54 protein-coding genes, 1 tRNA gene and 1 CRISPR repeat array (1 of these 56 only partly in view) are annotated in these 56,313 nt (G+C 61.0%); of the genes, 35 read left to right on the top strand and 20 right to left on the bottom strand.

Annotation, left to right across the window (positions count from 1 at the left end; translation table 11 throughout):
• Positions 1-1,586: the 3' portion of an isoleucine--tRNA ligase gene (gene ileS, locus NW826_RS12190; RefSeq protein WP_414510276.1), read on the top strand. It extends 1,180 nt beyond the left edge of the window; the window shows 1,586 of its 2,766 coding nt (coding positions 1,181-2,766); its start codon lies off the left edge, out of view; its stop codon occupies positions 1,584-1,586.
• On the opposite strand, the gene NW826_RS12185 is transcribed toward ileS, so the two are convergent.
• Both NW826_RS12185 and NW826_RS12180 read right to left on the bottom strand, forming a co-directional pair.
• Positions 1,569-2,921 carry a dihydroorotase gene (locus tag NW826_RS12185; protein ID WP_414348184.1) on the bottom strand — a complete coding sequence of 451 codons (1,353 nt, stop codon included), beginning with the start codon at positions 2,919-2,921 and terminating at the stop codon, positions 1,569-1,571. The genes ileS and NW826_RS12185 overlap by 18 nt on opposite strands.
• Before the next feature lie 2 nt (positions 2,922-2,923).
• Positions 2,924-4,276: a histidine phosphatase family protein gene (locus NW826_RS12180; protein ID WP_414332493.1), complete on the bottom strand. Its 1,353-nt coding sequence runs from the start codon at positions 4,274-4,276 to the stop codon at positions 2,924-2,926.
• A 156-nt stretch (positions 4,277-4,432) separates the two neighbouring features.
• Here NW826_RS12180 and NW826_RS12175 point away from each other — a divergent pair, with 156 nt between their 5' ends.
• From NW826_RS12175 to NW826_RS12165, 3 genes are all read left to right on the top strand, one after another.
• Positions 4,433-4,795, top strand: a complete 363-nt coding sequence (locus tag NW826_RS12175) for a hypothetical protein (RefSeq protein ID WP_414510258.1) — start codon at positions 4,433-4,435, stop codon at positions 4,793-4,795.
• Positions 4,796-4,809: 14 nt separating this feature from the next.
• Complete coding sequence (locus NW826_RS12170; RefSeq protein WP_414337076.1) at positions 4,810-5,001, top strand: hypothetical protein; 192 nt, start codon at positions 4,810-4,812, stop codon at positions 4,999-5,001.
• A gap of 84 nt (positions 5,002-5,085) precedes the next feature.
• Positions 5,086-6,753 carry a DUF3352 domain-containing protein gene (locus tag NW826_RS12165; RefSeq protein WP_414510257.1) on the top strand — a complete coding sequence of 556 codons (1,668 nt, stop codon included), beginning with the start codon at positions 5,086-5,088 and terminating at the stop codon, positions 6,751-6,753.
• A 3-nt stretch (positions 6,754-6,756) separates the two neighbouring features.
• Here the strand turns inward: NW826_RS12165 and NW826_RS12160 are convergent, their stop codons facing one another.
• On the bottom strand, positions 6,757-7,200 hold the full coding sequence (locus tag NW826_RS12160; RefSeq protein ID WP_414332501.1) for an ATP-binding protein: 444 nt from the start codon (positions 7,198-7,200) through the stop codon (positions 6,757-6,759).
• Between the two features lie 74 nt (positions 7,201-7,274).
• On the opposite strand from NW826_RS12160, the gene NW826_RS12155 reads away from it, so the two are divergent.
• From NW826_RS12155 to NW826_RS12130, 6 genes are all read left to right on the top strand, one after another.
• A complete protein-coding gene (locus NW826_RS12155) occupies positions 7,275-7,550 on the top strand; it encodes a cytochrome b6f subunit family protein (RefSeq protein WP_414510256.1) in 276 nt (91 codons plus the stop codon).
• Between the two features lie 38 nt (positions 7,551-7,588).
• Positions 7,589-7,903, top strand: coding sequence for an HU family DNA-binding protein (locus NW826_RS12150; RefSeq protein WP_414332505.1), 315 nt, complete (start codon positions 7,589-7,591; stop codon positions 7,901-7,903).
• 12 nt (positions 7,904-7,915) lie between these two features.
• Positions 7,916-9,370, top strand: a complete 1,455-nt coding sequence (locus tag NW826_RS12145; protein WP_414332507.1) for a DASH family cryptochrome — start codon at positions 7,916-7,918, stop codon at positions 9,368-9,370.
• A gap of 102 nt (positions 9,371-9,472) precedes the next feature.
• Positions 9,473-9,544: transfer RNA gene (locus NW826_RS12140), tRNA-Met, on the top strand.
• Between the two features lie 252 nt (positions 9,545-9,796).
• Complete coding sequence (pth, locus tag NW826_RS12135) at positions 9,797-10,468, top strand: aminoacyl-tRNA hydrolase (RefSeq protein WP_414510255.1); 672 nt, start codon at positions 9,797-9,799, stop codon at positions 10,466-10,468.
• Between the two features lie 338 nt (positions 10,469-10,806).
• Positions 10,807-12,255: a cation:proton antiporter gene (locus NW826_RS12130; RefSeq protein ID WP_414332577.1), complete on the top strand. Its 1,449-nt coding sequence runs from the start codon at positions 10,807-10,809 to the stop codon at positions 12,253-12,255.
• 1 nt (position 12,256) lies between these two features.
• Here the strand turns inward: NW826_RS12130 and NW826_RS12125 are convergent, their stop codons facing one another.
• Positions 12,257-12,847 carry an FHA domain-containing protein gene (locus NW826_RS12125; protein WP_414510254.1) on the bottom strand — a complete coding sequence of 197 codons (591 nt, stop codon included), beginning with the start codon at positions 12,845-12,847 and terminating at the stop codon, positions 12,257-12,259.
• A 104-nt stretch (positions 12,848-12,951) separates the two neighbouring features.
• Here NW826_RS12125 and NW826_RS12120 point away from each other — a divergent pair, with 104 nt between their 5' ends.
• The 4 genes from NW826_RS12120 to NW826_RS12105 all read left to right on the top strand — a co-directional run bounded on the left by NW826_RS12120 (position 12,952) and on the right by NW826_RS12105 (position 15,298).
• Positions 12,952-13,170: an NAD(P)H dehydrogenase subunit NdhS gene (locus NW826_RS12120; RefSeq protein ID WP_414332511.1), complete on the top strand. Its 219-nt coding sequence runs from the start codon at positions 12,952-12,954 to the stop codon at positions 13,168-13,170.
• A 35-nt stretch (positions 13,171-13,205) separates the two neighbouring features.
• Positions 13,206-13,949, top strand: a complete 744-nt coding sequence (locus tag NW826_RS12115) for a low-complexity tail membrane protein (protein WP_414332513.1) — start codon at positions 13,206-13,208, stop codon at positions 13,947-13,949.
• Positions 13,950-14,047: 98 nt separating this feature from the next.
• Positions 14,048-14,848, top strand: a complete 801-nt coding sequence (locus NW826_RS12110) for a hypothetical protein (RefSeq protein WP_414510253.1) — start codon at positions 14,048-14,050, stop codon at positions 14,846-14,848.
• Between the two features lie 213 nt (positions 14,849-15,061).
• Entirely contained in the window at positions 15,062-15,298 is a 237-nt protein-coding gene (locus NW826_RS12105; protein ID WP_414332517.1) for a DUF2949 domain-containing protein, read from the top strand.
• A gap of 89 nt (positions 15,299-15,387) precedes the next feature.
• Here the strand turns inward: NW826_RS12105 and NW826_RS12100 are convergent, their stop codons facing one another.
• Positions 15,388-18,585 (bottom strand): efflux RND transporter permease subunit, encoded by a 3,198-nt coding sequence (locus NW826_RS12100; RefSeq protein ID WP_414510252.1) that lies wholly within the window; start codon positions 18,583-18,585, stop codon positions 15,388-15,390.
• A 55-nt stretch (positions 18,586-18,640) separates the two neighbouring features.
• The gene (locus tag NW826_RS12095; RefSeq protein WP_414510251.1) at positions 18,641-19,936 is read right to left on the bottom strand and encodes an efflux RND transporter periplasmic adaptor subunit; all 1,296 of its coding nucleotides are present in this window, start codon (positions 19,934-19,936) and stop codon (positions 18,641-18,643) included.
• Positions 19,937-20,216: 280 nt separating this feature from the next.
• Between NW826_RS12095 and NW826_RS12090 the strand changes: the two genes are divergently transcribed.
• Positions 20,217-20,996, top strand: coding sequence for a hypothetical protein (locus tag NW826_RS12090; protein WP_414332523.1), 780 nt, complete (start codon positions 20,217-20,219; stop codon positions 20,994-20,996).
• 37 nt (positions 20,997-21,033) lie between these two features.
• Here NW826_RS12090 and NW826_RS12085 read toward each other — a convergent pair whose 3' ends face one another.
• From NW826_RS12085 to NW826_RS12055, 7 genes are all read right to left on the bottom strand, one after another.
• A complete protein-coding gene (locus NW826_RS12085) occupies positions 21,034-22,329 on the bottom strand; it encodes a class I SAM-dependent methyltransferase (RefSeq protein ID WP_414510250.1) in 1,296 nt (431 codons plus the stop codon).
• 30 nt (positions 22,330-22,359) lie between these two features.
• Complete coding sequence (locus NW826_RS12080) at positions 22,360-23,442, bottom strand: glycosyl transferase (protein ID WP_414510249.1); 1,083 nt, start codon at positions 23,440-23,442, stop codon at positions 22,360-22,362.
• Between the two features lie 4 nt (positions 23,443-23,446).
• Positions 23,447-24,340, bottom strand: coding sequence for a DMT family transporter (locus NW826_RS12075; protein WP_414510248.1), 894 nt, complete (start codon positions 24,338-24,340; stop codon positions 23,447-23,449).
• Positions 24,340-24,675, bottom strand: coding sequence for a hypothetical protein (locus NW826_RS12070; protein WP_414368083.1), 336 nt, complete (start codon positions 24,673-24,675; stop codon positions 24,340-24,342). The genes NW826_RS12075 and NW826_RS12070 overlap by 1 nt, the downstream gene beginning before the upstream one ends.
• A gap of 66 nt (positions 24,676-24,741) precedes the next feature.
• Complete coding sequence (locus tag NW826_RS12065) at positions 24,742-25,125, bottom strand: hypothetical protein (protein ID WP_414332533.1); 384 nt, start codon at positions 25,123-25,125, stop codon at positions 24,742-24,744.
• Between the two features lie 2 nt (positions 25,126-25,127).
• A complete protein-coding gene (locus tag NW826_RS12060; RefSeq protein ID WP_414510247.1) occupies positions 25,128-26,120 on the bottom strand; it encodes a leishmanolysin-related zinc metalloendopeptidase in 993 nt (330 codons plus the stop codon).
• A 203-nt stretch (positions 26,121-26,323) separates the two neighbouring features.
• Complete coding sequence (locus NW826_RS12055; RefSeq protein WP_414510246.1) at positions 26,324-26,791, bottom strand: hypothetical protein; 468 nt, start codon at positions 26,789-26,791, stop codon at positions 26,324-26,326.
• A 672-nt stretch (positions 26,792-27,463) separates the two neighbouring features.
• Between NW826_RS12055 and aroA the strand changes: the two genes are divergently transcribed.
• Positions 27,464-28,798 (top strand): 3-phosphoshikimate 1-carboxyvinyltransferase, encoded by a 1,335-nt coding sequence (aroA, locus tag NW826_RS12050; protein ID WP_414427072.1) that lies wholly within the window; start codon positions 27,464-27,466, stop codon positions 28,796-28,798.
• Between the two features lie 24 nt (positions 28,799-28,822).
• The gene (locus NW826_RS12045) at positions 28,823-29,152 is read left to right on the top strand and encodes a TIGR03792 family protein (RefSeq protein WP_414510275.1); all 330 of its coding nucleotides are present in this window, start codon (positions 28,823-28,825) and stop codon (positions 29,150-29,152) included.
• On the opposite strand, the gene NW826_RS12040 is transcribed toward NW826_RS12045, so the two are convergent.
• Positions 29,153-29,923, bottom strand: coding sequence for a DUF502 domain-containing protein (locus NW826_RS12040; protein WP_414510245.1), 771 nt, complete (start codon positions 29,921-29,923; stop codon positions 29,153-29,155).
• Positions 29,924-30,209: 286 nt separating this feature from the next.
• On the opposite strand from NW826_RS12040, the gene NW826_RS12035 reads away from it, so the two are divergent.
• From NW826_RS12035 to NW826_RS12025, 3 genes are all read left to right on the top strand, one after another.
• Positions 30,210-30,677: an SRPBCC family protein gene (locus tag NW826_RS12035; protein WP_414510244.1), complete on the top strand. Its 468-nt coding sequence runs from the start codon at positions 30,210-30,212 to the stop codon at positions 30,675-30,677.
• 79 nt (positions 30,678-30,756) lie between these two features.
• Positions 30,757-31,260 (top strand): GNAT family N-acetyltransferase, encoded by a 504-nt coding sequence (locus tag NW826_RS12030; protein WP_414332547.1) that lies wholly within the window; start codon positions 30,757-30,759, stop codon positions 31,258-31,260.
• 122 nt (positions 31,261-31,382) lie between these two features.
• Positions 31,383-33,482 (top strand): thioredoxin domain-containing protein, encoded by a 2,100-nt coding sequence (locus NW826_RS12025; RefSeq protein WP_414510243.1) that lies wholly within the window; start codon positions 31,383-31,385, stop codon positions 33,480-33,482.
• 63 nt (positions 33,483-33,545) lie between these two features.
• On the opposite strand, the gene NW826_RS12020 is transcribed toward NW826_RS12025, so the two are convergent.
• Positions 33,546-33,968 (bottom strand): Fur family transcriptional regulator, encoded by a 423-nt coding sequence (locus tag NW826_RS12020; RefSeq protein ID WP_414332551.1) that lies wholly within the window; start codon positions 33,966-33,968, stop codon positions 33,546-33,548.
• Positions 33,969-34,169: 201 nt separating this feature from the next.
• Between NW826_RS12020 and NW826_RS12015 the strand changes: the two genes are divergently transcribed.
• The 5 genes from NW826_RS12015 to NW826_RS11995 all read left to right on the top strand — a co-directional run bounded on the left by NW826_RS12015 (position 34,170) and on the right by NW826_RS11995 (position 38,334).
• Complete coding sequence (locus NW826_RS12015) at positions 34,170-35,351, top strand: metallophosphoesterase family protein (protein ID WP_414510242.1); 1,182 nt, start codon at positions 34,170-34,172, stop codon at positions 35,349-35,351.
• Between the two features lie 138 nt (positions 35,352-35,489).
• Positions 35,490-35,834, top strand: a complete 345-nt coding sequence (locus NW826_RS12010) for an ArsR/SmtB family transcription factor (RefSeq protein ID WP_414332555.1) — start codon at positions 35,490-35,492, stop codon at positions 35,832-35,834.
• A gap of 777 nt (positions 35,835-36,611) precedes the next feature.
• Complete coding sequence (locus NW826_RS12005; RefSeq protein WP_414332557.1) at positions 36,612-37,157, top strand: DUF3110 domain-containing protein; 546 nt, start codon at positions 36,612-36,614, stop codon at positions 37,155-37,157.
• Between the two features lie 40 nt (positions 37,158-37,197).
• Positions 37,198-37,923, top strand: a complete 726-nt coding sequence (locus NW826_RS12000; protein WP_414332559.1) for a hypothetical protein — start codon at positions 37,198-37,200, stop codon at positions 37,921-37,923.
• Positions 37,924-37,956: 33 nt separating this feature from the next.
• On the top strand, positions 37,957-38,334 hold the full coding sequence (locus tag NW826_RS11995) for a hypothetical protein (RefSeq protein WP_414510241.1): 378 nt from the start codon (positions 37,957-37,959) through the stop codon (positions 38,332-38,334).
• A gap of 24 nt (positions 38,335-38,358) precedes the next feature.
• Here the strand turns inward: NW826_RS11995 and NW826_RS11990 are convergent, their stop codons facing one another.
• The 3 genes from NW826_RS11990 to larE all read right to left on the bottom strand — a co-directional run bounded on the left by NW826_RS11990 (position 38,359) and on the right by larE (position 41,671).
• The gene (locus tag NW826_RS11990) at positions 38,359-38,640 is read right to left on the bottom strand and encodes a DUF1830 domain-containing protein (RefSeq protein WP_414332563.1); all 282 of its coding nucleotides are present in this window, start codon (positions 38,638-38,640) and stop codon (positions 38,359-38,361) included.
• Between the two features lie 280 nt (positions 38,641-38,920).
• Complete coding sequence (locus NW826_RS11985; protein ID WP_414510240.1) at positions 38,921-40,663, bottom strand: DUF3769 domain-containing protein; 1,743 nt, start codon at positions 40,661-40,663, stop codon at positions 38,921-38,923.
• Positions 40,664-40,795: 132 nt separating this feature from the next.
• Positions 40,796-41,671, bottom strand: a complete 876-nt coding sequence (gene larE, locus NW826_RS11980) for an ATP-dependent sacrificial sulfur transferase LarE (RefSeq protein ID WP_414510239.1) — start codon at positions 41,669-41,671, stop codon at positions 40,796-40,798.
• A gap of 257 nt (positions 41,672-41,928) precedes the next feature.
• On the opposite strand from larE, the gene ebsA reads away from it, so the two are divergent.
• The 9 genes from ebsA (at position 41,929) to NW826_RS11935 (ending at position 51,691) form a co-directional block, all read left to right on the top strand.
• Complete coding sequence (ebsA, locus tag NW826_RS11975; RefSeq protein WP_414332569.1) at positions 41,929-42,300, top strand: type IV pilus biogenesis protein EbsA; 372 nt, start codon at positions 41,929-41,931, stop codon at positions 42,298-42,300.
• Positions 42,290-43,981: a citramalate synthase gene (gene cimA / locus NW826_RS11970; RefSeq protein WP_414332571.1), complete on the top strand. Its 1,692-nt coding sequence runs from the start codon at positions 42,290-42,292 to the stop codon at positions 43,979-43,981. Before ebsA ends, cimA begins: the two co-directional genes overlap by 11 nt.
• Positions 43,982-44,103: 122 nt before the next feature.
• On the top strand, positions 44,104-44,763 hold the full coding sequence (gene coaE, locus NW826_RS11965) for a dephospho-CoA kinase (protein ID WP_414510238.1): 660 nt from the start codon (positions 44,104-44,106) through the stop codon (positions 44,761-44,763).
• 36 nt (positions 44,764-44,799) lie between these two features.
• On the top strand, positions 44,800-45,327 hold the full coding sequence (locus NW826_RS11960) for a hypothetical protein (RefSeq protein WP_414510237.1): 528 nt from the start codon (positions 44,800-44,802) through the stop codon (positions 45,325-45,327).
• 98 nt (positions 45,328-45,425) lie between these two features.
• Entirely contained in the window at positions 45,426-47,675 is a 2,250-nt protein-coding gene (locus NW826_RS11955) for a DNA polymerase III subunit gamma/tau (RefSeq protein WP_414510236.1), read from the top strand.
• A 40-nt stretch (positions 47,676-47,715) separates the two neighbouring features.
• Complete coding sequence (locus NW826_RS11950) at positions 47,716-48,258, top strand: hypothetical protein (protein ID WP_414335941.1); 543 nt, start codon at positions 47,716-47,718, stop codon at positions 48,256-48,258.
• Positions 48,259-48,308: 50 nt separating this feature from the next.
• Positions 48,309-49,211, top strand: coding sequence for a PD-(D/E)XK nuclease family protein (locus tag NW826_RS11945; RefSeq protein ID WP_414510235.1), 903 nt, complete (start codon positions 48,309-48,311; stop codon positions 49,209-49,211).
• A 417-nt stretch (positions 49,212-49,628) separates the two neighbouring features.
• Positions 49,629-50,753 carry an ABC transporter ATP-binding protein gene (locus tag NW826_RS11940; RefSeq protein WP_414510234.1) on the top strand — a complete coding sequence of 375 codons (1,125 nt, stop codon included), beginning with the start codon at positions 49,629-49,631 and terminating at the stop codon, positions 50,751-50,753.
• Positions 50,747-51,691, top strand: a complete 945-nt coding sequence (locus tag NW826_RS11935; RefSeq protein WP_414510233.1) for an ABC transporter permease — start codon at positions 50,747-50,749, stop codon at positions 51,689-51,691. The genes NW826_RS11940 and NW826_RS11935 overlap by 7 nt, the downstream gene beginning before the upstream one ends.
• Here NW826_RS11935 and NW826_RS11930 read toward each other — a convergent pair.
• The gene (locus NW826_RS11930) at positions 51,674-52,693 is read right to left on the bottom strand and encodes a Rieske 2Fe-2S domain-containing protein (RefSeq protein WP_414510232.1); all 1,020 of its coding nucleotides are present in this window, start codon (positions 52,691-52,693) and stop codon (positions 51,674-51,676) included. The two genes, NW826_RS11935 and NW826_RS11930, sit on opposite strands and share 18 nt — an antisense overlap.
• 275 nt (positions 52,694-52,968) lie before the next feature.
• Between NW826_RS11930 and crtH the strand changes: the two genes are divergently transcribed.
• Positions 52,969-54,492, top strand: a complete 1,524-nt coding sequence (gene crtH, locus NW826_RS11925) for a carotenoid isomerase (protein WP_414510274.1) — start codon at positions 52,969-52,971, stop codon at positions 54,490-54,492.
• Between the two features lie 45 nt (positions 54,493-54,537).
• A CRISPR array of direct repeats spans positions 54,538-55,815; the repeat unit is 36 nt; unit sequence GTGCTCAACGCCTTACGGCAATCAAAGGAAAATCAT.
• Positions 55,816-55,991: 176 nt separating this feature from the next.
• On the opposite strand, the gene cas2 is transcribed toward crtH, so the two are convergent.
• Positions 55,992-56,210: a CRISPR-associated endonuclease Cas2 gene (gene cas2 / locus NW826_RS11920; RefSeq protein WP_414510231.1), complete on the bottom strand. Its 219-nt coding sequence runs from the start codon at positions 56,208-56,210 to the stop codon at positions 55,992-55,994.
• Between the last annotated feature and the right edge of the window lie 103 nt (positions 56,211-56,313).

Genomic DNA, 56,313 nt, shown 5'->3' with positions numbered 1-56,313 from the left:
CCTACGACTGGCGCACCAAGGAGCCGACCATCTTCCGGGCCACGGAGCAGTGGTTTGCGTCTGTAGCCGGCTTCCGAGAGCTGGCCCTACAGTCCATCAAAACCGTGAACTGGATCCCGCCGGAAGGGGAAAACCGCATCACCGCCATGGTCAAAGAGCGCTCCGACTGGTGTATCTCCCGCCAGCGGGCTTGGGGTGTGCCCATCCCTGTTTTCTACGACGAAGAGACGGGCGAGGTTCTGCTCACGGCCGAAACCCTCGAGCACATCAAAGCCATCTTTGCCCAGGAGGGATCCGACGCCTGGTGGAAGCGCCCGGTGGAAGAGTTGCTGCCGGAGCAGTACCGCCGCAATGGCCGCACCTACCGCAAGGGCACAGACACCATGGATGTCTGGTTTGACTCCGGCTCCTCCTGGGCGGCGGTGGCCAAGGCCCAGGGGCTGGGCTACCCGGTGGATCTCTACCTGGAAGGTTCCGACCAGCACCGGGGCTGGTTCCAGTCCAGCTTGCTGACTTCCGTGGCCGTCAATGGCTGTGCCCCCTACAAAGCAGTGCTCACCCACGGCTTTGTGCTGGACGAAAAGGGCCAAAAAATGAGCAAATCCCTGGGCAACGTTATCGATCCCCTGGTGCTCATCAACGGCGGCAGCAACCCCCAGACGGATCCCGCCTATGGCGCCGATGTGCTGCGGCTGTGGGTCTCCAGTGTGGACTACTCCGGCGATGTGCCGATAGGCAAGACCATCCTTGGGCAGATGGCGGACATATACCGCAAGATCCGCAACACGGCCCGCTTTCTGCTGAGCAACCTTTATGATTTCAACCCAGCGCAGGATGCTGTTCCTTTTGAAGCGTTGACGGAGTTGGATCGCTACATCTTGCACCGCCTGCAGGAGGTGGGAGAGGAAATCACTGAATCTTTTGAAAGCTACCAGTTCTACCGCTTTTTCCAGGCGGTTCAGAACTTCTGCGTGGTGGATCTCTCCAACTTCTACTTGGATATCGGCAAGGATCGCCTCTACATCAGCCACGCCCGCAGCCGGCGGCGGCGGCAATGTCAGACGGTGCTGTCGCTGTTGCTGGAGAACTTGGCCAAGGCCATCGCCCCCGTGCTCTCCCACCTCGCAGAAGAGATCTGGAGCTACCTTCCCTACCCCAAGCCTACCCGCTCGGTGTTTGAAGGGGGCTGGATGCAGCTGCCGGAGCAGTGGCGGGATCCCCAGTTGGCGGCCACTTGGGAAAAGCTGCGGGCGGTGCGGCAGGAGGTGAACAAAGCCCTAGAGCAAGCCCGCACCGACAAGCTCATTGGCGCTTCCACCGAGGCCAAACTGATCTTGAAGGTGACGGATCCCCATCTGTACTCCCTCTTGGAAGAGCGGGCGGCAGAGCTGCGCTACTTGTTCATCACTTCCCAAGTCGAGCTGGTCAAGGCCGACCCTGGAGAGGAAGACCTGCAGGTTGTCGTTCAGCCGGCGGACGGGAAAAAATGCGTGCGCTGCTGGAACTATTCCACCCGCGTGGGCGAGTTTGCCGAACACCCAGAGCTGTGCGAGCGCTGTGTAGCCGCCTTAGCTGGGGAGTTTTAATGCCGGGGTGGGTTGGCTGCAAGCGTGCTCGATATGCGTGTACAACACCTTGCCGCGCAGGGGCTTCTCTAGCCAGGGAGTGGCGTGGGATCGGGAGTGGAGGGTGGCGGCAGAAACCGTCCACGGGTGGGCGGGATCAAACAGCACCCAGTTGCTGTGGGGGGTGAGGGTGGGCGGATCTAAGTTGAGGCAGCGGGCCGGGTACAAGCTAAGGGCCGACCACAGTTGCAGGGGGGTCAGGGATCCGGTTGCCACCAGATGCTGCCACAGCAGCGGCAGAGCCAGCTCCAGGCCCATCGCCCCTGGCGGAGCATCGGCAAAGGGCAGGGTTTTCTCTTCATAGGTGTAGGGGTGGTGATCTGTGGCGATCCCCAGGCTGCCGGAGCGGATCCCGGCGACGAGAGCCGCGCGGTCGGCGGCGCTGGGAAGGGGGGGCAAAAGACGCAGGTGGGGATCGTAGCGGTGCTCCCGGACGGCTTCTTCGGACAAGATCAGGTGCATCCAGGAGGTGCTGGCGGTCAGCGGCAATCCTTCGGCTTGGGCTTGCTGGATCATCTCCAGGCTGCGGGCTTGGCTCAGGCGCATGATGTGCACCGGCGGGGGGGAAGGAACAGTTCTGATCACCTCCAACAGGCGGGCCAGAGCGGCTGTTTCGGCACTGGCAGGGATCCCTTTCAGCCCCAGGCGCAGCGCCCAGATCCCTTCGTAGAGGCTGCCTTGCCCGGCCAAGCTGGGATCCCAGGCCCAAAGCAGCAGGGGCTTGTTCTCCAGCCGCAGATATTCTAGAGCCCGCCGCAGCAGCGCCAAGGAGCGCAGCGGCTGAACCTCCGCAAAGCCAACCGCTCCTGCTTGCGCCAGTTCTCCCCATGGGGTCGGGGTTTCTCCTTGGCCGCCCACGCTCAGGGCAGCTAAGGGCAGCCAGCGGGGATCCCCAGGTTGGCGGGGGTAGCGGTTCAGGTGCTCTGGGCGATCCAGCACCGGAAACCAGCCGGTTCCGGGCGGGGGGGCGGGCAGAAGCGCCACCTGGGCGAAGCCTCCCGCCAAAGCCGCTGCAGCCAAAGAGGCCAGGGTCTCGCGGCTGTGGGATAGACCGTTGCCAACCATCTCGCCGCTGTGGGCGTACAGATCCAGCAAACCCGGCCCTAGAACCCAACCGGAGCCATCAAGGGTGGGGATCTCGGCAGGGATCCCTGCCGGCTCGCTGGCCCGGAGGCGACCTTCCTGCAACCACACGTCGGTCACTTCCTCCCGCTGGCGCAAGGGATCCAGCAGGCGCACTGCTCGGAGGCGCACGTCTTTTCCCAGCAGCTCAGGGGGGAACAGAGAGGGCCCCATCTTCACAAAGCTCCGGCGGTGGTGCAGTCCAGGATCTGGCCGGACAGGTGGGTGGTGAGGTTCAACACCTTTAAAACCGGGGCGCCTTCTTTACCTTCTGGGTAGTCGATCACCGTAATGGCACCGTTCCCCTGCTTGAAGATCCAAAAGGCTTGTGGGGAAAGGTCGAACAACTGACAGATGATGGCCTTGTTGATGGCGTCGTGGGCAACAACCACCGCTGTGCCTTGGGGAAATTGGGCGGCGGTGATGGCCAAAAGCTCCTGCCAGGCCGAGCGAGTCCGCGCCCACACCTGGTCAAGGTTTTCCCCGTTGGGCATTTGCACACTGGCGGGATCCCGCTGCCAGCGCTCCAGCGCGCCGGGGTATTCGGCTTCCACTTCGCTCTGCAGCTTGCCCTCCCAGTCGCCGTGGCAGATCTCCTGCAAGTCGGGCATGGGGCGCAAGATCAGGTTGCTGTGGTTGCTGCAGATGGCGTCGGCTGTGGCCCAGGGGCGCTTCAGGGGGCTGGAGAAGGCCAGTTGCAGGGGTTGAGTGGCCAAAAATTCTGCCACCTTGGCTGCCTGTTCTTCCCCGGTGGCATTGAGGGGAATGTCCCGCTGCCCCTGAAAACGGCGCTCCCGGTTCCATTGGGTTTCCCCATGCCGCACCAGCAAGATGCGGATCCCCTGCTTGCGCTTGGGCAGAGCTGGGCCGAGGTGAGCAGTGATGTTCAAAGATTCCAGTTGCGGCGGCCCCTGCAGGCCCTCAGGGAAATTGAGCACGCTGATGGCGCAGTTATCCTGCCCCAGACGGTGATAGTGGTGTGGCCCCAGGCCAATGGCGGTGCTGACCAAGGCGCGATTGATGCCGCTGTGGCCCACAACGAGGATATTGAGGGTCTGGCTTGGGGCGGACTCTGCTCGGGCAGCAGATTGCAAGTGCTCGGCCAGCATTTGCCAAAACTCCCGCGCCTGCTGCCAGAGATCCCGCACCGGAAAGCGCCCCTGCAGCTCCAGGCTGTCGGGATGGTGCCGCCACAGATGGTAGTCTTCGGGGTATTTCTCCTTCACCTCGGCAAAGGTCAGCCCTTCCCAAGCCGTCAGGTCGATCTCTCGCAGTTGCTCGGTAATCTGCAGAGGGATCCCTTCTCGCTCTTTCAGGATGATGCGAGCGGTATCGAGGGCGCGAGAAAGGGGACTGCAATAGGCGTAATCCAACGGGATCCCGGCCAGGGCTGCGGCGACGCGCTGCGCCTGCACTGCTCCGCTGGGGGCCAGACGAGAGAGATCGGAGCGGCCTTGAATGCGATTTTCCAGGTTAAAGGTGCTCTCACCATGGCGCACGATCAAGATGCGCAGGGCAGGCTGAGCCATCGCTTGCACTTTACCCACTCATGAACACCTTCTAGAGTATCGCCATTGGGCGGTGCTTGCCTTGGCCAATTACCGGTTGGGTTGCAGACTGAGGGTTGTTTCGGTTGGCTGCCGCTTATCGTGAGGGCATCTTGGCCACCTTGGAGGAGAGCTACCATGCTGCGTTCCCATTGGCAGAGGTTTTGGCTGGAATGGACATTCGCCACGTTGTTGGGGCAGGGGGCCGGCCTGGTGCTCTTTGCCTTGGTCGTGGTGATGTTGAGTCAGTTTTTCCGTCCGCCGCTGCTGCTCTTGGGCCTGGTGCTGGGTTTTTCGCGCGGGCTGGGGGTGGGGATCGGCCAGGGGCTGGCGCTGGGATCCCGGATTTTGCTCTCGACGGAGCAGGCTGTGGCCTGGGTGGGCGCAACTGCTCTGGGCTGGGCTGTGGCTGACGCAACAAATGGGCAATGCTTGGCTGGGGGTGGTGGTGGCAGGAGCGATTTTGGGCTTGGCGCAATGGCTGGCCCTGCGCTCAGGTGACGGCGTGGCTGTGGATGGCCACGTGGATCACGGCCTTCGGGCTGGGCCAGTTGGCAGAGCAGGTGCTGGGGAACTGGCCAGAAAACGTTTGGGCGGCAGTGGCCTTGCTGCTGATCCGGAGCACCCTAGATGGAGCGGTGACGGGCAATAACTTGGCCTGGATGTTGCAGAATCGGCCAGAAGCATCTTCGTCAGATCCCGGCTGAGGCCAGGAGAGACAAGCAACTCTCCCCTCACAGGTAAGATGGTTAGGCGGTGCTGGAATGCTGCCGTCAGGCTGGAGAGGGGATATGGGACAACGGCAACTCCTGCGGGGGATCTTGATCGGGTTGGGCCTTCTGGCCGCCATGCTGGTGTGGGTTGTCGTGTGGCTGCTCACCCGCAGCCCGGTGGCTTTGTTGCTGGCCCACCCGGAACTGCCGCCGATTGTGGGTTTGGCCCCCCGTTCTACCGAGGCTTTGCTGCTGTTGGCCGTTCCCCTCGACGAGGTGCAAGCGTTTTGGCAAGCTGCAACCCCTGCCCCCCAACGACGCGCCGCCCGTCAGCAATGGCAAAAGTTTTTCTCCGCCGAAGGCCCGGGTTGGCTGGGATCTGTACTGGCCGGGGCAGCTCTGGATTTTGAGCGGGAGGTGCGTCCCTGGCTGGGAAAAAGCACGCTCTTGGCCAGCTTGCCGGAGGGGGGGACTTTGGTGGCCCTGGAGACGCGGGATCGGGCAGTCTCTCAATTTGAGCTGAACCTGTTGTGGGAACGGCAGAGTTTGGCGGGGATACCGGTGCAGGTGGACACTTACAAGGGCATTCAGGTGGTGTCCAGCCCGATTCCGGGCCTGGAGGGGTTCTCGGCGGCTGTTTTTGGCGAGCAGTACGTGTTGTTGGCGGAGCAGCCGGCGGCCATTCGCGCTGCCATCGATGCTTGGCAATTGCCGCAGTTGTCTCTGGTGGCTCAGCCCCTGTTTCAGCAGGTGATCGAGCCGCTGCAGGAGGCGCATGTGGGTTGGGCCTTCTGGCAAAACCCGGAAGCGGTTGCTCCGGACGGGCTGACGTTGCAGGCAGTGGGGCTGGGACTGGGGGTGAACTTCCGGGGCTTGGTGGCCGAAAGTGCTGCCCTCTGGCGTGCGCCTGCTGAGTTCTTCTTGCCGGCGGCAGAAGCTTTTCGTCCGGAGATCATTCAGCATCTGCCTGACGAGACCTTGGCGCTGGTTTCTGGAGCTCACCTGGCCTCGGTTTGGCAGAGCTTGGGGCAGATCCGGCCTCTGAGCCCCCTGGGGTGGCGGGTGGATCCCGGCCAATGGCTGCAGCGCTTACAATCTCAGGTGAAGCTGGACTGGCAACGTCTGTTGCCAGAACGGGGGGAGTTTGCCTTTGCCCTTTTGCCCGGCGACCGGGATCCGGCCTGGCTGTGGGTGGGTAAGATGCCGGACGAGCCGGGTTCCGACCTGGATGAGCGGGCGCGCGCCCAAGGCTGGCAGGTGGTTTCTCTCCCGATGCAGCGCGGCACCGCCACCGCTTGGGCTCAACCCAAGCCTTTGCAGCCCAGCCGCTCCGCCTCTGGAGCGGAGATCCCTGGCGGTGGGCCGCCGGAGGTCAGCGGGGAAGAAGGAGCCCTGTCTCTCCCCCAAACGCCGCCAGGGATCCCGTTGCTGGCGCAGGTGTATCACGCCGACCACAAAGGCTATTCCTACCTGGCCTCTTCCTTGGCGGCTTTGGAGGCGGCCCTCGCGGATCCCCCCTTAGCTGCCGACCGCGCCTGGCGCAAGGTGGTGGCTCCTCTGCCCCACCGCAATCTGGGCTATGGATATGGATCGCTGGGGTTGCTGCTGGAAAGCACGCTACTTAAGGGATGGTCGTCCACGCGCTTTGCCTTTGCCACCACGGCCCTGACGGTTTCTGAGGCTCCCTACCCGGATCGGGGCCGCCAGATCACCCAAATGGGCAAGCTGGTTTGGCAGTGGTATTGAGGGTCAGACTATCCAGGGATCCCGGCAGTTGGCGGGGATGTACTTGCCCAGATAGACCTGGTTGCCGGCTTCGTTCCACTCGACAAAGTCGAAGATTTGGGTGAGCAGAAACATTCCCCGGCCCGATTCTTCGGTTTCCAAGATGCCGCGCTGGCAGCGGCTGAGCTTGCATTGGGGACGAAAGCCAGGTCCTTGATCCCGCACCAGCCATTGGTAAAACGGCTCTGAGCTGGCGTACTCGATGATCACTTTCTTGTTGGGATCGAGGCCATTACCGTGGCGGACGGCATTGATGATCGCTTCCTGTAGGCCCAGGCGCACCTCTGCCCGCCAAGGGGGAGGAACTTTTGAGATCAACAGATCGAGAACCGGTTGGGTGTAAAGGGTGGAGGGAAAGCTGATAACGCTCCAGGAGCAATGGGCGGGTTTGAGGGAAAGGGCAATCACGGAGGCAGTCTTCCCGGGGCACAGCGCTCTTCACCCATTCTAGCAATCCCATCGGTGTCAACCCCAGCAGAGGGGTGACCAGATCTCGGCAAGGGATCTTTTGCCGTACCATCTTGAGTAACGAGTCTCTTCGCGGTTACGCCCAATCGGCTATGGCAATCAAAGTTGGGGACAAGGTTAAAGTTCGCTGTGTCCGGGATCGCGGGCAAGAAGATGTCAGCGCTCTGGTGGGCAAAGAGGCTGTGGTGCTGGCCCGGCGGGTGGTCGATGGCAGCGGTGTCGGCTACGTTTTGGAGTTTCCTGATCGCTCTCGACACTGGTTTTTCGAGAGCGAGCTGGAAGCGCTCTAGGCCCCTGTCTGTGTTGCTGTTGTCTGGACGGTCGGTTGGTGGCTCCTCCTCCCCATTTGAATCGCCGTTTGCTGGCCCGCCAGATGGCCGCCCAGGTGGATGGCCTGACGGTGGAGCTGGCTGCTGCTGCTCTGGAGGCTATGCTGGATAGCATCAGTCAATGCCTGGCCCAGGGCGGTTCGGTGCGGCTGTCTCGCTTCGGCACGTTCTCGCTGCGCCATCGTCCTGCCCGGCAAACCTACCACCCGCGCACCAAGGCTCCCATTTACATCCCGGCTGCCAATGTGCCCCATTTTGTTCCCAGCCCTGAGCTGGGACGGGCGCCTAAGTCTGAGTCTGCGGGATCCGTCTAGGGTAGCTGCAGAATGACCGTCCTGCTCTGGTTTCGCACCGACTTGCGCCTGCTGGATCACCAGCCGCTGACGCGGGCTTGCCAACAGGGATCTCCCCTGATTCCCTTGTATTGTTTGGATCCCCGCCAGTTCGGTCAGGCTTCCTTGGTACTCCGCCCCAGAACCGGCCCTTTCCGCGCTCAGTTTTTGCTGGAGAGTTTGGCGGATCTGCGGCAGCAGTTGCGGGCGCGCGGCTCGGATTTGGTGATCCGCCGGGGCCAGCCGGAGCAGGTGATCCCCAGCTTGGCACGGGAGTGGGGGGTGAAGGCGGTCTATGCCCATGAGGAGGTGGGCACCGAGGAGACAGAGGTGACGGCTGCTGTTGAGAAGGCTTTGCTGGGGATCCGGTTGCACCTGGAGTGGGGCCACACCCTCTATCACCCTGAGGATCTCCCCTTTGGTCTTTCCCAACTGCCGGAGCTGTTCACCCGTTTTCGCAAGCAAGTCGAGGGGAGCACCCCCATCCGGGATCCCCTGCCCATTCCTTCTCTTCCCCCCCTGCCGTCGGGGTTGGATCCCGGCCCGTTGCCTACTCTGGCCGAGCTAGGGCTGAGTTTGCCCCCGCCGGATCGCCGCGCCCGCTTCACCTACACCGGTGGGAGCACCGCTGCCCAGGCCCGCCTGCAAACCTACTTTTGGGATCTGGATCGGCTGCGCATCTACAAGGAAACCCGCAACGGCATGTTGGATCCCAACGACAGCTCGCGGCTGTCTGCTTGGTTGGCCTTGGGCTGTATCTCGCCTCGCACCGTCTATGCCGAAGTCAAGCGTTATGAACAGGAGCGGGTGCGCAATGAGTCCACCGACTGGCTGGTCTTCGAGCTGCTGTGGCGAGATTATTTTCGGTTTGTCTTGGCCAAGCACGGCGCTAAACTGTTCCGTCCTTCTGGGATCCAGGGGATCCCCATCCCTTGGCAGCAGGATTGGCCCCGCTTTCAGGCGTGGTGCCGGGGCGAGACGGGCTACCCCTTGGTGGATGCCAACATGCGGGAGCTGGCGGCTACCGGCTTTATGTCCAACCGGGGACGGCAGAATGTGGCCAGCTTTCTGACCAAGAATCTGGGCATCGACTGGCGCATGGGCGCTGAGTGGTTTGAGTCGTTGTTGATCGACTACGACGTGGCCAGCAACTACGGCAACTGGAACTACGCTGCCGGTGTAGGGAATGATGCCCGCGGCTTCCGCTACTTCCACATCCCCAAGCAATCTCGCGAGTACGACCCCAAGGGAGACTATCTGCGCCACTGGTTGCCGGAATTGGCCGGGATCCCAGGGGACAAAATCCACGAGCCCTATCGCCTCACCGCTGCCGAGCAAAAGCAATTTGGGGTTCGCTTGGGAGTGGACTACCCTCGTCCTGTGGTGGATCTGGAGAAATCCCTCGCGGCCAATCGACGGGTTTATGAAGCTGCCCTGGCCTCGCGGTGAGCGTTGGCTTCCCAATTTCTCCCAAGAGGGCAAAGGGGGCTGAGGTGATTTTTCAAGAAGCAGTTCCAGCCCAACGGTGCTATTCTAGTTAAGCGCCGTCTCGGCTCAGTAGCTCAGCGGTAGAGCAGGGGACTCATAAGCCCTTGGTCGCGTGTTCAAATCACGCCTGAGCCATCCACGCTCAACCTTTGTCCAAGGCTTCCCAGCCTGCCAGACACCATAGCTGGGTTGCGGTAGGGGCTTAGTTAGTATATTGGGATCCCTGCCTTGAGAATCGGTTCTGCAGATGGCCGTTCCGGATTACCAGAGCTTGCTGTTGCCGCTGCTCCAGTTTGCAGCAGGCGAAGGAACTGAAATCTCAACATAACCTAGCCCGAGGAGGCGAAAAGCGCTGTGACTCAGGTCAAGACCAAGGGAACCGATGAGATGGCTTTGCAGCTTATTGTGGGTTTGGGCAATCCCGGCCCACAATATGCCGATACCCGCCACAATTGCGGCTTTATGGTGCTGGATCGGCTGGCGCAGCGCTGGGGGATCCCGTTGGTTTTGGAAAAGCGGTTCCAAGGCAGCTACGGAGAAGGTTTTGTTCTGGGGGGCAAGCGGCGCCTGCTCAAGCCGGAGACCTACATGAACCGTTCCGGCCAAGCGGTGCGGGCAGTGCTGGACTGGTACAAACTTGATCCCGCCGCGGTGTTGGTGGTGTACGACGATATGGACTTGCCCCTGGGTCGCCTGCGACTGCGGGGATCCGGCTCTGCCGGCGGACACAACGGCATGAAGTCCATCATTCAGCACGTGGGGAGCGAGGCGTTGCCGCGGCTACGCTTGGGGGTGGGCAAACCCAAGGGCAGCGAAGATGTGATTGGCCATGTGTTGGGTGGATTTGCCCCTGCAGAACAAGAGGTGCTGGAGCAGGTGTTGGATACGGCGGTAGAGGCGGTGGAGTGCTGTTTGCAAGAGGGGCTGATGACGGCCATGAACCGGTTTAATCCCCTAGATCTGTCTGGGCCAACGTCCGAGCGAGATGGACAAAATCCTCCCCTGGGCCCAAGCAGGACTTTTCGTGAGAAGCGGGCGACCTCAAAGTGCGAAGGTTAAAAAGTGGCTCCCCTCGATTGCCGGTTTTGAGGGAGTGTGGTCTTGTCTGGCAAGAGAGCGGGCAATTCTGTCGGGAAAGCGATACTCCAGATAAGTGTTAAATTATCTGGAGTATCTACAGATGGAACCGGGCCTAGTTCCAGGCTGCTCCGCTCGACAGAGATGGGCCTGAGCAGAACAAAGTGCCGATGTAAGCGTTGCAAGCGGATCCCGATGAGGGTTAGCCTTTGTAACAGTCTTCTGGCCAAGCGATGCTGCTCGTGCCAGCCCAAGACGAAAACAAGACCCAAAGCAGTCCACCTGAGGTTGAGATCTTGCTGTTGAATTGCCCGGACCCCATGTTGCTTGCCGTCGAAGCTGCTGCTCCCGTGGACGCCAATCTTGCCCCTCTGATCCTGGTAGCGGTGCTGATGTCTCTGGTGGTCATCTACCTGGCCAGCCGCGTTGCCGGAGAAATTGCCGTTCGCCTGAGTTTTCCCCCCGTGCTGGGAGAGTTGCTGGGGGGCGTCATGGTGGGAGCCTCTGCCCTGGGGTTGCTCGTCTTCCCAGAGGGGCCAGTTTCCGGCCAAGAGCTGCATACCTTGGCTCAATCCTCAGCCCTGATGCAATTTTTGCAAACCACTGCCGGCCTCGACGAGGGATCCCTGGTGCCCGTGTTCTCCGCCCAAAGCCAGATCATCGACACCCTCTCGGAAATCGGGGTGGTGATCCTCTTGTTTGAAATTGGCCTCGAATCGGATCTGGCCGAGCTGTTGCGAGTCGGCCCCCAGGCCGCAGCCGTAGCCGTCATCGGTGTTGCTGTGCCCTTCCTGGCGGGAACACTGGGCTTGCTCTACCTGTTTCATGTGCCCACCATCCCCGCGGTATTTGCCGGGGCCGCCCTCACAGCAACCAGCATTGGTATTACCGCCCGCGTCTTGGCCGAGCTGCAAAAACTCACCTCCCCCGAAGGGCAGGTGATCATCGGCGCTGCCGTCCTGGACGACGTGTTGGGCATCATCATCTTGGCCGTGGTGGCGGGCTTGGCCAAAACCGGGGAGGTTGACCTAGCCGATATCGGCCTCATCATCGTCAGCGCCATCGTCTTTCTGGTCGGCTCCATTGTTTTGGGGCGCCTCCTCAGCCCCTACTTTGTAGCCCTCCTTAACAACCTAAGAACCCGCGGCAACCCGCTTTTGCCCGCCCTTGTGCTGGCTTTTCTGTTGGCCTACGTGGGCCAGGTGATCCACCTGGAGGCCATCTTGGGCGCTTTTGCCGCCGGCCTCATTCTGGCCGAAACCGAGAAACGGCAAGAGCTGGAAGAGCAGATCAAACCCGTCTCTGACCTGCTGGTGCCCATCTTCTTCGTCTGCGTCGGGGCCCGAACCAAACTCGGCGTGCTCAACCCCACCCTCCCCGCCAACCGCGAGGGTCTGATCATTGCCGTCTTCTTGATTGGCGTTGCGATTGTGGGCAAGCTGGCCGCCGGCCTGGGGGCGTTCGGCAAGCCGGGCATCAACCGCTATGCCATTGGCGTGGGCATGATCCCGCGCGGCGAGGTGGGCCTGGTGTTTGCCGGCGTGGGATCCACCAGCGGCGTTCTCTCCGATGCCCTGGACGTCAGCATCATCGTCATGGTGATCGCCACCACCTTTATCGCCCCCCTCTGGCTGCGGGGAGTCTTGCCCGGGGCAGCAGACTCTCCTCCTTCCCTTCTGGATCTGCAGGCAGAAGCATCAGAGCAAGACCGCGTCGAAACCCCATCAGCGCGCTCAGACTCAGAGCAGGTGGGCATTCCTGAGGGTTAAATCACCTCGGCTTTCTCCCCAAACGCCCCCAGAGCGTCTGGAACAGCAGCCGCAACGGGTTGCGACGGCGGGAGCCCACGTGTTCAACCTTCTCCGTCCTCTCCTCTTGGGGCAAAATCACCTGCAGCGAGGGCGGCTCAAACCGCTGCATCGTTGTGGAGCGCCGATCCACCACCTCCGTCTTCACGCTGCGAAAGCTCACCGACTGGAGATATCGCTGAAAATCTTCGTCCGACAACCGGCGAATGCAATACTGCATCCGCACCTGATCCCCCAACTGGATCTGATCCCCGTCCTTGAGATCCCAGCTCAAACATTGCTGCCCGTTTACCGAGATGCCATTGGTGCTGCGCTTGCCTTCGATATTGCCGTCCAACAGCCGGTAGGTGTACTGGCCGTCTTTTTGGGGTAGCCGCAGCAGCAGCGCATGTTGCCGAGAAACAGCCGTCGAATGGATGACAATGGCGTTGCCGGGATCCCTGCCGATGGAGTAAGTGGCCGCGCTGAGGGCCACCGCCCGCCGTCCCTGCTCATCATCGATGACCAGCACGTGCCAAACCTGGGATGGGAAAGACTTTGCGTCGGTAGACATTGTCTGGGGTCTGCTTTGCCAGAGAAAGGCTCGGCAAGAGAGGGCCTTTCCCCCATAATGATAGGGTAGGGTTTCCCCACCGGTAAGGATTGTTAACAGCAACCATGACTGCAACTCCATCTCTTCTCCAAGACCTGCCCCCCATCTACCCCGGCGTTGCCGTGCGGGTCATCAATCCCAACGACACCTACTACCTCTTTGAAGGACAAGTGCAGCGGGTTACCGACGACCACGCCGCCGTTCTCTTTGAAGGCGGCAACTGGGATAAATTGGTCACCTTCCGCCTCACAGAACTGGAAGTGATCGACAAATCCCGCCCCTAGCTCTGTTCTTTTTCCGATCCCCCCAGAACCCACCCATGCGCAGCCATTGGCAGGAACCTTTCCTCTGGATCCACGCCGCCGGGATCCTTGCCTTCCCCCTGTGGGTGGGGCTGACCTTGATCGGGCTGGCCACGGGGGATCCCCTCCTCCCGGTGGGGGTGGAGCAAGCTTGGGTAGCTGTGGTGGGCATTGCGCCGGTCTTTGCCATGCAGTGGCGCAAACCGTTCGACATCTTCAGCCTGTTGGTGGCCTCTGTTCCCCCAGAGGAACTCACCCCCGACCAACGCCGCATCTTGGCTGCCTTCCTCAGCCCCGAACACAAGATCTTGACGCTGTTGGCGGCAATCCTGATGCTGGAAATCGGTGAGCGCCTTTACGACTTTGCCCCCCTCTTTGCCCCCCTCACCCCTGGCAACGGCACCCGCTTAGCCGGCCTGGCCGTAGCCGCCTTTGGATTTTGGGGGGCCAACCTGTTCTTGCAGATCCCCCTTGCCGCCATACGGGTGCTCCTCCTCAGCGAGCCGGAGCTGGCCCAACTGGATCCCATCCCTGCTGAGGAGATCGAGAGCCGCTTCTCCGTCGTCGGCGATCGCCACATCCCGCTGCTGCAACGGCTGCTGCGCCACCTCTCTGAAGGCGACTTGAAAAAACCAGGAGACAAGGTTAAAGGCAGTCAAGGCAATGAAGTGGCAGGAGACCCACGACCCGAATCCCAGAAACGGGATCCCTCCGCAGAAGTTGCCCTGCCGGCCCCTGAAACTCCCCTCGATCCCACCTAAGGGTTGTGGCTCGATGTTAGATTGGAGTCAATCCAGACAACACACTGTGAAACCGAACCATCGGCATTCCCCTGATCTTCGAGGCTACCGCACCGGCAATGGCGAGCAACTTTTCCTTCCGCTTCAAACAGTTCACCCAACGCCTCAGAGAAACCACCCAACTTCCCCAGTTTTTCACCGAGCAAGCCACCAGCGAAACCCAAAACCTCGCGCGGGAGTTGGCTTTGGTTGGGGAATACGCCACCCAGCTCAGCCAGGTGGTGATGGAGGTGGACTTCCTCAACCAGCTCTACACCCGTCTTTTGCATGAGCGGGAAGTTTTGCAGCAGGAAAAAGATAACCTGGAAGCACGGGTCTTTGAGTTGCAGCAGGAGCGCAACGAGACAGAGCCGCAAGTGATGTACTTGCGAGAGCAGCTGAGCCAAGCCAGCTTTCAACTGGAACAAACCCAAAACCGCGAGCGCAGCCTCAGCGAGCGGGAACGGCAACTGTCGGAGATCGTGGCCCAACTGGAGCGCCGGCGGGCTGTGCTCAACCAGGCCATCGAAAACCTCACCAACCAAGAGGCCGACTACACCGTTCGTACCAAAGAGCTGGAGGCGGTTGTCCACGAAAACGAAAAGAAAGCCAAGCAGTATCTAGAAGCCGCCAACCACTATCGCGCCTACCTAGAAGAGCTCAATGCTCAGGTGCAAGAAACGCAAGCCAAGCTGAGAAACCTCGGTGTCGAACCCAAGCCTGCCGACCTGCCGCGGCTTGAGGATATGGAAAAGCCGACTCCCATCCCCACACCGCCGCCCTCTACTCCCATCGTCTACCCACCACCCCAACAGTCTCCTCCACCCCAGTCGGGCGGTTACTGGCAGGACAGCCCCTTCGAGGACGATCCCTGGAGCTAGGGGTTATCCCAACAGCACCTGTAAGCCAGCTCTGCGGCAAAGCTCAGTGCCCTCTGCCCTGACCCGCCTTGGGGAGAGCTGAGGGGAGCGCTTACCCTGGAAGAAATCCATTGAAAGGGATCCACAAAAAGATCCTCAAGATTCCTGCAGAGATCCCGACCCCTGACGTTCAATCCATGCGTTTCTTGTCCAGCCAAGCCTATGGAACCGACCATGCCGGATTTACAAGCCCTCAGCCAATGGGATCGGCAGTTCTGCCGCTTTGCCGAGCAGCAACAGCTCCTCAAGCCCAAACAACTGGCCTTGGCCCTGAAGATCCAGCGGCAGCAGCACGGCCCCCTGGCTTTGATCCTCTGGCAGTTGGGGTTCGTGGGCCTGCAACACTTGGCCCAGTTCTGGGAGAGAGTATCTAGCGGCGCCGAGCTGCTCCGAGATGAGGCCCTCGGCTGAGAAAAGGGGCAAGAGCCCCAAGGTTCTGCGCTATCCCTCTGTGTCCCTGGAAGAAGCTGGAATCCACAAGCATAGGTCTTGCCCTGCAGTCAAGTCGATTCTTCCGGCAGCAGACCTTTGGGATCCTCTGGCGGCGGCAGATGCGCCAGATCCACAGTCGCTCCCCCCAACAGCCGGGCTTGGATCCCTTTGAGGACGACATACAGCACCGGCACCACCAGCAGGCTGAGTAGGGTTGAGACGAACATACCGCCGATAACAGCCGTGCCCAGAGATTGGCGGCTGGCAGCCCCGGCGCCACTGGCCACCGCCAGCGGGAAAATGCCCAGGATCGTGCTCAAAGCCGTCATGAGGATGGCGCGGAAACGCGTCTCCGCCGCCTGGATCGCGGCCTTGGCCAGTGGGATCCCTTGGGCAACCAGTTGGTTGGCAAACTCCACGATCAAGATCGAGTTCTTGCTGGCCAGACCGATCAACATCACCAGCCCCACTTGGCAAAAGATGTCGTTGGCCAGGCCCCGCAGCAGTTGGGCCGAGAGCGCCCCCAAAACCGCCAGCGGCACCGCCAGCAGAATGATCAAGGGATCCACATAGCTCTCAAATTGGGCCGCCAGCACCAGGAAGACGAACACCGACCCCAAAGCAAAGATCAGCGGCGCCTGCCCCCCCGACTCGATCTCTTCTAAGGACAGGCCCGACCACTCGAAGCCAAACCCCTGGGGCAGCAAGCGGGCAGCCAGACTTTCCATAGCCCGAATGGCCTGGCCCGAGCTGAAGCCCGGCAGCGGGCTGCCCTGGATCTCCGCCGAGCGGAAGAGGTTGAAATGATTGATGAGCGCCGGGCCGGTGGTCTCCTCCACCTGAACCAACGTGCTCAAGGGCAAGAGCTGCCCCTGCCCACCGCGCACGTAGAACTGGCCAATACGTTCGGGGCTGCTCCGGAAAGCCTGGTCCGCCTGGACGTAGACCCGGTAATTGCGGTTGAACAGGTCAAAGTCGTTGACATAGGTGCCTCCCAGCAGCGTCTGTAGCGTGCCGAAGACCTCGGCCAGCGGGATCCCCAGAACCTGCGCTATGTCCCGATCCACCTTGACCTGCAACCGGGGGGAGTTGGCGTTGAAGGTGGGCGGATTAATCCGCACGCCCAGGGGGGGCTGGCCCGGCGGGGGCGGCGAGTTGCCCACAAAGAAAAAGGCGTTGGCCGTCTGCTGCAGCAGGTTGAAATCGTTCACCCCCCGATCCTGGAGTTGGAAGGTAAACCCGCCCGTGTTTCCCAGATCGGGAATGGCTGGCGGCAAAATCGGGATCACCAACGAGCGGCTGATCCCGCCCAAAAAGGGCCCGAACAGCCGGTTGACAATCGCCTGCGCCGATTGTTCCGGTCGCCGCCGCTTGTCCCAGGGCTTGAGGGTGGCGAAGATCAACCCGTTCCCCGGCGAGGGCCCAGTAAAGCTGAACCCCCCCACGATCACCTGGTTTTCGATTTCCGGGATCCCGTCCAAAATGGCGCTGGCCTGCCGGATGACCCGGTCGGTGTAGTTGAGCGAAACCCCCGGCGGCCCCTGCACAATGGTGATGAAAAAGCCCTGATCCTCATCCGGCACAAACCCCGTTGGCACGATCTGGAACAGCCAATAGGTGAGGCCCAGACAGGCGACAAACCCCGCCACCACCACCAGCCGCAGCTTCACCACCAGCTCCAGCAGCCGGCGATAGGCGGCGCGGATCCCTTCCACCGCCCGGTCAAACCAGCGCAACAGCCAAAACATCTGCTCAGAACGTGGGCGGATCAGCAGCGCCGACAACGCCGGGGCCAGGGTAATGGCATTAAACGTAGACAGGGAAACCGATACGGCAATGGTGACGGCAAACTGCTGGTAGATGCGGCCACTGGTGCCGGGAAAGAACGCGATCGGCGCAAACAAGCCCAGCAGCACCAGCGTCGTGGCAATCACCGCCCCCAGCACCTCGTTCATCCCCGCCGAGGCCCCCTGCAGAGGCCGCATGCCGCGGTCGCGGATGTAGCGGGAGATGTTCTCCACCACCACGATGGTGTCGTCCACCACCAAACCGGTGGCCAAAGTGAGGCCAAACATGGTCAGGGTGTTGATGGAAAAGCCGAATAGGCGCACAAAGGCGAACGTCCCCAGCAGCGCCACCGGGATCGTGACGGTAGGGATAAGGGTGATGCGCCAATCTTGCAAAAAGATAAACAGCACCAGCACCACCAGGACGATAGCCTGGAGCAGGGTGAAGATCACCTCTTGTACCGACTCGGTGATGAACAGCGTGGCGTCGAAGGCGATCTCGTAGATCAAGCCGGGCGGGAAATTTTTCGCCAGCTCGGCCAACGTCTGCCGCACCTGCCGCGACACCTCGAGGGCGTTGGCATCCGGCTGCTTGGTGATGGCGATCCCCACCGCCTCCTGGCCGCCGATGCGGAAGAACGTATCGTAACTTCGGGCTCCCAGCTCCACCCGGCCCACGTCGGCAATGCGCACCAAGCCGCCATTTGGGCTGGCTTTGAGGACAATTTGGGCAAACTCCTCCGGCTGGGAAAGCCGACCCGTGGCCTGGACGCTGATCTGAAACTCCTGATCCGGCAGGCTGGGCTGGCTGCCGATTTGGCCGGCAGGCACCTGGATATTCTGCTGGCGCACCGCGTTCACCACATCCAGCGCCGTCAGCCCGTAGCCGGCCAGCCGCGTCGGATCCAGCCAGATGCGCATGGCATAGGTGCGCTCCCCAAAGACGATGACATCGCTAACGCCACGGATGCGCCGCAGGGCATCCCGCACGAACAGCTCGGCGTAGTTGCTCACAAACAGCTCGTCGTATTCCCCCGCCTCTGAGCGCAGCGCCACCACCTGCACAAAAGCGCTATCGCCCGCCTTTTCCACGCTGAGGCCGTTTTGAATCACTTCTGCCGGCAGCCGCGCCTGCACGCGTGCCACCCGGTTCTGCACATCCACAGCTGCTGTGTCCAGATCCCGATCCGGGCTGAAGGTGACGGTGATCTGGCTGGTGCCGTTGCTGCTGCTGACCGAGGAGATGTACCGGATGCCCTCGACGCCGTTGATCTCCTGCTCCAGCACATTCGTCACCGCCGTCTCCACCGTCTCGGCATCGGCCCCGGGGTAAACAGCGGTCACCGTCACTGCCGGCGGCGCCACCTGCGGGTAGTAGTCCACCGGCAACAGGGGGATGCTCACCGCTCCCACCAGCACGATTAGGATGGAGCAGACGCTGGCAAAGACAGGGCGGCGAATGAAAAAGTCAACAAACATAGACAGGGATCCGCATGAGGAGTAGAAGGGAGTGGCCGAGCTCAAGAGGGGAGATCTAGGGCGGGGATCCAGGTGGTCTCCCTCCTCCTTGCCTCCTCTGCTGCAAAAGCACCTCATCGACGATGGGGGCGCCATCGCGGATTTTTTGCAGGCCGCTCAGCACAATCGGCTCATTGGCCTGCAGCCCCTCCACCACCTCGTAGCTGTTGCCGTGGATGGATCCCAGCCGCACCGGCTTTTGCACCGCCACCGCTCCAGGGGGCTGCCCCTCTTCTGCAGGATCTGCAGTCTGCACCGTGTAGACAAAGGTTTGGGCGCCCAGACGGGCTACCGCCGTCACCGGCACCAACAAAGCTGGCCGCTCCTCCCAGACGATGCGGGTTCGCACAAACTGGGCGTTACGCAACTGGCCGGCGGGGTTCTCCAGCAAGGCCTTGGCCAGGACCGACTGCGTGCCGGGATCCGCTTCAGGCGCAATGAAAGAGACTTGGCTGCTGCCGATGACCTCGCCGCTGCTATCTAGGATCTGCACCGGCGTGCCGATGCGCAGGCGGGGGGCCTGCTGCAGCGGGATGTTCAGGTTCAGCTCCAGCGCCTGGGTTTGGGTCAGGGTGGTCAAAACCGTCTGGGGTGTCACATAATCCCCCTGCCGCACCAACACCTCGCCGACAATGCCGGCAAAGGGAGCCGTGACCTGGAAAAACTGCAGTTGCACCTGCTGCCGCTCCGCCTCGGCCCGGGCCCGCTCCACCTCTCGCTCTGCCCGCAAGATGGCCGCCTCTTGGGCCCGGATCTGCTCCTGCTGGGCCGCCAAGGCTGCCTCCGCCTGGCGCAGATCCCGGCTGGACTGATCCGCTTGCGCCTGGCTAATAGCCCCCTCGGCCAAGAGGCGCAGGTTGCGCTCGTGCTGCTCCTGGGCGAACTCTGCCGCCGCCTCCAGCCGCAGCCGCTCCGCCCGCAACTGGCTGAGCACGGCTCGGCTGCTCTCCAGGTTGGCCTGGGCCGCCGCGATCCCCGCCGTTTGGCCGGCCACCGCCGCCTGTTGCTGCCGGCTGTCGATCGCAAACAGGGGCGCCCCGGCAGAGACCTGGGATCCCAGCCGCACGAACACCTGGGTTACCTGGCCGCTCACCTGGGGCCGGATGCTTGCCACCTGCTGGGATCCGAGGCTGGCGATGAACTCCGCAGTCTCCTGAATGGGCCGTTCTTCCACGGCGCCGATGGCCACCGGGGTGGGCTGGCTTTGTCCACTTCCTCGGCCTTCCATGCCGCGAGGGGGCCCCCCCGCTCGACAGGCAGCCAGCAGCAAAGAAAAACACAACAGCGGCAGAGCTGTTCGCAATCGCCTCATGATTACAACTGCTCCCACAACAGAGGCATCCCCTCTCTGCATTGGCTCAACTAACCAAGGTAATGAGCCTGTGCCTTCCTGCACCTGTGCAAAAGCGCTTGCCATCCTTCCCAACCCAGAACTAAGGTGTATGCTTAGCCAAAAGCCCAGCTTAGCGTCCAGAGCCCCAGCTCGCCGGACAACGGCCATCTTTGGCCAGACGGTTCTAAACTTGTTGCGCAAGCATCGGATCTTTTGTTACCTGACGCGAAGGCAAGTCGCTGCAGTTGAGGAAGTTGATATGAGGACTGTAGCCGTAACCTGGTTTCGCCCACTGCAGCTCGACTGTCGTCCTCAGCACTGGCTGTGGAGCTGCCTCGGAGCAGCAGCCATCACAGCCTTCACGGCGGTTGCTGCTTGGGCGCGGCCAGTATTGGAAGTGCGCATGACCATGGGCTTGCCCATCAGCCCCAACTATTGGTACCTGGTGGCCCTCAGCCGGGCCGGCAGCCCTGGCCCCACTGCCAACCTGGTGGATCCCAATGTCCGCGTCGGGCCCAATGAGTATGCCTTTGTCCAGAACTGGGACTACCTCATCCGGGTTACCCCCCTCAACGAAGAATCGGTCTTGCAGTCCACCATCCAGCGGTTTGGCGAGCCGGAGCGGGAGTTTGCCGTCGGCTTTAACCAGGTGCGGGCAGAGCGCCTCAGCCGCGACCGCGACACCCTCCGCTTCCAGATCGACATCTCCGAGCTCCAGGGCCTGGACGGGCGGGATCAGGATATCCAGGTGGCGCTGCTCACCGCCCGTGCCCCCTTCCGCGTTGCTCCTGAAGAAACCAACCTGGCCATTGACGCCACCCGTGGCGAGCTGCCCCACTACTACCGCCTTAGCCTCTCCAACCAGCGGCAGGTGGTCGTGGACGATCCCCAGCGCCAAGAGACAGTGCGCCGCAGCCGAGAATTGATCCAACAAAGTGGCTCCGGGGCTGCCCTCACCCGCGACCTCATCGAGGGGGGAGCTTTGGAGATTTTGGCCGCCAACATTCTTACCTTTGAGCTGCGCCTGGTGGACCGCTAGGGATCCTCTCCCCTGCAGGCCCAAGATTGCCGCCATTTCAAATCCCTTCTTCGGCAAGAGAAGCTGGGCTGGGATCCAACATCACAAACAGAAACGACTCCAGCCCTGCCAGGTAGGTGAGCACCTGCTCCTGGGCCGCTTCCTGGTCGATCCGATGGGCTTGGGCCGCCTGCTCGATCAGGCCGGCCACCGCCACTGGCCCCTGCAACAGGGATCCCAGCCAGGCCATCTGGGGGGCTGGTATGGTCAGGCGCCCACGGCTGGCCCCCGGCCAGTTCATGGCAAACTCCAGCTTCTTGTCGTGGGCCTGGGCAAAGTTGTGGCGAAACTCGGCGTTGTCCATCAGGGTGGGGTTGAGCTGCACCCTGCCCTCCAGCCAGTCGGCGTCGCTCCAGGGCAAGACCAAGGAAGAGCCGGGGTGCTCCGCCCAAAAGTCGATTAGGCGGTGGTTGGGGTAGATTAGCTCGTAGAAGTGGTTTTGCTCGGCAGGGGAAAGCTTGTCCAGCTCCGCCTGCAGCCAAGCCGGCATGGCCCTGTCTTTGAAGAGCAGCGTCGGATCCCAGTCGGCGTAGTCCACTAGGCAAACCAAGCCCAGCTCCGCCTCTTGAAGCATGCGCATCAGATCCGGGATCAAAAACCCTTTGTCGCCGGGTAAGAGGTAGTTGGCGCGGATGTTGGTGTCGTCGCTGTAGATCTGGGGATCCCAGTGTAGGGCAGCCCGCAGCTCGTCAGAGGCCAGGCTGGCCATGAACTCCCGCACCCGCCGGCAGGCTTCGGGGGTGGGCAGCTCAAACAGGCCCAGCAGCCGAAACGCCTCCTGCAGGCGGAAGATCACCTGCCGCTGGTAGGCGTGGTGTAGGTTGGCCCGCAAGATCCCGTCCGGCTTGAGCACCCGCTTAAGCGCCTTCAAGCCCGCCACGGGATCCTCAAGCAAATAGAGCACGTCGTTGAGGCTGATGAAGTCAAACTGCTGCCCCAGTTGTTCAATCTCCAACAGGTTGAGGACATGCAGCTCCACCTCCCCAAAGCCGTGGTAGCGCAGGCGCCGCTCCGTTGCCTGCACCGACGCCGGCGAGAGGTCGCAGGCCACCAGCCGCGCCCCTGGGTTGGCCTCCGCCAAGATCAAGGTCTCCCAGCCGGAGCCACAGCCGACGTTGAGGATGGCGATCCCCTCGCTGGGCAGGATGGCGCGGGTACGGGCGTATTGGGCCGTCGTCCAGCTCAGGCGGTACAGACTACCGATGGCGCTGCGGCCCGACGCCTCAACAGGTACGTTGGGATAGGGCAGTTCCTCGTAGAGTTGCCGCAAAGACTCGGTTGTGCTGCCGGCCATGGGATCCACTCCAGGAAGCTGCTCCCTATGCTACTGCCTCAGGAACGCCGCAATAGCGTCGGCAATGGCCTCATTGCCCTTGCGATCCAGCTCCTCCGACGCCTGGGGTGGGTGAGGGGGATCCCGCAAGAAGTCCCAGGATCCCGCAAAGAACTCTTCCGGCGAGAGGATACGATGCCAACCGTAGCGCCGCAATCCCTCCACCAAGAGGGGCGACTCGGCAAAGCTGGAACGGTTGACACAGGCCATGGGGATCCCACAGCGCAGCGCCTCCGCTAGGGTGCCATAGCCCGGCTTGGACACTACCCAGCGGCAGAGGGGCATGACATCCACCGGGCGCCACCTCCGCCCGTCCAGAATCTGCAGGTTAGGCAGAGGGGGAGCCTTGGGGTCGAAGGTGAGAAACTGCCAGTCGGGAAAATCCAAAAGCCGCTCGTAGGGCAAGCCCTGCAGCCCCAGCCCGCCAAAGGTCAACAAAACCGTGGGCCGCTCCCGCTCCAGCCCTAGGCGCTGGGCCACCTCCTCAGCCAAGTAGCGGGGATCCGACCCCGTCAACCCCACGGGTTCCTGGTGGGGAAAGGCGCCCATAGGCTCAGCAAAGGGCAGGCGAAACAGCCGCTGGCAGCGCCCGTACAGCTCGCGGATCCAGCTTACAAAGGGCTGAAACTGGGGGCCGTACTCTTGATAGATAAAGTCCCAGCCGAAGTTGCTGGCCATCCAGCAGGGGATCCCGGCGGCCTCGGCAATGGCGGCGGCAATGGGGGGCACATCCCCTAGCAGCAACGGCACCCCCTGGCTGCGGATGAACTCCGCCTCTTCTCGGATGAGGTCGGCAGACCCCGCTTGGAACGCCCGCAGGGCCGCCAACGTCGCCGGCAGATCCGCCTGCAGCCCATCCGGCTGCACCACCCCCACGTCCAAAGCGCGGGGCCGATGCAGAAACTCCCCTTCCCCGTAGCGCTCCAGCAGCCAAGCGGGAGCCGGCGTCACCCAAATGGGCAGGATCTGCGGCTCCCGCCGCCGCAAAGTGTTCACCACCGCCGTCAGCCGGGTGACGTGTCCAAACCCGTGGGCCGTTGCCGCCACATAGAGAGGAACTGGATTCACCGCCATAGCCTTAGGAAAGCACAGGCTGAGACTTTTCCTGCCGGGATCCCCAGAGGTTGCTGGCCAAGATGAGGCCCAGGCCCAGCAGCGATCCTGGCGCGATCGGCTCCTGCAACAGCACCGCGATCAACCCCAGCGACAGGAATGGCGTGACATAGACCCAATTGGCCAGGGATCCGCGCTCGTCCGCCAGCTCCAGCGCCCGCAGCCAGAACACAAAAGTCAGGCCCATCTCCGCCAAGCCGATGTAGGCCGCCCAGCCCAGCCCTGCTAGAGTCCACCTCAGCTCCTGCAACGGCAATAGCGCCAGGCAATAGCCGCTGCCGAAGACAAACCCCAGGAACAACTTCAGCACGGCATCCCGTCCATCCCGCACATTGAGCAGCCAGTAGAGGGCCCAAATAGCGGCGCTGCCCACCGCCAGTCCCACTCCCCAGGGATCCTCCACTTGCAGGGTGCCCCAGGAGCCCCCCGTGGCCACCAGCACCACCCCCACCAGGCTCGTTCCCAAAGCCAGCAGCAGCCGCCCGCGCAGGCGCTCCCCCAACAGCGGCACCGCCAAGAGAGCCAGCAGCAGCGGCCAGGTGTAATTTAAAGCCAGTGCCGCCTGGGCCGAGAGGCGATCATAGGCTTGGAAGAGCACCCCGTAGTAGCCAAACGGGTTGAGCAGCCCCTGCAGCGCCGACAGGCCAATTTGGGATCCCTTCTGTTGGCGGACAAGATTTGCCCGACCTGTAATCACTAGAACAATCCCCAAGATCAGGCAGGAGCTGCACGCCGAAAAAATCAGCAAGACCGTCGGTGAGAGGTGCTGCAACCCGAACTTAAAGGCGCTGGCCGCTGTGGCCCAGCCCAAGATAGCCGCCGCCAGGTAGGCGCGGGCCCGCCAGGGATCCCTGCGCATCAAAAGCTGTCCAGATCCCTGTCTTCTGCCTTTGGCCTCGCTCCGGTGGGAAGGCCCAGCCGCGGCGCCACCACCCAGACGTAGAGCAGGTAGCCCAGACCCGCCACCACCGCCCACTTGAGAACAGTGGTGAAAACCCGGAAGACCAGCCCCACCAGCAAGATACAGCCCAAAATGGCCAAAACCGTCAGCAGTGGACGCCCCCACTCAGCCCAAGTGCGAACGGCATTTTTCCCCTGAGACGAGCTCAGCGCCCCAGAGGCCGCAGCCGCCTGCTCCAGTTCGCGCTCAAGCTGTTTTAGCCGTTCTTGTTCTGAGAAAGAAAGATCCGACATAGGGAGCAGTCTCCAGAATACAGGGCCATCTCCATCTTACGAGCTGCTCCCCAAAAGTAGGGCAAGCTAGGCCCGCGCCGACGGGATCTCTTGGGCCATGGCGCGGAACAGATCTAGAGCTGGGCCAGGGCGACGGTTAGGACGCGGAGCCGGGATCTCGTTGGGCACAAAGGGCCTTTCGACCACCACTTTGGGCTTGGCAGGCGCAGCCGTTGCCGCAGAGTTAGAGGAAGTTGCCGACTGGCTTGGAGCGGATTGTCCAGGCGCCGAGCGAAAAGGCCCAGTTACAAAATCCACCAGACCGCCGAAGAGAATGCCAAAGAAGGAAAAAAGACCGCCGAACAGCTTTTTGAGAATGCCCATTTTGCCGATGTCGTAACGTTCTGCAACTGGCCACTCATTATTGTTAAGAACGGGCAGCTTGGCTATAGGTAGATATGCTTTTTTCAACCTCAGGGATCCCCCACCGGTCTGCCTGTGGCATCGAAGCGCCGCAGCGGTAGGGCCAGCTCCAGCTCCTGCAGCTCCAGGGGTTCCGAGATGGGCCGGCTGCGCCCCAGCTCAAAGCCATCGGCTGCCGCCGGGTTCACCGCGTAGCCGATATCTGCCATCGCTCCCACCGTAAGGATGCTTAAGGGATTGGGCACCCCCCGGTCGAGGCGGGTGGTCATCAGCTCCCGACCCAAGACGCTCTCCCGCCAGTGGGAATCGCGGGATCCCTCCCCAAGCTGGTTCTCTAAGGGAACAGAAGGGGTATTCCCCCCCAACGTGGTAAAAGCGGCAACCGCCCGCGGGCCAATAAAGCGGGGGTCATAGCCCGGCGGCGTCGGCTGATCCCGCCCCACCAAGCCCACCGTCAGCCCCTTGGGATCCCAGACGCTGGGCAAAAAGCCAAGCGCATGGCCCAACTCGTGCAGGGCAGTAATGGGCAGGTCGCCTCGCTCTTCCAAAGCCGAGAGGTTTTGGCTGTTGAACACAACCACAGAGTAGAAAGGCAGGCCATTGGAGGCCCGCACAAAACAGGGAGCTGCTCCCCCCAAAATCCGCTCGTCGCCCAGGTCTCTTGCCCGCACCTCCACCAATAGATCGTCGATAGGGAAATTGAGCGCTGTGCTGGGAAACCCCGCGGCACACTCGCCGGCCCGGATGTTGGTGGGCCGTAGATCCGGCTGATCCCCGACGATGATCTCCTGCCACCTCAAGGCCGCGCTGCGGACAATGGCTTGCTGGCTGGGAGTGAGGCTGTTGTCGGGAAAACGAACGTCAATCGCGAACTGGGGAACAGAGGTAGCCGTCGGCGAAGGGAAAACAGTCGGGGTAGGGGTGAGAACGACAGTTGGAGTAGAGGTGGGAATGACGGTTGTGGGAGCGGGAATGACACTTACCGAAGAGGAACCACCACTTCCCCCGCAAGCCTTGAGCGCCAGTACCAGAAGCACAGCCACCAGGAATCCGAACAGACCCCCTACTCTGCCCAGAAGCTGCCGTCGCCTTGAAAAAACCTGCACACCACCCCCAAACTCGAAAAGCTCTCCGAGTCAAGTGGATCATACCGGCTGCGACCCGCCTCCCAAGAATGATCTGCATCACACTGTGCCGGCCAACTTCAGGACGAGATGGGCGGCCTAATTCTTCGGGTTAGAATCCTTTATTCTAGGGAGTCAGAAGAACTTTCCTCTATGCCCCAGCCTGCGGCCAAAACGTCCACTGCCGCCTGCAACGCCCGGTTATCCCCCAAAACTTCCGCGGGATCCGACCGCGGCTCCACCAGGGGGACCAAGCGCAAGATGCGGCTGTCCTGAACCAAGTCAATAACCACGCCCGCTCGCTCCTTACCCAGGTCAGCAAGCTCCTCCGCCGCAGCAGGATCCCGCAGACAGGCGTAGTCAAAGCTATTCACATTCAGGTAAAGGCTGCCATTTACCACCAGCGTGGCGGCGGTGGGATCCTGAAAAACATCCATCACGCAGCCTTCCCCCTGCTTGCGTACCGTGCCATCCACGATGTCGAAGTAACGGACACGTCCCAAATCGGATAGCAGCCGGTAAATATCCCGCTTATTTACCAAAGTTCCCGTATCCACAATACAGGGGGCACAAGGATGAGTATCTGTCATAGGGCAGTCGGTCTCGAAAGGTCAATGGGCGAAGAACAGGCCAAAGGAAGGCAAAATCAATAGTATCTACAGACCCTCTAGAAAAACACCAGTCCTCGGCAATTTTAGGCACGGCTGTGGCTGACCGGCAACTGAGGATCCTACTTGACAAAAACTTTAACCAACCAAAAAGGAAAGGTAATTTGCCTTGCTCTGCAAAGTTGTTGAGTTACCGAGACTACAGGATCGCTTTCTCCCTTCTGGCCACCCAGCCCTGAGACCGTTAGACCGCTTTCTGGGAAAGCTCGTTCACAACTCCTATTGACTCTATCACAGCCTTCCCGAAAAGATCACAGGCCGCCGCTCAGTCACAATCTACAGGCAAGGGCGACAGAAGCCAATGGATGTTCCGCCAGCCGAGATTGCCTACGTATTGTGGGAGAATGAGTGGCTGGGAAGCTTTAGGCACTAGATATCGTAGATAACATCTGCAAAATCAGGGCTGGCAAAAAAAGGCCGAGGCCAGGCCCCGACCGAGGAATCCATGTTGTTAAGCTCATCCTCAAGGACGAGAAGGGCTGCTGTCAAAAGACGGCCTGTCTTCCCCGAGTTCAACCGCCGGCGAAAGCGGTGCAGATCCACGCCTGAGTATGATCAAGACTGCCCCTGTCTTTATCTGCTGTCACGGCTCCTGTGCTGACCACCGCCTCTTCTCCCGACCTCCTGACACTTTCGCCAGTCCGTGGCCTGCGCGGCCAAATCAAGGTTCCAGGCGATAAGTCCATCTCCCACCGCGCCCTGATGCTGGGATCCCTGGCGGAAGGGGAAACCGTCATTCACGGGCTGCTGCTGGGGGAGGATCCTCGCAGTACGGCGGCCTGTTTTCGGGCGCTAGGGGCTGGGATCCCCGAGCTCAACAGCGAGTGCGTCCGCATTCAAGGGGTGGGCTTGGATCGCCTGCAGGAGCCGACAGATGTCTTAGACGCCGGCAATTCCGGCACCACCCTGCGCCTGATGCTAGGGATTCTGGCCGGCCAGCGGGGGCGCTTTTTTGCTGTCACTGGGGATCGCTCCCTGCGCTCACGGCCCATGGGGCGGGTGGTGGAGCCGCTGCGGCAGATGGGAGCCAACATCTGGGGGCGGGCGGGGGGCACCTTGGCGCCCTTGGCGGTGCAGGGGGGATCCCTGCAGGGAATTCACTACCACTCGCCGGTGGCCTCGGCCCAGGTGAAGTCCTGTCTGTTGCTGGCGGGCCTTTTGGCAGAAGGCACCACGCAAGTTACAGAGCCGGCCCTCTCCCGCGACCACTCGGAGCGGATGCTGCGGGCCTTTGGCGCCCAGATCCACGTCGATGTCGAGGCGAAAACCGTGGCTGTGGTGGGAGGATCCCGCCTGGTGGGCCAGACGGTGCAGGTACCGGGGGACATCAGCTCAGCAGCCTTTTGGCTGGTGGCCGCCTCGATTGTGCCGGAGAGCGAGTTGCTGCTGCAGGATGTGGGCCTCAACCCCAGCCGCACCGGCGTGCTGCAGGTGTTGCAGGAGATGGGGGCCGATATTCAAGTGGAGAACCGGCGAGAGATGGCGGGTGAACCCCTGGGGGATCTGCGGGTGCGCTCGGCTCGCTTGCGGGGCTGCAGCATTGGTGGCGATCTCATTCCCACGCTAATCGACGAGATCCCGGTTTTGGCGGTGGCGGCAGCTTTTGCCGAGGGGACTACGGTCATTCGCGATGCGGCGGAATTGCGGGTTAAAGAGAGCGACCGCTTGGCGGCCATCGCCCAGGAACTCAGCCGGATGGGGGCCCAGGTCACCGAGTATCCCGACGGCCTGGAAATCAAAGGCGGGATCCCGTTGCAAGGGGCCGAGGTGGACAGCCACGCCGATCACCGCATCGCCATGAGCCTGATGGTGGCCGCCCTGGCCGCCCAGGGATCCACCACCCTTCGAGGGGCCGACTGTGCCCGCATCTCCTACCCCGACTTCATCCCCACCCTGCAGCGGCTGATCAACCCTTCGTCCGCGTCCTAGCCAGCCAAGAGCCAACTTTTGCCGATGTCAGACCAGCCCATCGCCATCGAACACCTCTGCTTCCGGGTTCCTCCCGGCGGCCAGATGGCCTTCATTCAGGAAGACGAGCGGATCTGGGGGCCTGCCCTGCGACAACAGCCGGGCTTTTTGGGCAAAGAAGTCTGGCTGGACCAAGAGGATCCCGAACTTGTTCACCTCATCCTCCGCTGGGCCAGCCGCGCCGACTGGAAAGCCTTTTCTCCCGACCAAGTGGAGACGCTGGATCGGCAGATGCGGCCTTTTTATGTACGCCTGGAGCAGGCCAAAGAATACCAGCTCTGGCAGCCCGACCTATTGGGAGAAGGACAAGCCTGATTAGGGGATCCTTTGGCTCTCAAAGCCCACTTCGGGTTCCATTGAGTCGGCTCTAGCGGATGCCGCCGCCCGCTCTTGTTCCACCAACTCCCGCAGGCTGGGCATGGCCAGGGCCCCTTCGCGCCGTTGCAGCCCGGCCTCAAAAGTTTCCGGGGTCACGATCCCACCGGAGATGAGCATCTTGAAAGCGTCCTCTACCGGCATGAACACCTCCACCACCTGGTCTTCCGGCACGATGGCGTACCAGCCCGTCGTTGGGTTAGGGGTGGTGGGCACGAACAGGCTGAGGGAGCGCTGCGGCCCATCCGGCCGGATTGGGGTTTGAATGGTGCCGGTTACAAAGGCCAGCGACCAAGCCCCAGGCCGGGGATATTCCACCAGCACCACCCGCCGAAAGCGCTGATTGTTGGGGGCAAACAAAACGCTGACCAATTGCTTCAGGGTCTTGTAGACCAACCCCGCCACCGGGATGGCGTGGAGCAACTGCTCGCTCAGGTTGAGCAGCCACTGGCCGACAATGTTGCGGGCCATGAAGCCGATCAGCAGGATGAACACAACCGGCGTCAACAAGCCCACCGCCAGATCGATGAGGTTGATCAAAATGGGGTGCAGCCCCTGGATGGGATTAAACTGCTTGGGAATGCTGGTCAAAAAGCCGATGCTCCAGGTGGCCACCTCCACCGTTAGCCAAATCGTGGTTGCCAGAGGGATCACCACCAGCAAACCCGCCACGAAATAGTTCTTAAGATGCTGTTTCCATTGAGAAACCATGGTGAGGTCGTTCCATCAAGTCAAATGAGTGGACGCACCGAGCCGACGTAAGTGAAGCTTGCAGATGGCAATCATCATACCTGCCTTCTGCCTTGCCCCTATGGGGGCAGCTACAACTTGCTCGAACCCAACAACCGGGCTGCCAGAAAGTGCAGAGCCCCGAACTTTCATGAGGCCGATAATGCTATCTTAGGTCGATATAAAATTTTGTAAAGCGGGGAGCCTGTCCCGAGGCGCTGTGGCCAAGCCCTGGGATAGTTCTGCCGGATGTTGCGTGGGAGGCCCCATGTCCGAGTCAGATTGGTTAGAGCACACCTGTCAGGTGGAGGTGCCGGTTCCCATCGAGCAGGTGTGGGAGCTGTGGGCCAACCTTGCCCTCATGCCGCGCTGGATGAAGTGGATCCGCTCGGTGGAGCTGCTGGATCAGGAGCTGTCGCGGTGGACGCTGGATACGCGCGGCCTTACTTTCAGTTGGATCTCCCGCACCCACACGGTGGTGAAACACCAGCACATCGGCTGGCAATCGGTGGAAGGCTTGCCCAATCGCGGGGCACTGCGCTTTTACGACCGCAAAGGCAGTACCATTGTTAAGCTGTCGGTGGCCTACAAGATCCCGGGGATCCTGGGCAAGATCTTGGATGGCCTGTTTGTGGGCAAAGTTGTGGAGAGCACCATCCAGGCGGACTTGGAGCGCTTCAAAGCCTATGCCCTAGAGCAGGCGGGAGCGAGCGCCAGCAATACTCCGGCCAGCTAGCCCTAGCCAGGTTTGTTCTCCGTTTTGCGACGACCCCTTGATTCCTTGTTAACTCTCGCTGCTGCCAAGGTCTGAATCTATGTCCGATCCCCCTCCTGAGCCTGTCATCGCCCTTTCTCATCAACCGGTGGACAACCGCAACATTCGCTTCTCCCTGGAGCGGGGCGATCTGGATCTGGAGCAGCTCCTGCTGTTGTTGAACCGCAACGCCTTTTGGGCCCAGAATCGCCGGCGGGAAGAGATGGAGCGGGCCATCGCCCACAGCCACCCGGTGGTCAGCGCCTGGGACGGGGAGCGCCTGATCGGCTTTGGCCGCGCCACCTCTGATGGGGTTTACCGGGCTGTCCTCTGGGACATTGTGGTTGATCACGACTACCGCCGCCAGGGCATCGGGCGCAAGCTGGTGGAAACCCTGATCAGCCATCCCCACCTGCAGTCGGTGGAGCGCATCTACCTGTTTACCACCCATCAGCGCGGCTTTTACGAGCGAATTGGTTTTGTGGAAAATCCCAGCACCACTCTGGTGTTACACGGGCGTCCGCTGGGGTTTTTGATCCCGGCTGCCGAACAGGAGCAGGTCTGACCAACAGGGAGCCTCAGGGCAAGAAGAGGCGTAGGTGAGTGTATCTTGAACAACAGTGGGTTGGCTCGGCCTTGGGAAGAGGACGCGCTAGCCTGAAGCAAAAAGGGTGAGAGGGTGTACCTATGGCCAATCGCCTCGCCACGTGTTCCAGCCTTTACCTGCGCAAGCACGCCGAGAACCCGGTGGATTGGTGGCCTTGGATCCCGGAGGCTCTGGAGAAAGCCCGGGCCGAGGACAAGCCGATTTTTCTGTCCATCGGCTATTCCAGTTGCCACTGGTGCACAGTCATGGAGGGGGAGGCTTTCTCCAACCCGGAGATCGCCGCCTTTCTTAATGCCCATTTTTTGCCCATCAAAGTGGATCGCGAGGAGCGGCCCGATCTGGACAGCATCTACATGCAGGCGCTGCAGCTCATGAGCGGGCAGGGGGGGTGGCCCCTCAATGTCTTCCTCACCCCCGATGATCTGGTGCCGTTTTACGCGGGCACCTATTTCCCGGTGGAACCCCGCTTTGGCCGTCCGGGTTTTTTGACCTTGCTGCAGCGCATCCTCCAGTTTTACCGCCAGGAAAAAGACAAAATCGAGGAGATGAAAGGCCAGATTTTGATGGCCCTGACCACCCTCAGCGACCTGGTGCCGGAAGACCACCTTCCCCCTGACCTGCTCCGCTCCGGGATCCCCAAAATCCAGCCTTTGCTGGCCAACGCCGGGGCGGTGCAGCAGTTCCCCATGATGCCCTACGCCCAGTTGGTGTTGCGCTCGGCCCGCTTCGACCCACCGGAAGGGATCCCCGGCTCGCCGACGGCGCTGGAACGGGCTAAGGAGCGGGGCATGGCCTTGGTGTTGGGAGGGATCTTCGACCATGTGGCCGGCGGGTTTCACCGCTACACCGTGGATCCCACCTGGACGGTGCCCCACTTTGAAAAAATGCTCTACGACAACGGGCAGATCTTGGAGTTTCTGTCTGAGCTGTGGGCCCACGGGATCCAGGATCCAGCTATCGAGCGGGCGGTGCGCCTGACGGTGGAATGGGTGGCGCGGGAGATGACTGCCCCTGCCGGATATTTCTATGCCGCCCAGGATGCCGACAGCTTTGCCCGGACGGAGGACACGGAGCCGGAGGAGGGCGAGTTCTACGTTTGGCGCTGGCAGGAGCTGCAGGATCTGCTGGATGAAGCAACCTTCCGCGCCCTACAGCAGGCGTTTGACCTGTCGCCCAATTTCCCCGATCGGCCCGGCTGCATCGTCTTGCAGCGCAAACAGGGAGGAGAGCTGCCGCCGGAAGTAGAGACCGCCTTGACCACCCATCTGTTTCGGGCCCGCTACGGCTCCACAGAGCGGAGAACCCCCTTCCCACCCGCGGTAGATGCCCGCTCGGCCCGCCAACGCTCTTGGCCGGGGCGGATCCCACCTGTCACGGACACCAAGATGATCGTCTCTTGGAACGGCCTGATGATCTCTGGACTGGCGCGGGCCTACCAGGTGTTTGGCGACGAGGACTGTCTGCAGTTGGCCCTGCGAGCCGCCCAATTTATCCTCAGCCAGCAGCGCCACCCCCAGACGGGATCCCTGCTGCGCCTGAACTACGACGGCACAGCCCAAGTACCCGCTAAATCGGAAGATTATGCCCTGTTGATCAAAGCCCTATTGGACTTGCACCAAGTCAGCCTGCCGCTGGTGAGGGATCCCACCCCCCAAGATTGGTTGCAGGCTGCCCTCCAGCTCCAGCAGGAGATGGACGCGCAACTGTGGGATCCGGCCAGGGGGGGATACTTTGTCAGCGATGCCCAGAGCACCCCTGAACTGTTGGTGCGGGAGAAGGAGTTTCAGGACAACGCCACGCCCGCGGCCAATGGGGTGGCCATTGCCAACCTGGTGCGCCTAGCCGCCATCACCGGAGATCTGGACTACTTGGAACGGGCAGAACAGGCCCTGAAAACCTTTGCTCACATCATGAGCACCCAGCCGCGCACCTGCCCCAGTTTGTTTGCTGGGCTGGATTGGTACAGCAATTGGGTGAAAGTCACCCTAGAGGCCGAGCACATCCCTGCTTTTCAGCGGCGAACTTGGCCCACCACCGTCTTTGCCCTGCCCACGGAAGCGGAGCCGCTGCCAGAAGGGGCGCTAGGCTTGGTGTGCTGGGGCAGCAAATGCCTGGCTCCGGCCAGCTCGCTGGAACAAATCCAGTCGCAGATCGGCAAAGGGCAGAACCGAGCCTACTGACAGCGATTCAGCCTTCTCCAGAACAAGCCGGGATCCCTTCTGCTCTACCCAAACCGCCAAGGCTTAGCTCTGGTTCTCCACCCCAAAAAACTCGATGCGGTAGCTCTGGATGCGGGTGCCGGTTTGCCGCTCCACCTGGGCCAGCAGCTCCGGCGGCAGCTCCACATCTACGTCCAAAATGCGGTTGCTGTCCAGGCAGTTGACATGGCTGTGAGGATGGGTACGATTGCCGTAGCGACGCCCATCGGCGCGATCCAGGCACTCGATAATGTTGTGGCTGGCCAGGGCCTCCAGATTTTGATAGACGGATGTGTGGCCAATGGGCTTGCCCTGCCGATTGAGGCGATCATAGATCTCTCGAGCGGAAAGGTGCTCGCCGCATTGCCACAGCAGTTCCAAAATATAACGACGCTGCCGGCTGAGGCGCAGATTGCACTCTCGGCATCGCTCCAAAGCAGCTTCCAAAGAGTCTACAGGGCGAGGCATGGGCAAACCTCAAGTCATACCGAGTCTGAGATAGCCAGTTGCTCATTTATACTAGCCTAACATTTGCAAGTCGAAGTTTCTGAAGATTTGTTGCAAAATCTCCACTGGCGTAGACCTCTCTAAGCAGTGTGCAGAAGAAGTGGGGTCAATTATTGACGATATCCCTTCTACAATACCGCTGGGGTGTTGAGGAGAAGCAGGATGCGGCGGCGCCAAATGATCTTGGGCTTGTTGGGACTAGCCGGCAGCAGTGGATTGGCGGGGGCCTATTGGGCTAGTCGGCAGCGTCCTACTTCGGTACCTCTGTCCGCAGTGGTGGGATCCCCCCCTACCCCTCGGCCTACGCCCACGGTTGTCCCCCATCCAGAAGCTCCCCGGGGCCTCTACATCCCAGCCCGCCGCGATCTTCGCCTGTTGGTCATCAGCGATATGAACGGCATCTACGGCTCGGTGGACTACGACCCAGAGGTGGATCGGGCTATCCGCCTCATCCCCTACTTCCAGCCAGATATCGTCTTGGGAGGAGGGGACATGGTGGCCGGGCAGGATCCCCGCCTCTCGGAAGAGCGCATTCGCGCCATGTGGGCAGCCTTCGACCGGCATGTGGCTGGCCCGCTGCGAGCCGCCAAACTCCCCTACGGCTTCACGCTGGGCAATCACGATGCTTCCTGTGCCCGCACCACGCGGGGCGGTTTTCTCTTCCAAAAAGAACGGGATTTGGCCCGTGAGTTTTGGAACGACCCGGCCCACGATCCGGGCTTGAACTTTGTGGATCGAGGCGACTTTCCCTTCTACTACACCTTTGAAAAAGACGGGGTATTTTACTTAGTCTGGGACGCCACCTGCAACTACATCCCGCCGGAACAGATGGCCTGGGCGGAAGCAGCACTGGCCAGCGAACGGGCTCAGAAGGCCAAGTTGCGCATCGTTATCGGCCACCTACCCCTCTATGCGATTACCGTCGGGCGCGACGATCCAGGAGAGGTGTTGCTGGAGGCCGATGCCAAGCGGGCCCTGCTGGAGAAGTACCGCGTCCACACCTACATCAGCGGCCACGACCACGGCTACTACCCTGGCCACAAGGGGCAACTGCAACTGCTCCATTGCGGCATTCTTGGCTCCGGCCCCCGCCCCCTCCTGAATAGCCCCCTGCCCCCCCGCAAGACCCTCACCCTTATCGACGTGGATTTCAACACTTCGGAGGTTACCTACTACACCACCTACCACATGCGGGATCTGAGCGTGATCGACCAAGCCGAGCTGCCCCGCTTCATCACCGGGCACAATGGCTTGGTGCTGCGCCGCGACGTCAATTGGGACAACCTCACCCCCGAAGAAATCGCCACCTGCCAAGCTCGTATTGGATCCCTGTGTCGGGATTAACTCTGTCGATTCCATGGAGGGAAACGCTGCCGAGCCGATGCGTTGTCTTACTTTTCCCCCACCATCCCATCCATCAGTCCAATCAATCAAGAGTTGGGGCGCACAACTCCTGCTACTTTAGTTAAGAGTTGATTACAGATGGTCTCGTTGCTGGTCGAGGTAAAAGGGGATCTGCTGGATAAGCAGGTGTGGGAGCGGTTCCACGCTCTCTCTGACCCGCTCCGTCTACGCGTGCTGCAACTGCTGCAGGGGCGCGAGTTGTGTGTTTGCGAGCTCTGCGAAAAGCTACAGGTTAGCCAGTCTAAGCTTTCATTTCACTTGAAAACTCTGCGAGATGCCAAGCTGGTTAACGCTCGCCAGCAGGGGCGCTGGATTTACTACAGCCTTAACCCACCCGGTTTTCAGCTCTTGCAGCATTTTTTGGATAGCTTGGGACAGGCTGGCCCCCCCAAAGCCGCGGTTCCCTGTGCCGAAGATCCCTGAGAAGATCCCTAGGTGTTGGGCGCGGCAACCCAAAATACCCCCGGAAAAACTGTTGGATCCCGCCATACTGAAGGTGGGCCAACAGAAGCGCATCTCTATTTCTCTCCTGGCAGCCCCAGGGATCCCGTTGGCTTCACTCGCTGCGCCATCTCCCAAAGTCCGTCAAAGTTCCCTGACACCGGCCATTGGGCTCTTTGTTAGGATCGATACAAAAAAAGTGGGGACGGCATGACACGCGACCCGAGAGAGGAGTTGAAACGCATCCACCGGGCACACCTGCGGAATCGCCTCAAAGAGCGGGTGAAACGCGCCCAGTCGGATCCATCTTTGCTGGCACGAGAGGCTTTTGAGTTGGGTTTCTCGCTTCCCGCTTTACTCGAGCAACCCAAACTCAATTCCCCTGCCAAGCAACCTCAAGATGGCAGCAACGATCACGGAAGAATTTCTCCCCGGCGACTCTCAGAGCAGTTAGCCTAGGCGATGATTTGGAATCGTGCCTTCTCCTTAAAAGGGGGGAAACAGCTTCCCCGTGGTGGTACCCTGAGTTTGGGACTCAAGAGAGGGAGCCTGGTCGAGCACCCCAAATTGGGACTGAGCTTTGTGGGCGGAAGTTCTGGTGGAAAACTCAGCCTGCATTGTTGAGCAAGCGGAAAAAAGATTAACGCAAACAGCGAAAAAAGAAGATGTGCGGTTTCTCGGCTTTTGTTCGTGGAGGTGTTATGCCTGAAGTGGACAAAGCCGTCCTAAAGGACAAGGGTTCAGACCCAGGAGGTTTTGATGATGAGCACCGCCGAAGCCCTTAAAATTCTCAGCCTTCCGCCGGATGCAAGCGAGCGGCAGATCCGGGGGCGATTGTTTCAGGAATACCAAACTCTCGGCACTGCTCTCGCAGAACTGGAGGATGAGCGACAAAGGCCCTTGCTAGAGGCGCAACTGGCGCGGCTGAATGAGGCGCGGGATGTGCTGCTGGGCGGGGGATCCCAGGTAGAGAGAGGGTTATCTTGGGTTAGCCCGGAAGACTTGCCTTCCCAGGTGATCGTGCTGCTCTACCAAGCCAATGGGCAGGAGGGGATCTGCACGCGCCAGGTTGGTGGTCAAGATATTGTTATTGCTTTTGAGAGCTCGTTTGCGGCCAGAAAATATGCCCAGAGGCTGGCTCAACAGGGACTGCCTAAGCCTGTAGCAGAACGTTTTGACACGCAGGAGATCGTCGATTTTTGTCGCGAAGGGGGCTACGGATTGATGGTGGTTCCGGCCAACGAGATGCTGGAGCCTCTGGAGGAGAGCACGGAAACCGCGCGGGATTGGCAGAGCAAATCCTAACGGCCTGGACTTCAGCCAGATTGCGTTGCGAGGGTCTTCGATGATCACTGCCGAACCGATCTCTGCAGAGGAGTTTCGCCAGATCATGGATGCGGATCTGGAGGCTTGCTGTGAAGCATTTGGCCTGAGGGAGGGGTACCTGCGTCTGCAACAACAACAACTGCGCTTCTGGATTATGCTGGCCCTTTGCCTGTTGGTGGTTGCTCTGGTGATCTTCTCGGCGATGCGGGATCCCGGCTATTGGCTGCTGTACGCGGTGGCCGTCCTGTTGCTGGGGGTGGTTTTGCTGGGGCTGCTCTGGGCCATCCTGGAGTTGCGGCAAAACCTGCGTCGCATTCGTCAGCGTTGGCAGGAGGCCCATCTCCTCAACAGCCCGCCCAAGATCATGGAGTTCGCCAGCGACCTGGCCCGCAAGGTGAAGGAGTACAACCGCTGGGTGCAGGAGCTGCAACAATCGCTGGAAAGAGGGCAGTATTGGCGCGATTTTCGCCAACTGAACGAGGCAGAGCAGAAGTACGTCCAGTCCCTCTTTTTGCAGGTGCGAGCCCAGTTGATCACGGCTTTGCAGATGTGCAGAGCCTTGATCGAAGACCCGCGGGTTTCCGTAGAGCAGTACTTTAACCAGATGGTTGCCCGGGATCAGCAACTGCTGGAGCAATTTATCGCCAAAAACTTGACTGCCAACCGCTACGTAACCATGGCCCGCGAGCTATCTGCCCTGGAAGCAGATTTGCAAAGCCGGCTCAGAGTCCTGGGATCCCGGTGATAGTCTGGTGGGTCGATGTTCGGCAGCTCGTTTATGAGAAGCAGAGGCAGTGCAACGCTGTACATCCTGCTGGGTTTGGGCCTGCTGGGGGGATGCGGGGATCCCAATGTGCCGCTGACCCAGCCGCCCCCTGATGCTTTCCGGGTCAGCACCCCGCGCCCCCCGCGCTTGGATCTGTACCCCACCCCACCACCAACGCCCACCCCTACTCCCACACCGCCCCCCGGCTTGCTGGAGCTCACGGCCCGTTGGCTGGGGATCCCTTGGCCGCCGCAACGGCGAGAGACCAGCCCGGTGAGGTTGAGCGCCCGTTTCCTCGAGATCCCACTGCCGCCCAAGCCTCGCCCCTCACCCCAACCTTCCCCTAGCCCGGAAGCAGAGGAGAGAAAGCAGCAAGGCCGCGAGACCTAGTCCACACCGCTGGCCTCTGGGGATCTAGGCGCCCACAGTCACCGGCTCCGTCTCTCGCACCCGCATCTTTTCGCAGGGGATGATGTCTGTCAGGATAGAGCTGGCCATCATGCCCGTGTGGATCTCCAGTTTGGCTCCCGGCACTGCCTCAAACAGCAGCCGCTGCCCTGGGAAGACCACCCGCTCAAAGTACCAGTTTTCGATATTTGTGATGCGAACCACCTGAACGGAGCTGGTCGCATTGATGTAGCTACAGGTTATTCGCTCTGTTTGTCTTTTGGCGGGAATTGCATCAAGTGTTTGCATAATTAGATCACCAGCCCACTCTGCTCAGCCTAGCATCTACCCTAACACCGCTTGGGGATCGCTGCGGTAGTCTGCGATACGGCGATCCCAACCAGCAGAAATGAATCCTGGAAAAGCAATTTCTGTATTTTATCTTACCGTTTTGATTTTTTCAGAATGGCTCCTCAACTCAGGACGGACTTGGATTGAGATTTCTTCCTGCGGCGAGGCAATTTCTCACAGAAAATCTCCACAGAGTAGTAGTCAAGATTACATTTTGAGTCCCCTTGGAGTTTGGGGATCAGGGCTCGTGGACGCTCGCTCCGGTCGTCGGTTTCTGCGGCAACTGGCGGGGATCCCAGTTCAGGCCCTCCACCCGCAGCTCCAGCGCCCCCGACTGGCGCACCGGATTGTATTGCAAGCTAAATCCATAGGTGCGGCGGTCGTAACCCAGGCGGTAGGTGATGTCCACCTGCTGGCCTGACTGCAGATCCAGCGTGGTTTCCGCCCCCACCCGCAGCGGGCCATACAGCTGCTGTAAAAAGCCCAGAACAAGTTGCTCCCGCGTGGTGATGCGGTCGAACAAAAACGGCGAGGCCCCCGCCAAAAAACCGTTGGAGTAGGTCACCCTCAGGTTGGTGTAGTCGAAGGTATCGGCCACAAAAGCCCCGATTACCGCATCGATGCCGATGCTGCCGGCAGTATAGCTTTGGACACGGCCATTGGAGTAGAGTGACTGGCTGCTGCTGACGCCGGTGTTAAGCCAGATTCCCTGTTCGATGGGCAGAGCGGAAAAGCGGGGCGGGGGATCTGCTGCCGTCTTGGGAGGGCTCCAGAGGGGAAAGGAGCGAGTTAGGGTTGCCCCCAGTTGCAGACGGGCGAGCTGAATGCGCTCGGTGGTCTTGGCCAAGGCCAGATCGGGATCGGTGTCGATGTCGCCGAGTTGTCCCAGGGCGTCGATGTAGTCGGCAGCTATGCGGTAGCTGAAATCCAAACCGGTGTTGCCGAGGCGGAGGGTGGGCGAGCGGTAGCTGGCACCAAGGCGATTTTCCACGATCTGAAACCCCAGGCGCCCGCTGAAGAAGCGCTCCCGGTAGGCATAGGTGTAGGTGACTTGGCCGCCGTTGCCGGTGGCAACGCGGTGTTCGACCTGGGCCCGCAAGCGCCGGGCCAATTCCTCGAAGACGATCCCGCGCAGCTCGGCAAACAGCGAGGTTTGAGCATTGGCTTCGGGCTGTCGCCAACGGAAATCCGTTCGCAGCCCAATTCCATCCAGAACTCCCTGGTCGCTGCCCCAAAGGCGTTGCGGATACAGTTGCGGGGAGAGCACCAGGCTGAGATGGGGATCCTGCAGCAGCTCGAAGTTGGCCTGCAGGATCAGGCCGCGCCGCAGCTCTTCCCGGTCGAAGTCATCGTAGAAAAGGCTGATGGGCGGCTGGCGGTTCAACGAGTCAAAGCGCAGCCGAATGGGCAGGGGCAGAAAAAAGACTTGGTCGAAAACCAGTTGGCCAGCTTCAGCAATCAACAGGCTGGAACCATCCGCCTGCAAGGTAGAGGTCACCCGCGGGCTGCGGATCTCCAGCTCCGGCGGATCGAGGGGGTCGTTGGTCAACTGCACTTGCTCTCCTTCCCAGTTGTTGGCATCGAAGCGGATGCGAACGGCGCGAAAGCGCACCAGCCGCTGCGGCGAGAGGGCCGCTGCCGGGGATCCGGCGGCCTGCAACTGGCCGATATCCACCTGGCCGAAGGCTTCTTCCAAAACTCCCCGCTCTTGCTCAAAGTCGTATTCCAGGCGGGATCCCTGGATGCGCTGCCGATCCAGCTCCACCGAGACATTGCCCTCGGCCACCGCTCGCCGCTGTTGCAGCTCGATGCGCAGGCGGTCTGCCCGCAGCACAGAGCGGCCCAGCCGCATCTCCACGTTGCCCTCGGCCAGGAAAACCTGCGCCCGTTGGTCGAAGGTTTGGCGATCCGAGCGCAGCCGTAACGTGCGATCCGCAAGGGTGTCGGGGGCACTCGTATCCCCAGGCTGAGCGGTTGCCACCTGGTTTTTCTGGGCTGAGGCAGGAGCAGCTGTTGCCAGACCAAACACCCCCAAGCAAAGCCAGAGCCACCAAAACCCTTTCATATTCCCCTAAACCTGGCACAAAACTTCAGCCCAAGCCCCTAGGCTGGCTCAGCCCGTTGTCGGCGGGGGCGGGTTGAGGGCGCGGTTGAGCTTGCCGCTGCGGTAGCCCTCCAAATCGAGACTGACGTAGAGATAACCAAAAGATTGCAGGGCCTTGACCAGCGCTGCCAGATCGGTTTTTTGCACAAATTCCACGATTTGATGAGGGAGCAGTTCGATGCGGGCAGTATCTTTCTCGGAGCGCACCCGCACCTCTTGCCAGCCCAAACTGCGCAAATAGCGCTCTGCCGCTCCCACCCGCCGCAGCTTCTCGGCAGTGATGGCCTCGCCATAGGGAAAGCGGGAGCTGAGGCAGGGCTGGGCCGGCTTGTCCCACCAGGGCAGGCCCAGGTGGCGAGACAGTTGCCGCACCTCCAGCTTGCTCATCCCCACCTCTGCCAGGGGAGAACGCACGCCGCGCTCTCTGGCCGCCTGCGCTCCCGGTCGATAGTCGGCCAGATCGTCGGCGTTGAGGCCATCCACCACGTAGTCGTATCCCTGAGTTTCAGCCACCTGGCGCAGGGTGTCGTGCAAGTGGCTTTTGCAGAAGTAGCAGCGGTTGGCGGGGTTGGCGGCGTAGCGGGGATCCTGCAGCTCCTGGGTCTCGACGATCTGGTGGCGGATGCCGATGTATTGGGCTTGCCAGATGGCCTCCTCCAGATCTTCGGGCAACAGCGCCGGGGAAGCGGCAGTGACGGCCAAGGCCCGCTCCCCCACCTGATCCCAGGCCAGTTTGGCCACCAGGCTGCTATCGACCCCGCCTGAGTAGGCCACCAAGACCCGCCCCATCTCGGCGAAGATTTGGACAAGCTGGTGGAACTTGCCTTGCAGGACGGGATCCAGCTCCAGCAGAGGGTCGGCAGTGGGGTTTGGGGCTATGTTCATAAGGCCAGCAGATTCGGTAAGTTGGGGCCAAGGGGACGCCGTCCTGGCCCGGCGGAGGAGAACCTGGGGCGGTTTTCCCTTCCTATTGTTTCTCAGAGTTTCCCGACTTTCCAACGCTTCCTTCCCAAGTGAGGTGCGGGATCCCCCCACAAGCGGGCAACCTGTCTCTAGGCCAGCAGCCCGCCGACGCGGTAGGCTGGATGGCAGTGAGCCCCTTGCTTTGTTGCCGCAATCGACGCTTCTCTCCTCTTGCCGTCATGGCTCTACAACTCGAACCTGCCAGCCCGCCAGAAGTGGCCGTCTATCAGCCCTATTACGCCGTTGCCCGCCGACAGTACTTAGCCCTGGCGGTGGGCCTCTACAAAAGAGGCAACCTGGAGGGGCAAAGGGCTATTGAGGGGGCGGATCCCGTCCGCTTCTTGGCCAGTTGGCACATGTCCCCGCTACCTTCAGATTTAACGGTGGTTCAGGTGATCTTCGCTCAAGATGCCGAGCTCACCTATCAGCTTTCCATTGCCAACTACGAGTTTGTGGACTATCTCATCGATGTGGTGACCCTGATGCAGCGGGGGCAGCCGCCGGATTTCTCCACCGCCTTTTACAAAAAGCTGATGCGCTATGAAGATTGACCGTTCGCGCCAGCAGGACGCAGTCCTTGGTTGCTTAGCCGCCATCACCCTCTACGACACCACGCTGCGGGATGGGGCGCAGCGGGAGGGGCTGTCGCTGTCGGTGCAAGACAAGATCCAGATCGCCAAGCTGCTGGATCGGCTGGGGATCCCCTTTATCGAGGGGGGCTGGCCGGGGGCCAATCCCAAGGATGTGCAGTTTTTCTGGCAACTGCGGGAAGAGCCTCTGGAGCAGGCGGAGCTGGTGGCCTTTTGTTCCACCCGCAAGCCGGGGCGGCGGGCGGCTGACGACCCCCTGCTGCAGGCCATCTTGGCGGCGGGCACCCGCTACGTGACGGTGTTCGGCAAGTCCTGGGATCTGCATGTGACTGAGGGGCTGGGCACCACCTTGGCCGAAAACCTGGCCATGATCCGGGATACCATCGCCTATTTGCGCTCCCAGGGGCGACGGGTGATCTACGATGCTGAGCACTGGTTCGACGCCTATCGCCACAACTCCGACTACGCCCTGCAAACCCTCGTGGCGGCGGCAGAAGCGGGGGCAGAGTGGCTGGTTCTCTGCGATACCAACGGCGGATCCCTGCCCCCCGAGATTGCCGCCATCACCGCAGCCGTCTTGGCCGAGTCCCATCACCTGGGGCATTTGCCCCTGGGGATCCACACCCACAACGATTCCGGCACTGCCGTGGCCAATGCCCTGGCGGCAGTCCAGGCGGGGGCGCGCATGGTGCAAGGCACCATCAACGGCTATGGGGAGCGCTGTGGCAACGCCGACCTGTGCAGCGTCATCCCCAACCTGCAACTAAAGCTGGGCTACCGCTGTCTGCCGGAAGGGAAGCTGCAACACCTGACGGAGATCTCCCGCGCCATCAGCGAGGTGGTCAACCTGGCTCCGGATGACCATGCCCCCTTTGTGGGCCGGTCGGCCTTTGCCCACAAGGGCGGGATCCACGTTAGCGCCGTCCAGAAAAACCCCCTCACCTACGAGCACATTGCCCCGGAGCAGGTGGGCAACTGCCGGCGCATCGTGGTTTCGGAACAAGCGGGGCTGAGCAATATCCTCAGCAAAGTGGCCGGCTTCGGGATCCGGCTGGACAAGTCAGATCCCCAAGCCCGCTTGATCCTAGAGCGGTTGAAGACCCTGGAGCTGCAGGGCTATCAGTTTGAGGCGGCTGAGGCCAGCTTTGAGCTGCTGGTGCGGGAGCTGTTAGGTCAGCGCTTGCATCCATTTGAGGTGCTTAGCTTTAATGTCAGCACCACTACCCGCTCCGACTGGAGCAGCAAAGACTGGGATCCCAGTGGTGAGGCGGGGGATGTGCAGTCCTTGGCGGCGGTGAAGATTGCGGTGCAAGGGCAGACGCGGGTAACGGCAGCGGAAGGCAATGGGCCGGTGGCCGCTTTGGATGGGGCGCTGCGCAAAGCCTTGCTGGAGTTCTACCCCCAACTGGAAGGGATTCACCTGGCCGACTACAAAGTGCGCATCTTGGATGGGCGGGCCGGCACCTCGGCAAAAACGCGGGTGCTGGTGGAGTTCAGCGATGGCCACCGCCGCTGGACCACGGTGGGAGTTTCCACCAACATCATCGAAGCCTCCTGCCGGGCCTTGGTGGAAGGCTTGGAGTATAGTCTCTTGACAGCACCTTGCCTTTCCCCAGCCTCTGCCCAGATGGCCTCTCCTTGAGGGGGATCTTCAACCATCTCCCCTCTCCCAGAGGGAGAGGGGCCGGGGGTGAGGGAGTCCCTCTGGGAGAGGGGCCGGGGGTGAGAGGCTGGCTCCAACTTGTGTGAAATCGTACAGCTCCCATGAGAATCATCGGCTTGACGGGCGGCATAGCCACCGGTAAATCCACAGTGGCCCGCATCTTGGAACGGCACGGGATCCCGGTGGCCGATGCGGATCAGATGGCCCGCCAGGCCTTGGCGGTGGGATCCCCCATCCGCGAGCGGGTGCTGCAGCGCTATGGCCAGGCCATCCGGGATCCCTCTGGAGAGCTGGATCGCCGCCAGTTAGGGCAGATTATCTTTGCCGATGCCGCCGAGCGGGCCTGGCTAGAAGCCCAGATTCACCCGTTTGTCAAAGCGCGGCTGCGGGAGTTTCTCCAGTCTCACGGAGCCTCTGCGCCGCCTGAGGAAGGGGTTGCAAATCCTCAAAAGGACGGCCCTCCCACCGTTTGCCTGATGATCCCGCTGCTGTTTGAGGCCCACATGGAAAACTGGGTCAGCGAGATCTGGGTGGTGACCTGTACCCCTGAGCAGCAGCGGCAGCGTCTGGCCCAGCGGGATCCCCTCCTGACGCCAGCAGAAATTGAAGCTCGCCTGGCCAGCCAGGGGCCCCTAGAGGAAAAGGCCCGTCGCGCCCATGTAGTGCTGGACAATTCTGGATCCCTGGCGGAGCTGGAAGCCCAGGTGCAGCAAGCGCTGGCTTCCCAGAAACCCCTGGCCTCGCCCCAGCAGGCTGGATAGAGTAGCGGATGGGGATGGTGGGTTGAGGAAGAGTCGATGCAAGAAACGATTTGCGGCGGCGAGCCTGTTGGCGATAGCAGGGCGGAGTCCTGGTGGGTGCAAGCGCTGGCGGCGCGGGAGCAGGAGATTCAGGCTTTGCGGGAGCGCAACCGCCTGCTGCAAAGCCAGATCGATCTTTTGGAGCTGCGCCAAGAAAAGCAACACCGACAGATTCGCAGCTATGAGGCCGAGATCGAGCAGCTCTACCAAGAAAAGCAGGTGTTGGAGCAGATGCTCCAGGAGCTACCAGAGCTCTACCGGCGCAAGCTGCAGGCCCGCCTGCAGCCCATCCGCGAGCGCATCGCCGCCATTCAAGCAGAAAATCGCCAGCTCAAGAGGGAGCTGTACCAGCTCAGCTACCGCCTGCAGCACGTGGACCAACTGGATGCCCCCCGCTGGAAGGTGCAATTGCCGCAGATGCCGCCCCTGCGCCGCCGGGATCCCAAGGCTTTGCTTGCCCAGGAAGCAGCATCTTCTTCAAGACTCGGTGTTGCTCCTGAGGGACACAGGGAGAAGCCAGAATAGGGGGAGCCCCCCTGGGATCGCCTCAGCATCGAGGGGTTGCGGCGGGGGCGCGCTTGCAAGGACTCCGTCCCGCTATTGCGACTGGAGATCTCCAAAAAATGGCCGCTGCCGGCAAGTACGAACCCCTTCATTTGAAATACCGCCCGCAGCGCTTTGCCGATGTGGTGGGCCAAGGGGCGGTGGTACAGACTTTGACCAATGCCATCCGGCAAAACCGGGTGGCGCCGGCCTACTTGTTCTGTGGGCCGCGCGGCACGGGCAAGACCTCCAGCGCCCGCATTTTGGCTAAGTCCCTAAATTGCGAGCAGGGGCCGACGCCGGATCCCTGTCAGGTGTGCAGCCAGTGCCGCGCCATCACCGCCGGCTCTTCTTTGGATGTGATTGAAATCGACGCCGCCAGCAATACCGGTGTGGACAACATCCGCGAGCTGATCGAGCGGGCCCAGTTTGCGCCGGTGAATAGCCGCTACAAGGTCTATGTCATCGACGAGTGCCACATGCTCAGCAATGCCGCCTTCAACGCTTTGCTGAAGACCCTAGAAGAGCCGCCCCCCCGCGTGGTGTTTGTGCTGGCCACCACCGACCCTCAGCGGGTTCTGCCCACCATCGTTTCCCGCTGTCAGCGCTTTGACTTTCGTCGCATTCCCCTCGACGACATGGTGGCCCACCTGGGCAAGATTGCCGCCCAGGAAGGGATCCCCATCACACCGGAGGCGCTGCACCTGGTGGCCCAGCTTGCCCAGGGGGGGCTAAGGGATGCCGAACGGCTGCTGGATCAGCTTAGCTTGCTGGAGGGATCTATCACCCCAGAAGCCGTGTGGGACTTGGTGGGCGGGATCCCGGAGCGGCAGCTTTTGGAGTTGACCGATGCCCTGCTGGCTCAGGATGTGCAAGCAGTGCTGGCCCAGACGCGGCAATTGCTGGAGCGGGGCAGAGAGCCGCCGGTGCTGTTGCAGAGCCTGGTGGCCTTTTACCGGGATCTGCTGCTGGCCAAGACGGCACCACAACAGCGGCAGTTGGCGGCCGTAACGGATCCCACTTGGGCAGCCCTGCAGCAGCGGGCCCCTCGCTACTCGGTGGAGATGCTGCTGGCGGCCCAGAGCCATCTGCGCCAGTGCGAGCCGCAAATTCGCCAGGGCGGCCAGCCCCAGCTTTGGTTGGAAATTGCCCTGCTGGATCTGCTGGGCCAGCTTCGCCAGGGTGCCGTCCCGCTGCCATCGACAGAGGCCAAAGGCGGAAAGCCGCTCCCCGTTGCCGACCTATCCCCTGCTCTCTCTCCTGAAGCTGTTGTCGGCCCGTCTTCTGCTAGGGGCAACAGCAAGCCGGAGGTCTTGAAGAACCTCGATGGGAACGTTGCCCCCGCTGTCGTAGGAGAAAAGCAGCAGGCTGCAGCAGCGGTTGAAAAGCTCCCAACCCCTGCCTCTCGAGCAACGGGGGACTCCACACCGCCACCGACAGCAGGGCCAAGCCGGGGGGAGACTTCCCCGGAAAAAGCGCAAGATCCCGCTGCTTCCTCCGCCAGGCTCTTGCGGCCCCGCTGGGAGGAGTTCCTCAAGGGCCTTTCCCCAATTACCAAAGCCCTGCTGGGATCCGGGCATTTGCAGCAAGAGACTCTGGAAGAGATTACCCTTGCCTTTCCCAGCAAAGGCTTGGTGGACAAGGTGCGCAGCAAAGAAGCCGAACTGCGGTCGGTACTCCACCATCTGTTGCAGCGCCCTGTGCAGCTCAACTTGGTTGTGCAGCGCTCCGGCAGGCCGGAGGTTTCCAATCGCACCGGCGAAACCAAGTCCAAGAGCTCCGCCCCGCTGCCGCCCACAGCATTTCTCCCCCCCGATCCCGTTGCCGCGCCAGGGTTGCCAAGCGATAACACCAGCAGCCCTGCTTCCTCAACGGAGCCCATCCCGCCAAGTACCGGGCACCATCCCCCCTCTGACCCACCTTCGCCAGAGCCTGAGCGCAACGATCCTGTGGGGGGCGCTCAGGTGAACGGCTCAGCAACCAGCATTGCTTCTCTAGGTTATGCAGAGCACCGTCGGCAGTCCTATGAACTAACCCATGAGCTGGCGGAGATTGCCCGCCGTTTTGCCGACCATTTCAACGGCAGCCTGGTGGACTTGGAGGGGGTGTTGGGATCCGCGGCAGGGCTCTCCTCAATGGAGACTTTAGAAGCCGAGGGATCCCTCGACCTGCTCTCCGGTGAGATCTACGACCCGCCGACACCGGCAGAAGGGTCTGCTGCAGAGTTTCCCAATGCAGCAGCAAAGCCGTCCCATCGGCGTGAGCCGTCTTTTCCGCTTGTCGATCGCCAAGCAGAAAGGGAATCCTTAAAGGAGGAGCTGCCTTTTTAAGGGCTATCTTAAGCTTGGTGAAGCGAGCCCCCCTCTGCCCATGTTGATCTTCCCCATCTCCCCGTTGATTCGCTACGCTTTGCAGGCCTTGTACTGGGGATTGAGCCTGCCCCTGCCCATCTTGCTGTCCCGGCAACAGGCAACACCGCTTGAGCTGGGATCCCTTTGGGCAACTCTGCTGCTGGGATGGGGAGTAGTCCTGGGATCCCTGAGCCAACAGATCCAGTTGGATGAAAAGGGCATGCAGGCCACCTACCCAGGCTGGGTGCCACCTTTTGTGCGGCAGGAGTGGCAGATCCGGTGGGCTGATGTGGAACGCATTGAGCCCCGCTCCACCAGCCAAGGCGGTATGGTGTACTACTTAGTCACCCAAGCTGGGGAGCGCGTGCTTTTGCCGATGCGGGTGGCCGGGTTCCAGCGTCTGTTGGCCGAGGTTCAACGTCACACCCAACTGGAGATCGGCGGGCTGCGCCCTTACGTTCAGCCTTGGATGTACGGGCTGCTCGGATGCTTGGCTCTGCTTTTGTTGCTCTGGGATGGGATGGTCGCTGTCTGGGTCTGGGCAAATTCGACAGGAGCCTAGCACAACCCCCAGCTTTTAGTGGAAGGTCAGTTCAAGTGTGCTCAGAGCAGTTGCACTCCTCCCATCCCCGCCAGGACTTGCCCATGTCTGGGATCCCGATTGCCCCTTTTGTAGGCTCTGCCCCCCCTTTGGAGAGGCTGAGCCTTGAGCAGGTCAACCTGTCTGCTTCCGCCTTGGCGCTCCTGGATCATTGTCCTCGCCTGTTTCGCTATGTGTACCTGGAGCGGTTGATCTGGCCTGCTGCCAATGCTTCTGAGCACGAACTGGAGCAGAGGCGCGGGCGGCAGTTTCACCGCTTGGTCGAGTGGCACAGCCGCGGTCGGCAGGTGGAGCCCCGCTTATCTGCTTTGGATGAGACAGTACGCCAGTGGTGGCAGGTGTTCTTGGCCAGTCCCCACGCTCATCCGCAGGGGCGGGTGTTGGCGGAATTGCCCCTCTGGCAGCGGATCGAGGGGTTTAAGCTGATGGCCCGCCTGGATCGGCTGGTGATTACCCCGGGATCCCTGCACATTGTCGATTGGAAGACGGAGCGGCAGCGCCCCCCCGATGAACAGTTGGCCCAGGACTGGCAGGTGCGCCTCTACCCCCTGCTGCTGTCTGGGGTGGCCGATCAACTGCTCCTGGAAGGCCCCTTCCAGCCGGAGCAGGTGCAACTGACCCTTTGGTATGTGCAACACCCGCAGCAGCCCTTCTACCGCCGCTACAGCGCCGCCGCTTACGAGCGGGATCTGGCCCACCTCAAAGCCACCCTGGCCCGCCTGCGGCAACTGGAGGCGCAGAACTTTCCCGGGATCCCCTACGGTGAACGCTGTGCCAGTTGTCTGTTCTGCTCCCGTTGCCACGGGCTAATGCCCCAAGGGATCCCTTCCCAAGACCTCACAGATTGGGTCTGGCCCATGCAAGAGCCTACGCCGCCTGCGGAGACAGATTGGGAGAACGGTGTTCCGGCTTGAACCCATTCCAGACAAGTTCGACCAACCCAAGCGCTCCGCGCCGCCGACGCGACCACCCCCAGGCCCCTCACCCCCGGCCCCTCTCCCAGAGGGAGAGGGGTGGGAACATAGCAAGGAGCAGCTTCACTGCTATTGGAAATGGCCGTAGATGCAAAAGCACTCAGAGCAAGGCAGGTCGGGGCAGAATCGGTTTTGGCAACAGCCCATGCACACCTTTCACGGGAGTGTTTACCACCTGCGTGATGTGAAAGTGGCGTAGCGACACTATCTTCCATCCATCCTGTCTTGAAAAGCTGCAGACAGGGATCCCCATTTGCAAGGCTGAGTGTAGAACTTGCGCCCATGGCGCAAGAGACAGCTGCAATTTTCCCGGAGACTTGCATACTGGGTTAAAGGATGTTGTCGGCGCTGCCAACTGTGACTGCGGGTGTCCTCTCCACCACCGTCCGGGATCCCGACTGGGATGTGGAGCTCAAGGGGCTCCGCAAGCGCTTTGGCGACTTTGTGGCCCTCGACGGCATCGACTTGCAGATTCGGCGAGGCGAGTTTTTTGGCCTATTGGGCCCTTCTGGCTGTGGCAAGACCACCCTGCTGCGCATCATCGCCGGCCTGGAGATGGCTGACGTCGGGGAAGTGATGATCCGGGGGCGCCCGGTGGGCCACCTGCCCGCCCACAAGCGCAACGTCAACACCGTGTTTCAAAGCTATGCCCTTTTCCCCTTCCTGACCGTGGAGGAAAACGTCGCCTTTGGCCTGCGCAGGCGGGGGGTGCGAGGCGAAGCCCTGCACAAGCGGGTGGCCGCTGCCCTGGAATTGGTGGAGATTGGGGATCTGGCCAAGCGCAAGCCCCAGGAGCTCTCCGGGGGGCAGCAGCAGCGGGTGGCCCTGGCCCGCGCCTTGGTCAATGAGCCGGAGGTGCTGCTATTGGATGAGCCGCTCTCGGCGTTGGATGCCAAGTTGCGCAAGCAGCTTCAGGTGCAGTTGTGCGAGCTGCAGCGGCGGCTGGGCATGACGTTTATTTTTGTTACCCACGACCAGGAGGAGGCGTTGGTTACCAGCGACCGGGTGGCGGTGATGCGGGCCGGACGTGTTGAGCAAGTTGGCCCCATTGACGAGGTGTACGAGCGGCCGGCAACCGCCTTTGTGGCGGACTTTTTGGGGGCCAGCAACCTCATCGAAGGGATCGCCTGTGGCACCGACTGCGTGGATACGCCCCTAGGCAAGCTCAAGGTGCCCGGGATCCAGCCCAACTTGGAGCCGGTGCAGTTGGCCATCCGCCCAGAAAAGATTCAGCTTTCCCGTAGCGGCTGGGATCTGCTGCCCAACCAAGTGCCGGTGCGGGTGGAAAACCTCATCTACACCGGGGCGGAGAACCAGTACTTGCTGCAGACGGCCAATGGACAGCAGCTCAAGGCCACCGCCCTCAACACGGATATTGAGGAGGCGGGGTTTGAGATCGGCGAGGCGCTGGTGGCCCACCTGCCCCCCAAGAGCCTGGTGCGCCTGCGGCCGGATCCCCGGCAGGAGGATCCCCCATGCTGAGATGGCCAGGGATCCCCCTTGCCCGCCAGCGTCTTCAGGTACGGGCCGGGGAATTGCTCTCCCCCTGGCAGGAGCTGCTGCGCAGCCTCATCTTTGCCGGGCCGGGGGTGCTATGGGTGGTGCTGTTTTTGGTGCTGCCGGGAGTGTTGCTGCTGGTTTGCAGTTTTCTCAGCCGCGGCCAGTTTGGCGAGGTGGGACTGCCTCTGACGCTGGCCAACTACCTGCGCATTCTCGGCTACGGCCCCCTGGGCTGGACGCCCATCTACTGGCAGATCTTGGGCCGCAGCCTGCTGGTGGCGGCCGTCACCACCTTCTTTTGTGTGCTCCTGGCCTATCCCCTGGCTTTCTTTATTGTCGCCCACCCGCCCCGACAGCGGGATCTATTGCTGACGCTGGTGGTGGTGCCGTTTTGGACGAACCTGGTGATTCGCACCTACGCCTGGATGGTGGTGTTGGCGCCAGAAGGGTGGCTGGCCCGCCTGGCCGCCTGGCTGGGCTGGATCCCGCCCCAGACGGCTCTCTACCCCAGTTGGCTGGCCGTGTACCTGGGCATGGTCTACACCTTTTTGCCTTACATGGCCTTGCCCCTGTACACAGCAGTGGAGCGCATCGACTGGCGCCTGGCGGAGGCGGCGCGGGATCTCTACGCCAACGGCTGGCAGGTCTTCTGGTGGGTGCTTTTTCCCCAAACGCTGCCGGGGCTGGCGGCGGGCTTGATTTTGGTGGCCATCCCAGCGCTGGGTATGTTCGTGGTACCGGACTTGCTGGGGGGCAGCAAAACCTTGTTGATCGGCAATGTCATCCAGATGCAGTTTGGCGCCAGCCTGGACTACCCCTTTGGAGCAGCCCTTAGCTTTTTGGTTACCGGCCTGAGCCTGGGCTTGCTCTATGCCTACAGCCGCTATGCCGGCAGCCGCGGCCTAGAAGAGCTGATCTGAGGCATTGCCATGAGCTTTCAGCAGGGCGGCCAGTTGCTTGCGCATCAGGATCCCGGGTTTGTCGGTAAACATATGCTGCTCGGCGCTGAGGTCGAGAGGGACATCGGGATCCGTAGTTTCCAGAATGGCCCTGTCTTCCAAAGTTACAGCCCGGTCGAAGCGGACTACCTCTGAGGCTGGAGCATCCGCTTCCGTGTCGTTGCGCAGGCAAAACTGCACCACTTGCGAGGCCCGGTCGTTGATGGGGGTGGGGATGTTGACGATAACATGGCTGCGGCCATTGGGGTAGCGGATGTGAAGGTGGTTGGTGAAGGGCAGGTACCAGGTGGAAGTGGTGGTGCGCTCGGTTTTGGCAAGGGGAATGCCCAGGTTTTTTTGTTGCAGCTCTGGGTTGGCCACACCGACCACCAGGCGGGTACGGATGCCGTAGTCCAGCTCCTCGATCTCGAAATGACTGGGTACCAGGTTGTCTAGGCTGCCAAAGGTGTTTTGATGCACAAAGCTGAAGTGGGCAGCATCGAACTCGTTCTCGCAGATGCGCAAACTGGCGCATTCCCAACGTTCGTAAAACTCGTGGATGAGCCGGTAGCTGGGATCCTCTGCCTCTGGAATGACCGGGATGTCTCGCAGGGGTTGAGGATCCAAACAAACCCAGGCATAGCCGTAACGGGCCTGGCAGAGATAGGCGGGAATGCGGTAGCCCTCCGGAATGCGCGCGCGAGCCGGCAACTGCGGCACCTTGACGCAGGCACCTGTGCCATCAAACTCCCAGCCGTGGTAGGGGCAGCGAATGTGGCCATCGCAGACAATCCCCTTGGAGAGTTGGGCCGAACGATGACAGCAGCGGTCGGCAGCAGCTTGGGGCTGCCCGGCTTGATCCAACCAGAGGACGATCTTTTCTCCCAACAGCTCAAAGGGTTGCGGGGATCCCTGCTCCAGTAGGCTGAGGGGCATCACCGGGTACCAAAAGCGCCGAAAGACAGGATGCTGAGTAACCAACATGGCTGAAAATCCCCAGGGTGGGTGTGGGATCCTGGCTAGCAAATTGGCCGATTGGGTTCCGTAGCCTCTGCCACAATCCCGTTTGCGGATCCCCCAGCCGAAAAGAGGGAGTTGGGGTTGCTACCAAGCCTCTTCCCCAGGGATCCCGCTGCTCCGGGAAAATTAACTCTCGGGACTTCTGGTAGCTTGAGAATACCGGCTTTGCGTTCAACTCGAGGGATCCCTTGACCCAAACTCTGCCTTCTCAGGCTTCTGCCCAGCCCAAGTTCTCTGCCGTGTCTTCCCCCCCGGCTACTTGGGATGTGATTGTCGTTGGTGCTGGGATCGGCGGGCTGGTGGCGGCCACCCAGTTGGCGGCCAAGGGCTACCAGGTGTTGGTGTTGGAAAAATACCTCATCCCCGGCGGTAGCGCTGGCTACTTCGAGCGTCCGGATCCCAACGGCAACGGGATCTACCGCTTCGATGTCGGGGCTTCCATGATCTTTGGCCTGGGCACTCAAGGTACCACCAACTTGCTCACCCGCGCCCTAGCTGCTGTGGGCCAGTCTTTGGAATCCATCCCCGACCCGGTGCAGATTGCCTACCACCTGCCCCAGGGGCTCAGCCCCTGCGTGCACCGGGACTACGAGCAGTTTTTGCAGGAGCTAGCCAGCTATTTCCCTCAGGAAGCGGGCAGCATTCGCCGCTTCTACGACAGCTTCTGGCCCATTTTCAACAGCCTCAACGCCATGGAGCTCCTCTCTTTGGAGGAGTGGGGCTATCTCTGGCGCTCTTTTGTCGGCAACCCCCGCGCCTGCCTGACCTTGGCCCGCTACTTGCCGGTGAATGTGGGCCAGGTGGCGCGGCGCCACCTACGGGATCCGGCGCTGCTGCGCTTTGTGGATATGGAGTGCTACTGCTGGTCAGTGGTGCCGGCGGAGCGCACGCCCATGATCAATGCCGGCATGGTGTTTTGTGATCGCCACTACGGCGGCGTCAACTACCCCAAGGGAGGGGTGGGGCAGATTGCCCAGAAACTGGCCCAGGGGCTAGAGGCCTGCGGGGGGCAAATCCGCTACGGGGCGCCGGTGCGGCGGATTTTGGAAGAACGGGGCCGCGCCGTGGGCGTCGAGCTCTCCAGAGGGGAAAAGCTCTTTGCCCGCAAGATCATCTCCAATGCTACCCGCTGGGATACCTTTGAGCGCCTCTGGCCGGGATCCCTGCCGGCGGCGGAGCGGCGCTGGCAAAGCCGCTACCAACAGTCTCCCAGTTTCTTAAGCTTGCACCTAGGGGTGCGAGCTGAAGCCCTGGCCGGCGAGCGCTACTGTCACCACATTCTTCTAGAAGATTGGCAAGACCTGGAGGCGGAGCAGAGCACGATCTTCGTCTCTATCCCCACCCTCTTGGATCCGGAGCTGGCCCCGCCGGGCCGCCACATCGTCCACGCTTTTACCCCCAGTTGGATGCAAACCTGGCAGGGCTTGGGCCCGGAGCAGTACCGGCAGCAAAAACAAGCGGCGGCCAAACGCCTTATCCACCGCCTGGAGGCCCTCTGGCCAGAGCTGGGATCCCACATCGAGCTGCTGGAGGTGGGCACCCCCCGCACCCACCGCCGCTTCTTGGGCCGCGTCGACGGCACCTACGGCCCCATCCCTCGCGGCACTCCCTGGGGCCTCTTGGGCATGCCCTTCAACCGCACCGCCATTCCCAACCTCTACTGCGTGGGCGATAGCACCTTCCCCGGTCAAGGCCTCAACGCCGTCGCCTTCTCCGGATTTGCCTGTGCCCACCGGGTAGATGTAGACCTTTCCAATTCCTAAGGAAAATCATCGGAATTGCACAGCACTGACCACAAACTTAGCCACATGCTCAACGCCTTACGGCAATCAAAGGAAAATCATCCACCACCGTCCGATTCTTCGTAGGCAGACGGAAGTGCTCAACGCCTTACGGCAATCAAAGGAAAATCATCTCCCTATCCGGGCTAGAGCTCGCGACAGAATCGGTAGTGCTCAACGCCTTACGGCAATCAAAGGAAAATCATCAGCATGGTGGCCACGCGCTCAGTGTTGGCTCTATGGGGTGCTCAACGCCTTACGGCAATCAAAGGAAAATCATGTGGTGCTGCAGGAACTTGCCTGAGCAGTACCCGCCGTGCTCAACGCCTTACGGCAATCAAAGGAAAATCATGAATCAGCTAGTTTGTCACGGAGACGTAGCTCTAGTCTGTGCTCAACGCCTTACGGCAATCAAAGGAAAATCATGGAGAAGCAGAGCCAGTCGCTTCAGTCCAACCTGAGTGCTCAACGCCTTACGGCAATCAAAGGAAAATCATCGGGAACACCACACCACCCCACCGCGTGGCCAACCCGTGCTCAACGCCTTACGGCAATCAAAGGAAAATCATTGGAGCCGTCTCCAGGCAGACTTGGTTCAACGGATAGTGCTCAACGTCTTACGGCAATCAAAGGAAAATCATATCGTTGAGGTGCCAACGATGCTATCAACCAAACTATGTGCTCAACGCCTTACGGCAATCAAAGGAAAATCATTTCACATCGGGCCAAATTATGACCAACTGGTACCGGCGTGCTCAACGCCTTACGGCAATCAAAGGAAAATCATGGAAAAGGGGAAAGAAGATTTTCCTAGGCAGACTTCGTGCTCAACGCCTTACGGCAATCAAAGGAAAATCATTCTACGATAAAGAGGTCGAGAGTCGTGGTCGGATCCGTGCTCAACGCCTTACGGCAATCAAAGGAAAATCATAGACCCGTCTCCAGGAAGAGTAGCCTCAGCAGATAGTGCTCAACGCCTTACGGCAATCAAAGGAAAATCATAGGTTATTGGCGATAAACTAATCTCAAAGCTTCTTGCGTGCTCAACGCCTTACGGCAATCAAAGGAAAATCATAGGACTACTAGAAAAGACTAGCACTTTCCCATAAGTGCTCAACGCCTTACGGCAATCAAAGGAAAATCATATGGCCACCATCAACGATGCTGCAGCAAGCCGATCATGTGCTCAACGCCTTACGGCAATCAAAGGAAAATCATGCCGCACCTCAGAATCCTTGCTTTGCAAGGCTCCGATAGCCACTTGGCAAGGTGCTCAGCGCCTTACGGCAATCAGAGGAAAACCATGCGCTTCCATTGTACCCTAACTGGCAGTCAAAGCCTAGCGAACAGGCTTCCCATGAGGGTTCTGAGGTTTTGCAAGCATCTCCAAGCAAGTGGAAACGGCTGGGATCCGCTTACAGCAAGGCTTTGAGGTTTGTTAGAAGCTGAGATACCTCTCACAACGGTGGATCCTTGTTTCTTCAATAGATCCTGTAGCTGCTCTGCTGCTGTGGCCAACTTCCTGGTCGGTTCGAGGTGAGCACCCGCTCCAAACAACGGTTGCAGATCCCCACGATGAGAAGGCCATCTTCCGGCTTGAGGATCTTCTCTAGTTCCCAGCGCAGTTTTTCTCGTTCTCGTAATGTTAGCCAAGTGCGAAAGATTGAGTACTGAATTCGCTCTCCATATCCCTCTAACAACTTCGACGCTTTTCGCCATCGCTTTTGGCAACGTATGTCATAGCATACTACAGCCTGTTAAGTAATCAAGGGGTACAGTAGCAACACTTAGCAAACCAACTTC

The organism is Synechococcus sp. OH20, assembly GCF_047502685.1.
In the GTDB taxonomy this organism is placed as follows: Bacteria; Cyanobacteriota; Cyanobacteriia; order Thermostichales; family Thermostichaceae; genus Thermostichus.
Note: the sequence above shows the minus strand (reverse complement) of the source record. Positions and strands in the feature narration are given on the sequence as shown.

Bases quoted from the DNA above. Each gene is read 5' to 3' on its own strand.
- NW826_RS12185 (WP_414348184.1), bottom strand. From the start codon at position 2,921: ATGGGGCCCTCTCTGTTCCCCCCTGAGCTGCTGGGAAAAGACGTGCGC.
- NW826_RS12180 (WP_414332493.1), bottom strand. From the start codon at position 4,276: ATGGCTCAGCCTGCCCTGCGCATCTTGATCGTGCGCCATGGTGAGAGC.
- NW826_RS12175 (WP_414510258.1), top strand. From the start codon at position 4,433: ATGCTGCGTTCCCATTGGCAGAGGTTTTGGCTGGAATGGACATTCGCC.
- NW826_RS12170 (WP_414337076.1), top strand. From the start codon at position 4,810: ATGGCCACGTGGATCACGGCCTTCGGGCTGGGCCAGTTGGCAGAGCAG.
- NW826_RS12165 (WP_414510257.1), top strand. From the start codon at position 5,086: ATGGGACAACGGCAACTCCTGCGGGGGATCTTGATCGGGTTGGGCCTT.
- NW826_RS12145 (WP_414332507.1), top strand. From the start codon at position 7,916: ATGACCGTCCTGCTCTGGTTTCGCACCGACTTGCGCCTGCTGGATCAC.
- pth (WP_414510255.1), top strand. From the start codon at position 9,797: ATGGCTTTGCAGCTTATTGTGGGTTTGGGCAATCCCGGCCCACAATAT.
- NW826_RS12130 (WP_414332577.1), top strand. From the start codon at position 10,807: ATGTTGCTTGCCGTCGAAGCTGCTGCTCCCGTGGACGCCAATCTTGCC.
- NW826_RS12125 (WP_414510254.1), bottom strand. From the start codon at position 12,847: ATGTCTACCGACGCAAAGTCTTTCCCATCCCAGGTTTGGCACGTGCTG.
- NW826_RS12120 (WP_414332511.1), top strand. From the start codon at position 12,952: ATGACTGCAACTCCATCTCTTCTCCAAGACCTGCCCCCCATCTACCCC.
- NW826_RS12115 (WP_414332513.1), top strand. From the start codon at position 13,206: ATGCGCAGCCATTGGCAGGAACCTTTCCTCTGGATCCACGCCGCCGGG.
- NW826_RS12110 (WP_414510253.1), top strand. From the start codon at position 14,048: ATGGCGAGCAACTTTTCCTTCCGCTTCAAACAGTTCACCCAACGCCTC.
- NW826_RS12105 (WP_414332517.1), top strand. From the start codon at position 15,062: ATGCCGGATTTACAAGCCCTCAGCCAATGGGATCGGCAGTTCTGCCGC.
- NW826_RS12100 (WP_414510252.1), bottom strand. From the start codon at position 18,585: ATGTTTGTTGACTTTTTCATTCGCCGCCCTGTCTTTGCCAGCGTCTGC.
- NW826_RS12095 (WP_414510251.1), bottom strand. From the start codon at position 19,936: ATGAGGCGATTGCGAACAGCTCTGCCGCTGTTGTGTTTTTCTTTGCTG.
- NW826_RS12090 (WP_414332523.1), top strand. From the start codon at position 20,217: ATGAGGACTGTAGCCGTAACCTGGTTTCGCCCACTGCAGCTCGACTGT.
- NW826_RS12085 (WP_414510250.1), bottom strand. From the start codon at position 22,329: ATGGCCGGCAGCACAACCGAGTCTTTGCGGCAACTCTACGAGGAACTG.
- NW826_RS12080 (WP_414510249.1), bottom strand. From the start codon at position 23,442: ATGGCGGTGAATCCAGTTCCTCTCTATGTGGCGGCAACGGCCCACGGG.
- NW826_RS12075 (WP_414510248.1), bottom strand. From the start codon at position 24,340: ATGCGCAGGGATCCCTGGCGGGCCCGCGCCTACCTGGCGGCGGCTATC.
- NW826_RS12070 (WP_414368083.1), bottom strand. From the start codon at position 24,675: ATGTCGGATCTTTCTTTCTCAGAACAAGAACGGCTAAAACAGCTTGAG.
- NW826_RS12055 (WP_414510246.1), bottom strand. From the start codon at position 26,791: ATGACAGATACTCATCCTTGTGCCCCCTGTATTGTGGATACGGGAACT.
- NW826_RS12045 (WP_414510275.1), top strand. From the start codon at position 28,823: ATGTCAGACCAGCCCATCGCCATCGAACACCTCTGCTTCCGGGTTCCT.
- NW826_RS12040 (WP_414510245.1), bottom strand. From the start codon at position 29,923: ATGGTTTCTCAATGGAAACAGCATCTTAAGAACTATTTCGTGGCGGGT.
- NW826_RS12035 (WP_414510244.1), top strand. From the start codon at position 30,210: ATGTCCGAGTCAGATTGGTTAGAGCACACCTGTCAGGTGGAGGTGCCG.
- NW826_RS12030 (WP_414332547.1), top strand. From the start codon at position 30,757: ATGTCCGATCCCCCTCCTGAGCCTGTCATCGCCCTTTCTCATCAACCG.
- NW826_RS12025 (WP_414510243.1), top strand. From the start codon at position 31,383: ATGGCCAATCGCCTCGCCACGTGTTCCAGCCTTTACCTGCGCAAGCAC.
- NW826_RS12020 (WP_414332551.1), bottom strand. From the start codon at position 33,968: ATGCCTCGCCCTGTAGACTCTTTGGAAGCTGCTTTGGAGCGATGCCGA.
- NW826_RS12015 (WP_414510242.1), top strand. From the start codon at position 34,170: ATGCGGCGGCGCCAAATGATCTTGGGCTTGTTGGGACTAGCCGGCAGC.
- NW826_RS12010 (WP_414332555.1), top strand. From the start codon at position 35,490: ATGGTCTCGTTGCTGGTCGAGGTAAAAGGGGATCTGCTGGATAAGCAG.
- NW826_RS12005 (WP_414332557.1), top strand. From the start codon at position 36,612: ATGATGAGCACCGCCGAAGCCCTTAAAATTCTCAGCCTTCCGCCGGAT.
- NW826_RS12000 (WP_414332559.1), top strand. From the start codon at position 37,198: ATGATCACTGCCGAACCGATCTCTGCAGAGGAGTTTCGCCAGATCATG.
- NW826_RS11995 (WP_414510241.1), top strand. From the start codon at position 37,957: ATGAGAAGCAGAGGCAGTGCAACGCTGTACATCCTGCTGGGTTTGGGC.
- NW826_RS11990 (WP_414332563.1), bottom strand. From the start codon at position 38,640: ATGCAAACACTTGATGCAATTCCCGCCAAAAGACAAACAGAGCGAATA.
- larE (WP_414510239.1), bottom strand. From the start codon at position 41,671: ATGAACATAGCCCCAAACCCCACTGCCGACCCTCTGCTGGAGCTGGAT.
- ebsA (WP_414332569.1), top strand. From the start codon at position 41,929: ATGGCTCTACAACTCGAACCTGCCAGCCCGCCAGAAGTGGCCGTCTAT.
- cimA (WP_414332571.1), top strand. From the start codon at position 42,290: ATGAAGATTGACCGTTCGCGCCAGCAGGACGCAGTCCTTGGTTGCTTA.
- coaE (WP_414510238.1), top strand. From the start codon at position 44,104: ATGAGAATCATCGGCTTGACGGGCGGCATAGCCACCGGTAAATCCACA.
- NW826_RS11960 (WP_414510237.1), top strand. From the start codon at position 44,800: ATGCAAGAAACGATTTGCGGCGGCGAGCCTGTTGGCGATAGCAGGGCG.
- NW826_RS11955 (WP_414510236.1), top strand. From the start codon at position 45,426: ATGGCCGCTGCCGGCAAGTACGAACCCCTTCATTTGAAATACCGCCCG.
- NW826_RS11950 (WP_414335941.1), top strand. From the start codon at position 47,716: ATGTTGATCTTCCCCATCTCCCCGTTGATTCGCTACGCTTTGCAGGCC.
- NW826_RS11935 (WP_414510233.1), top strand. From the start codon at position 50,747: ATGCTGAGATGGCCAGGGATCCCCCTTGCCCGCCAGCGTCTTCAGGTA.
- NW826_RS11930 (WP_414510232.1), bottom strand. From the start codon at position 52,693: ATGTTGGTTACTCAGCATCCTGTCTTTCGGCGCTTTTGGTACCCGGTG.